This is a genomic window from Actinoplanes sp. NPDC026670 (assembly GCF_040638175.1).
In the GTDB taxonomy this organism is placed as follows: Bacteria; Actinomycetota; Actinomycetes; order Mycobacteriales; family Micromonosporaceae; genus Actinoplanes.
The window spans coordinates 1-55,348 of record NZ_JBEZXU010000076.1; the positions used below are offsets into that span (position 1 = coordinate 1).

The 55,348-nt window shown below is 69.9% G+C and carries 43 protein-coding genes; 26 read left to right on the top strand and 17 right to left on the bottom strand.

Features of this window, described 5'->3' with window-relative positions; translation table 11 throughout:
* Nucleotides 1–66: 66 nt before the first annotated feature.
* Complete coding sequence (locus AB0E94_RS44410) at nucleotides 67–420, bottom strand: hypothetical protein (RefSeq protein WP_360339831.1); 354 nt, start codon at nucleotides 418–420, stop codon at nucleotides 67–69.
* A 73-nt stretch (nucleotides 421–493) separates the two neighbouring features.
* Nucleotides 494–1,312: a hypothetical protein gene (locus AB0E94_RS44415; RefSeq protein WP_360339834.1), complete on the bottom strand. Its 819-nt coding sequence runs from the start codon at nucleotides 1,310–1,312 to the stop codon at nucleotides 494–496.
* Between the two features lie 280 nt (nucleotides 1,313–1,592).
* On the opposite strand from AB0E94_RS44415, the gene AB0E94_RS44420 reads away from it, so the two are divergent.
* The 6 genes from AB0E94_RS44420 to AB0E94_RS44445 are packed head-to-tail and all read left to right on the top strand — an operon-like array spanning nucleotide 1,593 to nucleotide 14,453.
* Nucleotides 1,593–2,885, top strand: coding sequence for a sugar ABC transporter substrate-binding protein (locus tag AB0E94_RS44420; RefSeq protein WP_360339836.1), 1,293 nt, complete (start codon nucleotides 1,593–1,595; stop codon nucleotides 2,883–2,885).
* Nucleotides 2,882–3,790 (top strand): sugar ABC transporter permease, encoded by a 909-nt coding sequence (locus tag AB0E94_RS44425; protein ID WP_360339839.1) that lies wholly within the window; start codon nucleotides 2,882–2,884, stop codon nucleotides 3,788–3,790. Before AB0E94_RS44420 ends, AB0E94_RS44425 begins: the two co-directional genes overlap by 4 nt.
* Entirely contained in the window at nucleotides 3,787–4,602 is an 816-nt protein-coding gene (locus AB0E94_RS44430) for a carbohydrate ABC transporter permease (RefSeq protein WP_360339842.1), read from the top strand. Before AB0E94_RS44425 ends, AB0E94_RS44430 begins: the two co-directional genes overlap by 4 nt.
* An 8-nt stretch (nucleotides 4,603–4,610) precedes the next feature.
* Nucleotides 4,611–6,494 carry a beta-L-arabinofuranosidase domain-containing protein gene (locus AB0E94_RS44435; protein WP_360339845.1) on the top strand — a complete coding sequence of 628 codons (1,884 nt, stop codon included), beginning with the start codon at nucleotides 4,611–4,613 and terminating at the stop codon, nucleotides 6,492–6,494.
* Between the two features lie 9 nt (nucleotides 6,495–6,503).
* A complete protein-coding gene (locus AB0E94_RS44440; RefSeq protein WP_360339848.1) occupies nucleotides 6,504–9,023 on the top strand; it encodes a beta-L-arabinofuranosidase domain-containing protein in 2,520 nt (839 codons plus the stop codon).
* A 15-nt stretch (nucleotides 9,024–9,038) separates the two neighbouring features.
* Nucleotides 9,039–14,453, top strand: a complete 5,415-nt coding sequence (locus AB0E94_RS44445; protein ID WP_360339851.1) for an Ig-like domain-containing protein — start codon at nucleotides 9,039–9,041, stop codon at nucleotides 14,451–14,453.
* Nucleotides 14,454–14,486: 33 nt separating this feature from the next.
* Here AB0E94_RS44445 and AB0E94_RS44450 read toward each other — a convergent pair whose 3' ends face one another.
* A complete protein-coding gene (locus tag AB0E94_RS44450) occupies nucleotides 14,487–14,714 on the bottom strand; it encodes a hypothetical protein (RefSeq protein WP_360339853.1) in 228 nt (75 codons plus the stop codon).
* A 1-nt stretch (nucleotide 14,715) separates the two neighbouring features.
* Here AB0E94_RS44450 and AB0E94_RS44455 point away from each other — a divergent pair, with 1 nt between their 5' ends.
* Genes AB0E94_RS44455 through AB0E94_RS44470 form a run of 4 tightly spaced genes read left to right on the top strand, consistent with a single transcriptional unit; the run spans nucleotide 14,716 to nucleotide 19,825 of the window.
* On the top strand, nucleotides 14,716–17,724 hold the full coding sequence (locus tag AB0E94_RS44455) for a family 43 glycosylhydrolase (protein WP_360339855.1): 3,009 nt from the start codon (nucleotides 14,716–14,718) through the stop codon (nucleotides 17,722–17,724).
* A gap of 58 nt (nucleotides 17,725–17,782) precedes the next feature.
* The gene (locus tag AB0E94_RS44460; protein WP_360339954.1) at nucleotides 17,783–18,391 is read left to right on the top strand and encodes a hypothetical protein; all 609 of its coding nucleotides are present in this window, start codon (nucleotides 17,783–17,785) and stop codon (nucleotides 18,389–18,391) included.
* 11 nt (nucleotides 18,392–18,402) lie between these two features.
* Entirely contained in the window at nucleotides 18,403–19,350 is a 948-nt protein-coding gene (locus AB0E94_RS44465) for a hypothetical protein (RefSeq protein WP_360339858.1), read from the top strand.
* 22 nt (nucleotides 19,351–19,372) lie between these two features.
* Nucleotides 19,373–19,825: a hypothetical protein gene (locus tag AB0E94_RS44470; protein WP_360339861.1), complete on the top strand. Its 453-nt coding sequence runs from the start codon at nucleotides 19,373–19,375 to the stop codon at nucleotides 19,823–19,825.
* Nucleotides 19,826–20,099: 274 nt separating this feature from the next.
* Here AB0E94_RS44470 and AB0E94_RS44475 read toward each other — a convergent pair whose 3' ends face one another.
* The 5 genes from AB0E94_RS44475 to AB0E94_RS44495 all read right to left on the bottom strand — a co-directional run bounded on the left by AB0E94_RS44475 (nucleotide 20,100) and on the right by AB0E94_RS44495 (nucleotide 24,776).
* Nucleotides 20,100–20,858, bottom strand: a complete 759-nt coding sequence (locus tag AB0E94_RS44475) for a 3-hydroxyacyl-CoA dehydrogenase (RefSeq protein ID WP_360339864.1) — start codon at nucleotides 20,856–20,858, stop codon at nucleotides 20,100–20,102.
* Between the two features lie 191 nt (nucleotides 20,859–21,049).
* Complete coding sequence (locus tag AB0E94_RS44480; protein ID WP_360339867.1) at nucleotides 21,050–21,652, bottom strand: TetR/AcrR family transcriptional regulator; 603 nt, start codon at nucleotides 21,650–21,652, stop codon at nucleotides 21,050–21,052.
* Nucleotides 21,653–21,682: 30 nt separating this feature from the next.
* Complete coding sequence (locus AB0E94_RS44485) at nucleotides 21,683–22,510, bottom strand: carbohydrate ABC transporter permease (protein ID WP_360339870.1); 828 nt, start codon at nucleotides 22,508–22,510, stop codon at nucleotides 21,683–21,685.
* Nucleotides 22,511–22,512: 2 nt separating this feature from the next.
* Entirely contained in the window at nucleotides 22,513–23,481 is a 969-nt protein-coding gene (locus tag AB0E94_RS44490) for a sugar ABC transporter permease (protein WP_360339873.1), read from the bottom strand.
* Between the two features lie 5 nt (nucleotides 23,482–23,486).
* On the bottom strand, nucleotides 23,487–24,776 hold the full coding sequence (locus AB0E94_RS44495) for an extracellular solute-binding protein (protein WP_360339876.1): 1,290 nt from the start codon (nucleotides 24,774–24,776) through the stop codon (nucleotides 23,487–23,489).
* Between the two features lie 223 nt (nucleotides 24,777–24,999).
* Here AB0E94_RS44495 and AB0E94_RS44500 point away from each other — a divergent pair, with 223 nt between their 5' ends.
* Nucleotides 25,000–26,520, top strand: coding sequence for a class I SAM-dependent methyltransferase (locus AB0E94_RS44500; RefSeq protein ID WP_360339879.1), 1,521 nt, complete (start codon nucleotides 25,000–25,002; stop codon nucleotides 26,518–26,520).
* Between the two features lie 38 nt (nucleotides 26,521–26,558).
* Here the strand turns inward: AB0E94_RS44500 and AB0E94_RS44505 are convergent, their stop codons facing one another.
* Nucleotides 26,559–26,942, bottom strand: coding sequence for an ankyrin repeat domain-containing protein (locus tag AB0E94_RS44505; RefSeq protein WP_360339882.1), 384 nt, complete (start codon nucleotides 26,940–26,942; stop codon nucleotides 26,559–26,561).
* Nucleotides 26,943–27,047: 105 nt separating this feature from the next.
* Between AB0E94_RS44505 and AB0E94_RS44510 the strand changes: the two genes are divergently transcribed.
* Complete coding sequence (locus AB0E94_RS44510) at nucleotides 27,048–27,371, top strand: YciI family protein (protein WP_360339885.1); 324 nt, start codon at nucleotides 27,048–27,050, stop codon at nucleotides 27,369–27,371.
* Complete coding sequence (locus AB0E94_RS44515; RefSeq protein ID WP_360339888.1) at nucleotides 27,368–28,597, top strand: DUF6596 domain-containing protein; 1,230 nt, start codon at nucleotides 27,368–27,370, stop codon at nucleotides 28,595–28,597. Before AB0E94_RS44510 ends, AB0E94_RS44515 begins: the two co-directional genes overlap by 4 nt.
* 162 nt (nucleotides 28,598–28,759) lie before the next feature.
* Here the strand turns inward: AB0E94_RS44515 and AB0E94_RS44520 are convergent, their stop codons facing one another.
* Nucleotides 28,760–31,012 (bottom strand): RNA polymerase sigma factor, encoded by a 2,253-nt coding sequence (locus AB0E94_RS44520; protein ID WP_360339891.1) that lies wholly within the window; start codon nucleotides 31,010–31,012, stop codon nucleotides 28,760–28,762.
* 193 nt (nucleotides 31,013–31,205) lie between these two features.
* On the opposite strand from AB0E94_RS44520, the gene AB0E94_RS44525 reads away from it, so the two are divergent.
* Together AB0E94_RS44525 and AB0E94_RS44530 are read left to right on the top strand one after the other, a co-directional pair.
* Entirely contained in the window at nucleotides 31,206–32,618 is a 1,413-nt protein-coding gene (locus AB0E94_RS44525; protein WP_360339894.1) for a hypothetical protein, read from the top strand.
* A gap of 472 nt (nucleotides 32,619–33,090) precedes the next feature.
* On the top strand, nucleotides 33,091–35,247 hold the full coding sequence (locus tag AB0E94_RS44530; RefSeq protein WP_360339897.1) for a DUF6055 domain-containing protein: 2,157 nt from the start codon (nucleotides 33,091–33,093) through the stop codon (nucleotides 35,245–35,247).
* A gap of 196 nt (nucleotides 35,248–35,443) precedes the next feature.
* Here AB0E94_RS44530 and AB0E94_RS44535 read toward each other — a convergent pair whose 3' ends face one another.
* A complete protein-coding gene (locus AB0E94_RS44535; RefSeq protein ID WP_360339900.1) occupies nucleotides 35,444–36,352 on the bottom strand; it encodes a hypothetical protein in 909 nt (302 codons plus the stop codon).
* A 156-nt stretch (nucleotides 36,353–36,508) separates the two neighbouring features.
* On the opposite strand from AB0E94_RS44535, the gene AB0E94_RS44540 reads away from it, so the two are divergent.
* A complete protein-coding gene (locus AB0E94_RS44540; RefSeq protein ID WP_360339903.1) occupies nucleotides 36,509–36,721 on the top strand; it encodes a hypothetical protein in 213 nt (70 codons plus the stop codon).
* On the opposite strand, the gene AB0E94_RS44545 is transcribed toward AB0E94_RS44540, so the two are convergent.
* A complete protein-coding gene (locus AB0E94_RS44545; protein WP_360339906.1) occupies nucleotides 36,683–37,729 on the bottom strand; it encodes an FAD-dependent oxidoreductase in 1,047 nt (348 codons plus the stop codon). The two genes, AB0E94_RS44540 and AB0E94_RS44545, sit on opposite strands and share 39 nt — an antisense overlap.
* 64 nt (nucleotides 37,730–37,793) lie before the next feature.
* On the opposite strand from AB0E94_RS44545, the gene AB0E94_RS44550 reads away from it, so the two are divergent.
* A complete protein-coding gene (locus AB0E94_RS44550; RefSeq protein ID WP_360339909.1) occupies nucleotides 37,794–38,357 on the top strand; it encodes a TetR family transcriptional regulator in 564 nt (187 codons plus the stop codon).
* A gap of 612 nt (nucleotides 38,358–38,969) precedes the next feature.
* On the opposite strand, the gene AB0E94_RS44555 is transcribed toward AB0E94_RS44550, so the two are convergent.
* The 3 genes from AB0E94_RS44555 to AB0E94_RS44565 form a co-directional block, all read right to left on the bottom strand.
* Nucleotides 38,970–40,145, bottom strand: a complete 1,176-nt coding sequence (locus AB0E94_RS44555) for a UDP-N-acetylglucosamine--N-acetylmuramyl-(pentapeptide) pyrophosphoryl-undecaprenol N-acetylglucosamine transferase (protein WP_360339912.1) — start codon at nucleotides 40,143–40,145, stop codon at nucleotides 38,970–38,972.
* A 119-nt stretch (nucleotides 40,146–40,264) separates the two neighbouring features.
* Nucleotides 40,265–41,083 (bottom strand): IclR family transcriptional regulator C-terminal domain-containing protein, encoded by an 819-nt coding sequence (locus tag AB0E94_RS44560; protein ID WP_360339915.1) that lies wholly within the window; start codon nucleotides 41,081–41,083, stop codon nucleotides 40,265–40,267.
* Nucleotides 41,084–41,096: 13 nt separating this feature from the next.
* Entirely contained in the window at nucleotides 41,097–42,521 is a 1,425-nt protein-coding gene (locus tag AB0E94_RS44565) for an amidohydrolase family protein (RefSeq protein ID WP_360339918.1), read from the bottom strand.
* Nucleotides 42,522–42,697: 176 nt separating this feature from the next.
* Between AB0E94_RS44565 and AB0E94_RS44570 the strand changes: the two genes are divergently transcribed.
* The 7 genes from AB0E94_RS44570 (at nucleotide 42,698) to AB0E94_RS44600 (ending at nucleotide 49,735) form a co-directional block, all read left to right on the top strand.
* The gene (locus AB0E94_RS44570) at nucleotides 42,698–43,834 is read left to right on the top strand and encodes a CoA transferase (RefSeq protein ID WP_360339921.1); all 1,137 of its coding nucleotides are present in this window, start codon (nucleotides 42,698–42,700) and stop codon (nucleotides 43,832–43,834) included.
* Entirely contained in the window at nucleotides 43,819–44,586 is a 768-nt protein-coding gene (locus tag AB0E94_RS44575; RefSeq protein ID WP_360339924.1) for a citryl-CoA lyase, read from the top strand. Before AB0E94_RS44570 ends, AB0E94_RS44575 begins: the two co-directional genes overlap by 16 nt.
* Before the next feature lie 12 nt (nucleotides 44,587–44,598).
* The gene (locus AB0E94_RS44580; protein WP_360339927.1) at nucleotides 44,599–45,462 is read left to right on the top strand and encodes an extradiol ring-cleavage dioxygenase; all 864 of its coding nucleotides are present in this window, start codon (nucleotides 44,599–44,601) and stop codon (nucleotides 45,460–45,462) included.
* Nucleotides 45,459–45,821: a hypothetical protein gene (locus AB0E94_RS44585; RefSeq protein WP_360339930.1), complete on the top strand. Its 363-nt coding sequence runs from the start codon at nucleotides 45,459–45,461 to the stop codon at nucleotides 45,819–45,821. The genes AB0E94_RS44580 and AB0E94_RS44585 overlap by 4 nt, the downstream gene beginning before the upstream one ends.
* On the top strand, nucleotides 45,818–46,720 hold the full coding sequence (locus AB0E94_RS44590) for a zinc-binding alcohol dehydrogenase family protein (RefSeq protein WP_360339933.1): 903 nt from the start codon (nucleotides 45,818–45,820) through the stop codon (nucleotides 46,718–46,720). Before AB0E94_RS44585 ends, AB0E94_RS44590 begins: the two co-directional genes overlap by 4 nt.
* Nucleotides 46,721–46,856: 136 nt before the next feature.
* Nucleotides 46,857–48,254, top strand: coding sequence for a family 43 glycosylhydrolase (locus AB0E94_RS44595; RefSeq protein ID WP_360339936.1), 1,398 nt, complete (start codon nucleotides 46,857–46,859; stop codon nucleotides 48,252–48,254).
* 92 nt (nucleotides 48,255–48,346) lie between these two features.
* Nucleotides 48,347–49,735: a DUF4082 domain-containing protein gene (locus AB0E94_RS44600; protein ID WP_360339939.1), complete on the top strand. Its 1,389-nt coding sequence runs from the start codon at nucleotides 48,347–48,349 to the stop codon at nucleotides 49,733–49,735.
* Between the two features lie 4 nt (nucleotides 49,736–49,739).
* Here the strand turns inward: AB0E94_RS44600 and AB0E94_RS44605 are convergent, their stop codons facing one another.
* Nucleotides 49,740–51,332 carry a methyl-accepting chemotaxis protein gene (locus AB0E94_RS44605; RefSeq protein WP_360339942.1) on the bottom strand — a complete coding sequence of 531 codons (1,593 nt, stop codon included), beginning with the start codon at nucleotides 51,330–51,332 and terminating at the stop codon, nucleotides 49,740–49,742.
* Nucleotides 51,333–51,464: 132 nt separating this feature from the next.
* Between AB0E94_RS44605 and AB0E94_RS44610 the strand changes: the two genes are divergently transcribed.
* On the top strand, nucleotides 51,465–53,318 hold the full coding sequence (locus tag AB0E94_RS44610; protein ID WP_360339945.1) for a BTAD domain-containing putative transcriptional regulator: 1,854 nt from the start codon (nucleotides 51,465–51,467) through the stop codon (nucleotides 53,316–53,318).
* Here AB0E94_RS44610 and AB0E94_RS44615 read toward each other — a convergent pair.
* Nucleotides 53,306–54,037 (bottom strand): antibiotic biosynthesis monooxygenase, encoded by a 732-nt coding sequence (locus tag AB0E94_RS44615; protein ID WP_360339948.1) that lies wholly within the window; start codon nucleotides 54,035–54,037, stop codon nucleotides 53,306–53,308. The genes AB0E94_RS44610 and AB0E94_RS44615 overlap by 13 nt on opposite strands.
* Nucleotides 54,038–54,144: 107 nt before the next feature.
* Here AB0E94_RS44615 and AB0E94_RS44620 point away from each other — a divergent pair, with 107 nt between their 5' ends.
* Nucleotides 54,145–55,173, top strand: a complete 1,029-nt coding sequence (locus tag AB0E94_RS44620) for a calcium-binding protein (protein WP_360339951.1) — start codon at nucleotides 54,145–54,147, stop codon at nucleotides 55,171–55,173.
* Nucleotides 55,174–55,348: the final 175 nt, after the last annotated feature.

The following is a 55,348-nucleotide window of genomic DNA, read 5'->3' on the forward strand; positions in this document are numbered from 1 at the left end:
CCACGCCCTCATCGCCCTCGCCAAACTCCACCTCGGCGGCTACAACATCGACCTACCAGGCCGCACCTAACCCACACATCCACCCGGAGAGCCGAAAAGTCGTGCAAGATCCGCGGGCAGCGGGCAGCGGGCAGCGGCGGTCGCGCGGTAGGTGTCCGGGTCCGACCATTCGTGCGGACGGCGTACCTCAGCGAAGTTTGCATCGACCTGGACCACCGGGGATTCGGTGAGCTGCCGGAGGGTTTCCTGGGCCTTCGGCTCGGTGCTGGCCACGAGATGCGCGGCGGCCGGGATGCGCGGAGCGAGCAGCCGGGCCGCGGCGAGGCCCTCGGCGCCGAGATGCCAGTCTTCGGCCGGGATGTCGGGCTCGATGTGTGGCATGGCGTGCCGGACGAGCAGCAGGCGTGTTCCGGGAAGCATGGATCAATGGTGACGCCCGGCCGGCGGGGAAGCCGGCCGGGACGGGTTCACCTACTTGTGGGGGACGGCGCGGTCAGTACCCGTAGCGGCTCTTCAGGTGCCGCCACCAGTCACGGAACATCCAGGCGTCGAACTCGGTGATGGACGCGCTGCTGCCCGCCCGCATGATGAAGTTCGTGACGCCGCTCGGGGTCCAGTCGTAGAAGTCGTCCAGACCCCACGTGTGGCCGAGCTCGTGCAGCAGGATGGTGATGTTGGCCGCGTTGATGTTGTTCATGAAGTACTCGCGGCCCATCCGCTGGCCCCAGTCGCCGCCCGCGCCGCCGCCGAAACCGTCGGTCAGCCACAGTGACTGGTCGTAGTGGCGTGCGTAGCCACCGGGGCAGCTGGGGTACTGCCCGTTCTGGTTGAAGAACCGCCCGCACGGGGTCGAGCACTGCGGGGCGTTCTCCCGGATGTCGTTGACGTAGATGTCGACCGACGTGTCCGTCCACTGGAGCTGCGAACGGTTGCGCACCGCCCAGCCGACGACCTTGACCGGCACGTCACCGTACGGCCAGGCGTTGTGCCCGACGAGCTCGTCCATCCACTTCTTGTGCTGCCGGGCCAGGGCGGCGTGGATCTGGTCGCGCTGGGCGGCCGTCACCGACGCCGACGAGTCCCAGCGGACGCAGTAGTTGATGTACCCACGGTTGGCCATGATCTGGTCCCAGCCGTAGTTGCGGAACCCGTACAGGTTGCCGTTGTTGTAGGTCTGCTCCTGGTGCTGCCAGACCTGGTTGAGCGGGGTGACCAGGTTGGCCGGTGGACTCCAGGTGGCCGGGGCGGCCAGGGCGGCCGAGGCCGGGGTCAGGAAGATCGCCAGGAGGATGGCGATCAATTTCCTTCGCATGGATCCCTCCTTCGAGACGAGGCACCGACGCGACTGCGACGTAGCATCGATGCGATTCGATGTTCGGGCCACGCTGCCTTACGAAACCGTTTTCGGCAAGATGTCCAACTCGTTACGCGCCGCGCCGCGAAGCCTTGACAGGTCGTTTGCTCGAGTATTACGTTCCTGAAAACCTTTTCGGTCCAGCATGGACGCCAGATATTCCAGGTGAGCCGCGCGATTCCATAGCGGCTGCTGAAACCTTCCGAAACTTTCTGAAAGCGATTCATGGAGGTACTCCGTGCGAAGAATCCTGGTGTGGACCGCGCTGGCGGCCCTGATGGCGGGCCCGTTGGTGGCCTGCTCGTCCGATGACGGAGAGGGCGAGGCGCAGGCGCCGACCGCGGCGGGGGTCGACGGTGTCGACGACGGCTCCGAGCTGACCCTGTGGACCCGGGCGCCGCTGGAGCTCCAGGCCAAGGCGCTGGTCGACGCGTACAACAAGTCCCACAAGAACCAGGTCAAGCTGACCATCGTCCCGAACGACGACTACGTGGCGAAGGTCGGCGCCGCGGCCGGCAGCGGCGACCTGCCCGACCTGTTCGCGGCCGACATCGTCTACGTGCCGAACTGGACCGAGGCCGGGCTCTTCTCCGACCTCACCGAGAGCATCGCCAAGCTCCCGTACGCCGACAAGATCAACCAGGGGCACCTGACCGCCGGCACGCACGAGGGCAAGAAGTACGTGCTCCCGTTCGTCCTCGACCTGTCGGTGATCTTCTGGAACAAGGCCCTCTACAAGGAAGCCGGCCTCGACCCGGAGAAGGGCCCGACCACCCTCGACGAGTTCAAGCAGCAGGCCCTGGCCGTGCAGAACCTGAAGAAGGCCGACACCTACGGCACCTACTTCGGCGGCAACTGCGGCGGCTGCAACGTCTTCACCTGGTTCCCGATGGTCTGGGCCAGCGGCGAGGAGGTGATGGACCCGGAAGGCAAGAAGTCACTGCTCAACGGCGCCGCGTCGCAGAAGGTCTACAGCACCTGGCGTGACCTCCAGACGGCCGGCGCGATCGCGCCCGGCTCGAAGGACGAGACCGGCGCCACCTGGGTCGCCGCGTTCCAGGAGGGCAAGATCGGCGTGATGCCGTACCCGGCGACGCTGCTGCCCACCGCGTCGAAGACGGTCGACGTCGGCGTCACCGGCATCCCGGGTGTCACCGGCGGCCAGTCGACGTTCGTCGGCGGCGACGGCATCGGCATCTCCAAGGACGCCAAGAAGACCCAGCAGGCGTGGAACTTCATGGCCTGGCTGATGTCCGAGAAGGCGCAGGTCGACGTGCTCGCCGCCGGCAACAGCACGGTCGCCCGGACCGACCTGGCCGACAACCAGTACTCGGCCAAGGACCCGCGGGTCGCCACCATCAACAAGGTCGCCGGCCTGCCGGCCAGCAAGACCCCGGTCGCGGTCAACTTCCAGCAGGCGTTCAACGCGCCGGGCAGCCCCTGGGTCACCCTTCTCCGCAACCAGGTGTACGGCGACGCGTCCACTCTGGAGAAGGACAACGAAGCGGTCACCCAGGTGCTCGGCCAGTGAGTGTGGCCACCCCGCTTGACGTCAGCGAGCGCGCCGGCCTGGTGGACAGGCCGGCGCCCGCCCGGCGCCGAGCACTCACCGGCTGGGCCTACGCCGCGCCCACCGCCCTGTTCGTGCTGATCTTCTTCGTGGCGCCGATCCTGCTGGTGGGCCGGATGTCGGTGTCCGACTGGGGGCTGTTCGCCGGCAACCGCGGCCTGAACGCGCCGGAGAACTTCACCGACGTCGCCGAGTACCGGCTGTTCTGGCCCGCGGTCTGGTTCACCGTCAAGTACACCCTGGTCACCACGGTGATCCTGCTCGGCCTGGCCCTGCTGCTCGCCCTGATCGTGCAGGAGTCCAGCCGCTGGACCGGGTTCCTGCGCACCTCGTTCCTGGTGCCCAGCGCGCTCGGCCTGGCGTCGGCGTCGCTGCTGTTCTACGCCCTCTACTCACCGCAGAGCAGCCCGTTCGGGTTCCTCGGGGTGTCCTTCCTGGGCACACCGACGGCCGCGCTGTGGTCGACGGTCGCGCTGATCGTGTGGCGGTTCGCTGGCTTCTACATGCTGCTGCTCCTGGTCGGGTTGCAGGGCATCTCGGCCGACGTCTACGAGGCGGCGCGGCTCGACGGCGCCGGCCGCTGGCAGACGTTCCGCTACGTCACCCTGCCGCTGCTGCGGTCGTCGATCGCGCTGTGCACGATCCTCTGCGTCACCGGGTCGATGCTCGCGTTCGACCAGTTCTACCTGCTCACCAAGGGCGGGCCGGACAACAGCACGCTGACCATCGTCCAGCTGATCTACAACTTCGCGTTCTTCGGCGGCAACGACCTGGGCCGCGCCGCCGCACTGTCCATCATGCTGCTGGCCGCCCTGCTCATCGCCAACGTCCTCCAGTTCCGGGGACTGCGCGGGAAGGAAGGGTGACGCGCGTGTTCCGTACCCCGCAGAAGGTTTTGACCGGCGGTCTTGCCCTGTTGTTCCTGTTCCCGCTGCTCTGGGCGAGTGTCGCCTCGGTGAGCCCGCAGGCCGGCTCGGCGCAGATCGGCGGGTGGGGGTTCGGCAACTACCGGACTCTCGCGAACTATCAGGCCGGCATCGGCCAGTACCTGCTGAACTCGACCGCGGTGTCGCTGATGACGGTGGCCTTCACGCTGCTGGTGTCGCTGCTCGGCGGCTACGCGTTCGCCCAGTTCCGGTTCCCCGGCCGCGACCTGCTCTTCCTGGTCACGCTGGCGATCCTGATGGTGCCCTACGCGACCCTGCTGATCCCGCTCTACGTGCTGCTCAACCAGCTCGGCCTGCAGGACTCGCTGCTCGGGCTGGCGCTGGTGCTCACCATGTTCCAGCTGCCGTTCGCCACGTTCATGATGCGGATCTCGTTCGAGTCGGTGCCCAAGGACCTGTCCGAGTCGGCGCAGGTCGACGGCTGCGGCACCCTGCGCACCCTGCTGTACGTGCTGGTCCCGGCGGTCAAACCGGGCCTGATCACGGTCGGCCTGTTCGCGTTCCTCGCCGCCTGGAACGACTTCATCACCCCACTCGTGCTGATCAGCGACTCGGCGAAGATGCCGCTCCCGCTGGCCGTGGCCAACATGCGCCAGCAGGTGATGGGGATCGTCGACTACGGCGCGACCGAGGCCGGCGTGGTGGTGCTCGCGCTGCCCTGCGTCGTCCTGTTCCTCGCACTGCAACGGCACTACGTCCGCGGTTTCATGTCCGGCGCACTCAAGGGCTGATGATTCACATGACGATCGACGAAACACTGGCCACCGCCGTGTCCGGAATGCCGGTGGCGCCCACCCGGGGCCGGCTGCGGCCCCTGGGCGTGGGCGAGGTGACCCTGCGGCCCGGTTTCTGGCAGCGGCGCCAGGACACCAACTCCGCGCACACGCTGGCGCACATCGAACGCTGGCTGGAGAAGGCCGGCTGGCTCGCGAACTTCGAACTGGCCGACGTGGGGGAGCGGCGGGGGCGGGAGTTCGCCGACACCGAGGTCTACAAGTACCTGGAGGCGCTGGCCTGGGAGTACGGCCGCACCCGCGACCCGGAGATCGACACCCGGTACCGGGCGATCGTGCGCCGGGTGGTCGCCGCGCAGGAGCCGGACGGCTACCTCAACACCCGGTACGGCCGGCCCGGCCAGGCGCCGCGCTACAGCGACCTGGAGTGGGGGCACGAGCTCTACTCGTTCGGCTACCTGATCCAGGCCGCGGTGGCCCGGGCCCGCACGTACGGGCCGGACGAGCTCCTCGAAGCCGCGTTGCGGGCGGCCGACCACGTGTGCGCCGAGTTCGGTCCGGAGGGCCGCAACGGGATCTGCGGGCACGCCGAGATCGAGCTGGCGCTGGTCGAGCTGTACCGGCTGACCGGGGTGCGGCGCTACCTCGACCAGGCCCGGCTGTTCGTGGAGCGGCACGGCCACCGGACGCTCGCCGACATCGAGTTCGGCCGGTCCTACTTCCAGGACGACATCCCGGTCCGGGACGCCGAGGTGTTCCGCGGGCACGCGGTCCGGGCCACCTACCTGGCCGCCGGGGCGGTCGACGTGGCGGTCGAGACCGGCGACGCCGGGCTGCTCGACGCGGTCACCAGGCAGTGGCGCAACACGGTCGCCCGGCGCACGTACATCACCGGCGGCATGGGGTCGCGGCACCAGGACGAGGCGTTCGGCGAGGACTTCGTGCTGCCGCCGGACCGGGCCTACAGCGAGACGTGCGCCGGGGTCGGGTCGGTGCTGCTGTCGTGGCGGCTGCTGCTGGCGCACGGCGACCCGCGGTACGCCGACCTGATCGAGCGGACCCTGTTCAACGTCATCGCCACCTCGCCCGGCGACGGCGGCGACCGGTTCTTCTACACCAACACCCTGCACCAGCGGACCCTCGGCGCCGAACCACCGGCCGACGTGCAGGTGCCACGGGCCGCCTCCAACCTGCGCGCCCCCTGGTTCGACGTGTCCTGCTGCCCGACCAACCTGGCCCGCACCTTCGCCAGCCTGGGCGCCTACCTCGCGACCGTCGACGACGACGGCCTGCAGATCCACCAGTACACCCCGGCTGTCATCCGGACCAGCGCCTACCACGTGGAGATCGACACCGCGTACCCGGACGACGGCCTGATCTCGATCCGGATCGTGGCCGGCCCGGACACCCCGTGGACGCTCAGCCTGCGCGTTCCGGCCTGGGCGTCCGGCGCGACCCTGGACGGCCTGCCGATCAGCCGCGGGCTCGTGCAGCTGCGCCGCGACTTCACCCCGGGCCAGGTCCTGCAACTGCGGCTTCCGGTCCAGCCGCGGCTGGTCGCCGGAGACGACCGGATCGATGCGGTACGCGGCACCGCAGCCGTCGAACGCGGACCGGTCGTCTACTGCCTGGAGTCGGTGGACGTGCCGCCGGATGTGGCGTTCGACGCGCTCCGCCTGGAGCCGGGCGCCGTCCCGGTCGACGCGGACGGCACCGTCCTGGTGACCTGCCGCCCGTCCGCCGCCGCCGATCACGACTGGCCGTACCGCCCGGCGACGCCCGCCGGTGACGCCGCGCCGGTGCAGGTGGCCCTGCATCCCTACCACAGGTGGGCGCGCCGCGGCCCGTCCACCATGCGCGTCTGGATCCCCCTGACCCCCGAGAGGTGAGTCCACCAGATGTCCGACAGCCCGATGAGCCGGCGGCTCTTGCTGCAAGCGGGCGCCGCCGCCACGGTAGCGACCATGATCCCGTCCCCGGCCGACGCCGCCCCCGCCAAGTGCGCCACCACCGTCAACGGCCTGCCGGTGCCCCGCTCCTGGCGGGCGGTGCCGTTCTCGCTGAACCAGGTCGACCTGGCCCCGAGTGTCTTCACCGAGAAACGCGACCGTCTCCTGGCGTACGCCCGCGCCTACCCGGCCGACCGGATCGTGGCCAACTTCCGGGCCGCCGCCGGGCTGGACACGCTCGGCGCACAGCCGCCGGGTGGCTGGGACGACGCCACCGGCAACCTGCGCGGCCACTACAGCGGCCACTTCCTGTCGATGCTGGCGCAGGCCTGGGCCGGCACCGGCGAGACGGTGTTCAAGGAGAAACTCGACCACATCGTCACGGCACTGCAGCAGTGTCAGGACGCGTGGGCCACCCAGGTCGGCCTGCCCGGCACCCCGCCACCACCGGCGACCTGGACCGGCGGCGGTCTGGAGCTGTCCGGCGACGGCCAGTACGTGGGCCTGCCGGACGCCACGATCGACGGCCTGACCGCGGCCACCATCGTGATCCGGTTGACGATCGACGAGCTGCGCACCTGGTCGCGGGCGTTCGACTTCGGGGCCGGCCCGGCCGTCAACATGTTCCTGACGGTCCACGACGGCGCCGGCCCCCGATTCGCGATCACCACCTCGGGCAGCGGCGGTGAGCAGCGCATCCCGGTGGCCACGCCGCTGCCGGTCGGCGAGCCGGTGACGCTGGCCGTCACCCTGGACGGCCGGGTGGGCACGCTCTACGTGAACGGCGTCGTGGCCGGGACCAACCCGGCGATGACGCTGACCCCGGCCGACCTGGGCGCCCCGAAGAACAACTGGATCGGCCGCTCCCAGTACGGCGACGCCGGCCTGAAGGCGGTGGTCGACGAGTTCCACCTGTTCGACCGGGCGCTCACCGCCGAGGAACTGGCCACCGCGACCGGCAACCTGGCCTGGTACCGGTTCGACGAGACGGCCGGGACCACGGTCGCCGACTCGTCGGGCCGGGGCTGGGACGCCGCCGTCGTCACCGGTGTGGGCGGGCCGCCCGGGCCGAGCCACGCCGGGTTCCTGGCCGCGTACCCGGAGACCCAGTTCATCCAGCTCGAACAGTACGTGACCTATCCGGCGATCTGGGCGCCCTACTACACCTGCCACAAGATCATGCGCGGGCTGCTCGACGCGCACACGCTCGGCGGGAACGCCACCGCGCTGGCCGTCGCCCGGGGCATGGGGCAGTGGGTGCACTCCCGGCTCAGCAGACTGCCCCGCGAGCAGCTCGACCGGATGTGGTCGCTCTACATCGCCGGCGAGTACGGCGGCATGAACGAGGTGATGGCCGACCTCGCCACCCTCACCGGCGACCGGACGTTCCTGACCACGGCCGGCTACTTCGACAACACGAGGCTGCTCGCAGACTGCGCGGCCGGCACCGACACCCTCGACGGCAAGCACGCCAACCAGCACATCCCGCAGTTCCTCGGCTACCTGCGGATGTTCGAGCAGGGCGCGGGCCGCGACTACCGGGCGGCGGCCGAGAACTTCTACGACATGGTCGTCGGGCACCGCACCTACGTGCACGGCGGAACCGGTCAGGGCGAGGTGTTCCGCAAGCGTGACGTCATCGCCGGCAGCATCGTGACCTCGACCAACGCCGAGACGTGCGCGGCGTACAACATGCTGAAGGTGGCCCGGAACCTGTTCGCCCTGACCCCGGACGCGCGGTTCTTCGACTACTACGAACGGACCCTGGTCAACCAGATCCTCGGATCCCGGCGGGACGCCGACAGCACCTCGGATCCGCTGGTCACCTACATGCTCCCGGTCGGTCCCGGCGTGCGGCGCGGTTACGGCAACATCGGCACCTGCTGCGGCGGCACCGGCCTGGAGAACCACACCAAATATCAGGACGCTGTCTGGTTCCGATCACCCGACAACAGCGTCCTGCACGTCAACCTCTACATCGCCTCCAAGCTGCGGTGGGCCGAGCGGGGCGTCACGGTCACCCTGGCCGGCGACTACCCGCGGTCGCCTTCGGCGACGCTGACGATCACCGGCCGGGCCCGGTTCGATCTCCGGCTGCGGGTTCCGGCGTGGGCCCGGCAGGACTTCACGGTCAAGATCAACGGCAAGCTTCAGCGGGTACGGGTGACCGAAAGCGGTTACGTCAGCCTCAACCGGGACTGGCGTACCGGCGACCGGGTCGAGGTGTCCTTCCCGTTCCGTCTGCACGTCGAGCAGACCGTCGACGACCCGTCGCTGCAGGCGCTGCTCTACGGCCCGCTCGCCCTGGTCGCCAAATCGTCCGCGACCGGCTACCTGCAGATCTCCGCGGATCCCACCACCGCGATCCCGGGCCCCCGCCCGCTCACCTTCACCCTCGGCGACGTGCTGTTCGAGCCGCTCCTGCTCGGCGACAACGCCAGCTATCACACCTATTTCCGTCGTATCTGAGAGGTGTCCTCGTCCATGCCGGCACCCCGCTCCATACTCGGCGCCACCACCGCCGCCCTCCTGCTGCTCACCACCCTCTCCTCGGTCGCCGCGCACGCCGCCCCGAACGCGAACACCCCCTACCCGGTGTTCAAGGGCGACGCGAACCCGGTTCCCGACGACCGCACCGGCTACCACACCCGTAACCAGCTCCAGGCCGTCTTCGACGCCGACGTGGCCGCCGGGGCCGGCAGCGCGCCCGGCCAGGACTTCTGGATCGACCGGATGCTGGCCCGCACCGGCAACCAGCCCGGCGGCTCCAACGGCGACGCCAACCAGTACCTGTTCAGCCGGGGGCGGGCGGTGTTCATGAAGACCCACCAGCCCGGCGTCCTCGGGTTCGGCGGGGAGATCGCCTACATCGAGTCGCTGGCCCAGAGCGGCTACACGATCACCGCGTCCGTCGGCGGGACCGAGGTGGCGCTCACCGAGGACCCCGCCCAGCGACGGCAGACCCCCAGCTACTGGCAGAGCGTGTTCACCAGCAGCAGCGCCGGGCTGAAGGTGGTGCAGACCAAGTTCATCACCGACGCGAACGTGGCGGTCACGAACCTGGAGCTGTCCGCCACCAACGGCACGGCCAAGGACGTCGTCCTCACTGCCCGGTCGCCGCTGGCCCGTACCGCAGCCGGGTCTGACCCTGAATTGACCGGCGCCGTGCGGGCCTTCAACAAACTCACCGACCTGTTCCCGCGATTCTCCGGTGACGGGTTCGCGCCGGTCGACGGAACGCTGCGGCGGACCGTCGCCGTGCCGGGCAGCGGCGCGGCCGTCACGAAGGTGCAGCTCGGCCTGGTGGCCAAGGAGGTGCCGGCGTCGGCGGCCGACTACGCCCATGTCCGCGGGCTCGCGCCGGGCGCCGCGTTCACCGAGCACGTCACCGCCTACAACAGGTGGTGGGCGCAGAACGTGCCCTACCTGGACACCCCCGAGGACAACATCGACAAGACGTTGTTCTACAGGTGGTGGCTGATGCGCTACAACTTCCTCGACGCCGATCTGCCCGGCAACGACTACCAGTTCCCGACCTCGATGGAGGGGGTGCTGGGCTACAACAACGCGATCGTCCTGACCGTCGGCATGTTCGTCGACGACCTCAAGTACTTCCGTGACCCGGCCTACTCCTACGGGCCGTGGCTGTCCGCCGGCGAGGTCGCCAAGAGCGGCAAGTACGTGGACAACCCGGGTGACCCGGCGAACTGGTCGAACAGCTACACCCAGTACATCTCCGAGGCGGCCTGGCGGTCCTACCAGCTGCACGGCGGCCCGGCGGCGGTCGCCCGCAACCTCGGCGAATACGCCGAGTACGACGTCAAGGGGCTGCTCGACGCCTACGACAACGACGGCAACGGGCTGATCGAGTACAACTGGGGCGCGATGACCGGCAACGACGCCGACGCGGTGTCGTTCGACTGGCGGGCCGGCAACCTGGACCGGACCGAGAGCGCCTACCTCTACTCCAACGCGAAAGCCGCGGCGGCCGCCTACCGCACCGCCGGCGACACCGCCAAAGAAGCCGAGATGGAGGCGTTCGCCGAGCGGATCAAAGCCGCCGTCCTGCAGTACCTGTGGGAACCGGCCCGGACCACGCCCGACGAGATGGGCCACTACGGCAACCTGCTCAAACACCGGCACGTCGCCTCCGGTGATCTGGTGCCGTGGAAGGAGATCAACAACTACTACCCGTACGCGGTGGGGTTGATGCCGAACACCGCCGAGTACCGGGAGGGGCTGCGGCTGTTCGCCGACGACGCCCAGTACCCGATCTTCCCGTTCACCACCGCGAACCAGGCCGACAAGGCCGCCGCGGCCGCGCAGGGCGACCCGGGCAGCAACAACTTCTCGGTCATCAACTCCACCGTGACGTTCCGGATGCTCTCCTCGGTGCTGCGCAACTACCCGACGTCGTATGTGAACGCCGAGTGGTACAAGAAGCTGCTCTACTGGAACGCCTGGGCCCACTACCAGGGCAACGGCGACAACAGGTACCCGGACCAGAACGAGTTCTGGGCCGACGGGTCGGCGGCGGGCCAGAGCATCGGCTACCGGTCCTGGATCCACCACACCATCCTCGGGGCCACCAACTTCACCGTCATCGAGGACGCGATGGGGCTGCGGCCGCGCTCCGACGCGAAGATCGAACTCGACCCGATCGACATCGGCTGGGACCACTTCACCGCCAACAACGTCCGCTACCGCGACCGGGACCTGACCGTGGTCTGGGACGCGCCGGGCGGTCAGCGGTATTTTGGAGATACGCCCGAGGGTTACTCGGTGTATCTGGACGGGCAGCTGGCCTTCACGGCCGCTGCTCTGGGGAAGATCGTCTTCGACCCGGCGACCGGTGCTGTCGAGTCTTCGGTCCCGGTCACCGTCGGCTCGGCTCTCCCCGTGAAGGCTCCGCAGGAGGTCACCTTCGCGGCCGACGCGCGGATCACCGACGTGCTGGCCAAGGCCGGTGTCGACCCGTCGGCGAACGTCGCCCAGGGCCGTCCGGCCACCGCCTCCTACTCGGCGTCCGGCCGTGGCCCGGCCGGTGCGGTCAACGGCACGACGATCAACGAGCCCTTCTGGGGCACGGCCGGATCCACCACCGCCTCCGACCAGCTCACCGTCGACCTCCAGGGCTCCCGCACGGTCGACGACGTGCGCGTCTACTTCTACAAGTCGACGACCACCGCCACCGTCCAGGGCTACGCGCCACCCGCGCAGTTCCTGGTCGAATACCACGACGGCACCTCGTGGCAGGTCGTGCCGGGACAGAGCCGGTTCCCGGCCTACCCGCGCGGCAACCTCAACCAGGTCCGGTTCCCGGCGGTCACCGCGACCCAGCTGCGGGTCACCGTCCAGCACGCGCCGGGATTCAAGACCGGCATCAAGGAGATCCAGGCGTACGACACGGGCGTGCCCGCGCCGGACCCGGTGAACGCCGCGCCGCTCGCTGACGCCTGGATCGACTCCACCTACAGCCAGGCCGGTTCGGTACGGCTGCTCGGGCTCGCCCAGGACGACGGCGCACCCGGTACTCCGCTGACCGCGCAGTGGTCGGTGGTGTCCGCGCCGGCCGGCGGCTCGGTGGCGTTCGACCCGGCCACCTCGCCGGACACCGTCGCCCGGTTCACCGCCTCCGGCCGTTACACGCTGCGCCTCACCGTCGGCGCGTCCACCAAGGACGTCGTCGTGGACGCGACCGCGCTGGCCGAGGGCGAGATCAACGTGGCGTCGACGGCCACCCCGTCGGCGAGCTACACGGCCGGCTGGAACAACGTCAACGCGGTCAACGACGGGAAACCCTCGCTGTTCACCGGGGGAGCACAGACCGATCTGTGGGGCACCTGGACCGGGAACGAGCCGTCCACCCGCTGGTTGCAGTACGACTTCCCGCAGGCGGTCCGGGTGGACCGGGCGTCGATCGACTTCTGGTCCGACAGCACCACCGGCGGCAGCGGTGTCGCCGTGCCCACCTCCTGGAAGATCCAGTATTGGGACGGGCTGAACTGGCAGGACGCCAACGGATTCGTCGCGGCTGTTCGTGGCCGGACCAACGAGGTGTCGTTCGACCCCGTCACCACGACGCGGCTGAGGGCCACGTTCAACGCCCTGCCGAACACGGCCGGTACCGCCTACTCGGCGGTCGGCGTCTCCGAATGGCGGGTGTACGCGGCGGCGGCCAGTTCGATTCAGGGCGTCGACGTGCGTACCACCACCGGGGTCCTGCCGCAGTTGCCGGCGACCGTCGAGGTCACCTACGCCGACGGGACGCGACTGCCGGTCGCCGTCGCCTGGGGCGCTGTCGAGGCGTCGCAGGTGGCGCAGGTCGGCGACTTCCGGGTCAGCGGATTCGTCGCCGGGACCACCCTGACCGCCTCCGCCCACGTGTGGGTGCGCGGCACCGACCCGGTGCAGATCAACACCGTCGACCCGGTCACCGTGAGCACACCGATCGGGGTCGCGCCGGTGCTGCCCCCGGGGGTGACCGTCGGATACAACGACGGCTCGCGGCAGACCGGCATCGGGGTCACCTGGGCCGCCGTCGACCCGGCGTCCTACGCGGCGGCCGGCACGTTCGAGGTGTCCGGGCAGGTCGCCGGCACCGACAAGCCGGCCACCGCAACCGTCACCGTCGGATCCGGCGGACCGGCCGACACGTCACCGCCGGTCACCACGCTGACCGCCGACCCGGCCGGAGCGTGGACCACGTCCGCGGTGAAGGTGACCGCCACGGCCACCGACAACCGGGACCAGTCACCGTCGATCGAGATCGCGGTCGGCTCGGGGGACTGGCGGGCCTACACCGGGCCGGTGACCGTCTCCGACGAGGGCGCGACCACGGTGAAAGCGCGGGCCACCGACGACGCGGGCAACGTCTCGGTGGTCACCCAGCGGATCGTCGGCATCGACCGGACGAAACCCTCGGCGGCGGCGACGTTCGACTCCGGGGCCCGGGCGGTCACCGTCACCGGTACCGACGCGCTCTCCGGGATCGGGGCGGTGCAGTATCGGCTGACCGTCGGCGGTGTCGTCACCCAGGACTGGACGACCGCGAACGGGGCCGTGCCGATCGGGTCGTCGGCGACCACTGTCGACTACCGTTCGGCCGACCTGGCCGGCAACACCTCCGACGTCGGGACCCTGCAGGTCGCGGCCGGGCAGTCACCGGTCAACGTGGCCCGCACCGGCACCGCGTCGGCGTCCTACACCCCGGCGTGGATCACCGTCGACAACCTCAACGACGGGGTGCAGCCGACCGGGGCGAGCGGCCCCAACACCGACGTGTGGAACACCTGGCCGCAGGTCGGGGACCAGTGGATCCAGCTCGACTGGGCCGCGCCGGTGGCGGTCGACCGGACCCGGATCTGGTTCACCGCCGACCTCGACGAGTCGGGGGCCGGGGTGGCGCCGCCCAGCGCCTGGCGACTTCAGTACTGGGACGGGACGGCGTTCCGGGACGTCTCCTCAGCGGGCGCCTACGGCACGTCGGCGACCTCGTGGAACACGGTCACGTTCGACAAGGTGACCACCACGCGGCTGCGGGCGCTGCTCACCTCCGCCGGGACGGTGGAGGGGTCGGGCGCGCCGGGTGTGCAGGAGTGGGAGGTCTACGACGTGCCGGCCACTCCACCGTCCGCCGATGTCGAGGTCCAGGCGCGTGCCCAGTGCACGGCCGGGAAGGCGTATGTGGCCGTCACCGCCCGTAACACCGGTGACGTGCCGCTGAACATCCAGCTCCTCACGCCCTACGGAACGCGGACGGTCACCGGGGTGGCTCCCGGCAAGTCGGCCTACCAGGCCTTCAACAGCCGTCTGGCGATCCTGCCGGCCGGCGCCGCCACGGTCCGTGTCGACGACGTCGAGCTTTCCGCACCCTATGCGGCTCTGAGCTGCACCTGACGCGTGGCCGGGCGCCCCTTCCCGGGCGCCCCGTCACCTCGCTGTTTCCGTCACCTCGCTGTTTCCGTCACCTTGCCGTTTCCCGTCACCTTCTGCTTCATCGCGACCTTCCGCGTCCTTGCGACCTTCCGCTTCCTCGTCACCCTCTGCTTGCTTGCCACCTTCCGGTTCCCATCCGCGATCTTGTTGATTTCGGGCACACCGTCTTTCGTGCAACTCCACAAGATCGCGGTTCGGGCTTGTCTCGAACAGGAAGATCACCGTGAGACCGCTCAACGCAGTGGTCGCCGGGCTGGTCGCGGCCGGGCTGCTCCTCGTAGCGCCCGCCGCACCGGCCCGGGCGGCCGACCCGTACACCTTCACCAACACCGTCAATCCGATCCTCGGCGACGGCTCCTACTACTCGGCTGACCCCGCGCCGCTCGTCGCTGACGGGCAGCTCTACATCTACACCGGCCACGACGAGGCCGGGCCCGCCGTGAACGACTTCGTCATGAACGAGTGGGGCGCGTTCCGTACCTCCGATGTCGCCGGGGGCGAGTGGACGCACCACCCGTCGCTGATGCGCCCGGAAGGGGTCTTCGCCTGGGCGACACCCGGCCGTGCCTACGCCGGCCAGGTCGTCCGTGGCCCGGACGGCCGCTACTACTGGTACGTCCCGGTCAGCGAACGCGACTCGACGGCCGCCAACCGCTTCGCGATCGGGGTGGCCGTCTCGGACACGCCGACCGGCCCGTGGACCGACCACATCGGCGGGCCACTGATCTCGCAGCGCACCCCGACCGCCAACACCATCGAGAACATCGACCCGACGATCCTGGTCGAGGGACAGCGGGTGTTCGTCTACTGGGGAACGTTCGGCCAGCTGCGGATGCTGGAGTTCCAGGCCGACATGAAGACGCCGGTCGGCACCCAGCAGACCGTCACCGGGCTGACCGGATTCTTCGAGGCGTCCTGGCTGTTCAAGCGGGGCAGCACCTACTACCTGGCGTACGCCGGCAACAACGCCGGGCCGGCCTCGGCGTGCACACCGGCCAACTATCACGCGTGCATCGCCTATGCGACCGCCACGTCGCCGACCGGGCCGTGGACCTATCGCGGCACCATCCTGCCGCCGGTGTCGTCGACGACCAGCCACCCGGGGATCGTCGAGTTCAACGGCCAGTGGCACCTCGTCTACCACACCGCAGATGCTGTCGGTGGCGGTCATTTCCGCAGGTCGGTGGCGATCGACAGGGTGGAGTGGGACGACACGGTCAGTCCGGCGCGGATCAAGCCGGTCGTCGTCACGCCGGCCCGGCAGGCCGACCGCACTCCGCGCGCCAACGTAGCCCATGCCGCCAAGGTGACCGTGTCCAACGATCCCGTGCCCACCCAGTACTGGGTGAAGGCGCTCAACGACGAGATCGTGCGGGCCAACCCGTTGCCGCCGGACATGTGGGGCACATGGACTGCCGTCAACCCGAATCAACAATGGATCCAGTACACATGGAATCAACCCTTGCGGATCAACTCGTCACAGATCGAGTTCTGGAACGACCAGCCGCAGGGCACTGGAGTCGGGGTAGCCGCACCGGCGAAGTGGAAGATCCAGTACTGGGCTGACGGCCAGTGGACCGACGTGCCGAATCCGAGCGCCTATCCGACCGGGACGCAAGGATTCCAGAACACGACGTTCGACCCGATCACCACCACCCAGGTGCGGGCGATCTTCGACGCGTCGACGAACGGGAGCACGTATTCGGCGGTCGCCGTCGAGGAGTGGAAGATCCTCGCCGCACAGCCCGCCTCCGTCGCGGCCCCGCAGATCACCGTCGAGGTCGGCGAGACCGCGCTACCGGGTGCGGTGCCCGTCGTCTTCGGCGACCAGACACTTCAGGTCCCGGTGTACTGGGATGCCGTCGACCCGGCCGACGTCGCCCAGCCGGGCACGTTCACGGTCGGCGGGAGCGTGCTCGGATATGCGGCGGGCCGGGTCACCGGCCAGGTCACGGTGATCTCACCGGGGGACACCGAAGGCGACGTCACCGCGCCGACGCTCACCCTCACGCCCAGCGGCAGCGCGGGGACCGGAGGATGGTTCCGGTCGGCGGTCACCGTGCGGGCCTCCGCCGTCGACGACCGCGGTGGGCGGATGACGATCCGGACCACGGTGGACGGAGTCGAGACCGTCGTGTCGCCGGTCCGTTCCGCTGACGCCACCGTCACCGGGGACGGGCGGCACACGGTCACCGCCGTCGCCACCGACCGGGCGGGCAACGACTCGGCGGTCGCCCGGCTCGGTGTGGACATCGACGCCGCCGCGCCGACGGTCTCGGGAACCGTCGCCGATCGTCGCGTGACCATCACCGGCGCCGACGCGACCTCGGGGCTGGCACGGCTCGAATACGCCATCGGCGCCGGAGCATGGACCGTGTACTCCGGACCGGTCAGCGCGCCCGACTCCGGGAAACACACCGTGTCCGTCCGGGCCGTCGACCAGGCCGGCAACACGTCGGCCGCCCAGCAACTGGTGATCCCGGCTGACCTGTCCGGGCCGCTGACCGGCAACGTCGGGCCGATCGCCGTGCCGACGGCGTCGTACACCGCCGGGTGGAACAGCGTCGGCGCGCTCAACGACGACAGCGATCCGGCCTCGCCGAGCCAGGCGCAGATCTGGGGCACCTGGTCCGGGACCCGGCCGGCCAGCCAGTGGATCCAGTACGACTGGACGCGGGCGATCCGGCTCACCGGGGCGTCGATCAAGTTCTGGCGCGACAGTGCGCAGGGCAGCGGTGACGGCGTCGCCGAGCCGGGCAGCTGGAAACTGCAGCACTGGGACGGCACGGCGTGGCAGGACGTCACCGGCGCTTCGGCGTACGGGACCAGCAGCACCACCTTCAACACGGTCACCTTCGATCCGGTCGTCACGTCCCGGCTGCGCGCGGTCATCTCGGCGAACGGGAACGGGACCACCTACTCGGCGGTGGCCGTCACCGAGTGGCGGGTGACCGCGGACGAACCGCCATCGGTGCCGGTGACCGTCACGGCACAGCCACGATGCCTGGCCGGGAAGGTCTACCTCGCCGTCACCGCACGTAACGGTCACACCGTTCCGGTCGACATCGAGCTCGATTCGCCGTACGGCAAAAAGGTCTTCATGTCGGTCGTGCCCGGCGGAAACGCCTACCAGTCGTTCGCCGCCCGGGTGTCTTCGGTGCCCGCCGGATCCGCCACCGCAACCACCGGCACCAGCGTCGTCACCGCCCCCTACGCCTCGCTGACGTGCTGAGGCCGTCACCTGCTCCGTTTCGCCGTTTCGCATTGTCGAGGAGGAATAGTTGAAAGCCATTTCCCGGCTGAGCGTGGCCGCCGCATGCTCGATCTTCGTCGCCGCTGTCCCAGCCGTCGCATCCGCCGACCCGGGTGACCCCGCCCAGGTCCAGGTCACCGTCGACATCACCGAGATCGAGGAGCCGGGCGTCCTCGCCCTCACCGTCGCCGGCAACTCCGTCGCATTGACGGAGAACGGCTCCGACCTGCTGGTACGCCAGTTCACCGGCACCCTGCCGACGGTCACCGTGACCGACACCCGCACCGCCGCCGAGATCCCGGCCGGCGCCGCGTGGGCTGTTCTCGGCAGTTCCAGTGACTTCACCGGAACCGCCGGGCAGGCTCCGATCAGCGCCGCCCACCTCGGTTGGAAACCGCGCCTCCTGAACGGCGGCAACACCGGCCTGGTCTCCGAAGGTGAGGAGGTGGTGACCGTTCTCGATCAGCCCACCCAGCCCGGTAACAACGTCGGCCTTGTCGACCAGGAGCTGCTCGTGTCCACCTACGACTCGGCCGAGGTGACCGGCGGCGCGTACACCGTCAACGCCGACCTCACCCTGCGTGCCCCCGCCGACGTGGCCGCCGGCTCCTACCGGTCCACCCTCACCCTGTCCCTGTTCGAGTAAGGACACCTGCCGTGCGCCGTGCCGCCGTCGTTCTCGCCGCCCTGGCCCTGCTGCTTCCGGCGGCGCCGGCGGCGGCCGCGCCCACCACCGTGACCTGGACGGTTCAGCCCGCGTCGGCGGCCGGGCCGGACGGCCGCCGCTGGATCGAGCAGACCCTCGACCCCGGCGGGCAGGTCACCGAGCACCTCGCCGTCCGCAACCTCGGCAAGACGTCAGCGGTGTTCACGCTCAGTGCCGCCGACGGTTACCTGACCGCCAAGGGCCGCTTCAACATGCTGCCCTCCGATCAGCGGTCGGTCGGTGGCGGCACGTGGGTGAGCGTCCCTGCGTCGGTCACAGTCGCCGCCGGCCAGACCGCGGTGGTTCCGTTTCTGATCACTGCTCCGGTAGGTGTCACCCCCGGTGACCATCCGGCCGGCATCGCCGCGTCCATCGCCGGCCGGCAGGGCACGGTCCAGATCGAAAGCCGGGTCGGCTTCCGGTTGCTGCTGCGCGCATCCGGCACCCTCCAGCCGTCGGTCACCGCCGACAAGATCACCATGCGGTACGCCCGGACGTGGAACCCGTTCCGGCCGGGCACCGTCGAGGTCGCCTGGACCACGGCGAACACCGGAAACGTACGTCTCGACATACCCGGCACTGCCGCGGTCTCCTCCCTGGCCGGAACCCGGACGGTCCCGGTCACGGCGGGTGAGCTGCTGCCCGGCGGCGCCCGCCCGGTGTCGGCCCGGATCGACGGAGTGTGGGGCCTGGGCCGCCTGCGCACCACGGTGACCCTGACCCCGCCCGGCGCCCCACCGGCGACCGCCACCCTCACCACCTGGGTGATGCCGTGGCCCCAGCTCCTGGTCGTCGCGGCCGCCGCGCTCCTGATGCTCGCCTGGCGCCTCCGCCGCCGTCACCTCAGGTCGATGCTGGCCCGGGCCCGCGAGGAGGGCCGACTGTCCGCTGCCGGTTGACCCCGTCGATCATCATGAATTCATGAAGATCCTGTGCCGAGACCCGTCCGGTCAGTGGGTGCACTGGCGGGTCGGCCGCCGCCGTGGGGTGTGGATCGGAGGCGGCCCCACCGGCGAATCGCTGTTCCATCTCCACGGCCTGGAGTCGGAGTGCCTCATCCTGCTGATTCTGTTCGTCCCGTTCTTCTGGCTGGCCAAGATCATCGTGTTCCTGCTGGCCACAGCGGTGATGTGGCCGTTCCGTTTCCTCACCGGCCGCTGGACGGTCGTCGCCTACGAACTCAACGACCCCACTGAACGCCCCGCCATCCGCCGCAAGGTCCGAGGCCGCAAGGCAGCCGACGCCCTGGCCCGCGAATGGGCAACCATCATCAAGCGCGACGGCACCCTGGACCCCGCCGTGGCCGAATCGGTTCTGGTCCCGGCCGGCCAAACAGACCGTCAGCCGTCGCCCAGCGACCTTTCGGTGCTCTGATTACCGTGCTGAGCGACGGCTGGGGGGGGTCGGGAGACTGCCAGCCGTCGCTCACCGCCTTTTTGGGGCTCTGATTACCGTGTTGGGCGACGGCTGGGGGGTCGGGAGTTCGTCGGCCGTCGCTCACCGCTCTTTCGGTGCTCTGATTACCGTGCTGGGCGACGGCTCGGGGGTTCGGGAGACTGCCGGCCGTCGCTCACCGTTCTTTCGGCGGCCTGAATACCGTGCTGGGCGACGGCTGGCGGTCTTCAGCGGTGCGGAAGGGCGGCGGCGGTCAGCGCGGGGCCATCCGGATGGCGCCGTCCAGGCGGATGGTCTCGCCGTTCAGCATCGGGTTGTGGATGATCGACAGGGCCAGGTCGGCGAACTCGGACGGCTTGCCCAGGCGGGCCGGGTGCGGGACCTGGGCGCCCAGTGAAGCCTTCGCGTCCTCGGGGAGCCCGGCCAGCATCGGCGTCTCGAACAGGCCCGGGGCGATCGTCACCACCCGGATCAGGGACTGGGCGAACTCGCGGGCGATCGGCAGCGTCATCGCGGCCACGCCGCCCTTCGACGCGGAGTAGGCGGCCTGGCCGATCTGTCCGTCGAACGCCGCCACCGAGGCCGTGTTGACGATGACGCCGCGTTCGCCGTCGACCGGTTCGGCGCGGGCGATGCGGATGGCGGCCAGGCGGATCACGTTGAACGTGCCGATCAGGTTGACCTCGATGGTGCGGCGGTACTCCTCGAGCGGGAACGGGCCGTTCTTGCCGACCACCCGGGCGGCGGTGCCGATGCCGGCGCAGTTGACCACGACCCGCAGCTGCCCGAGCGAGTCGGCGGCGTCGAGGGCGGAGGTCACCGACTCCTCGCTGGTCACGTCGGCCGGGGCGAAGATGCCGCCGACGCTTTCGGCGACCGTCTTGCCGTCCGACGACGGCAGGTCGACGATCACCACCTGCGCACCCTCGGCGGCGAGCGCCTGCACGGTGGCCAGGCCGAGGCCGGACGCGCCACCGGTGACGAGCGCGACGTCGTTGCGGGTCAGTCTCACGGTGAGTCCCTTTCGGAGTGCGGCAGGCCATGCCGAGTCTCGCGCGAGGCTGCAGAAACAGTCAAGACTGTCTGTTTCCGCATCCCCCCGCGATCTTGTTGACTTCCGGCACGCCTGTCTCGCGGAAGTCCACAAGATCGAGGAATGGCGGGAGGAGGGGGCGGCGCGAGGGGAGGTGGAGAGGGAGGAGGTCAGGAGAGGAGGGCGTGGCGGGCTATCTCGTTCCAGTGCTCCAGCATCGGCTCGGTCCGTGGGTCCCGGATGTCGAAGGCGTAGCTCAGTGCCGTACCCCGCATGCTCGTGAAAAGCACCGGCCGGACCGGAAGGTAGAGGGGGCGCGCGACCAGATCGGGGCCGAAGAGCTGGTCCATCCGCTCGCGGATGGCCCGGCCGAGCCGCCGCTCGGCCGGCGCGATCGCCTCGGCCAGCGCCGGCTCGGTCCGGGCGGCGACCCACAACTCGGTCGCCGCCCAGAAGCTCGGCTCCTGGAAACTGGCCCACAGACAGTCGACGACCACGGCGATCCGCTCGCCGGGCCCGGACACCTCGGCGATCCGCGAGGTGAGCGGGCCCGGCACCGGCGCCTCCAGTTGCGCGGCGAAGATGTGGTGCGCCGCCGCGACCAGCAGCTCCTCCTTGGAGGGGAACTGGTGCAGCATCCGCCCGCGCGACATGCCCGCCTCGGCCTGGATCGACATGGTGCTGGTCCGGGCGTAGCCGTCACGCAGCAGGCAGGTGACCGCGGCGTCGAGGATCCGCGAGCGGGACTCAAGGCCCCGGGCCGAGGTGGTCATGGATCAACAATACCGGTCAGGATTGACTGTTCAGCCCTTCACCGCCCCGGTCAGGCCGCCGACGATCCGGCGCTCGAACAGGCTGAAGAACACCAGTGCCGGGATCATCGACAGCGACGTGAACGCGAGCACCTTCGCGGTGTCCACCGAGTACTGCGACGCGAACGCCTGCACCCCCAGCGGCAGCGTGAACGCGTCCTGGTCGTTGAGGATGAACAGCGGCAGCAGGTACGAGTTCCAGCTGCTGATGAACGCCAGGATGCCGGTGGTGATGAGTCCCGGGACCGACAGTGGCAGGACCATCCGCCAGAAGAACCCGAGCCGGCTGCACTGGTCGATCGCGGCCGCCTCCTCGATCTCGCGCGGGATCGCCTGCAGGAACGGCACCAGGATGATGATCGTGGTGGGCAGCCCGAACGCGATCTGCGGGAGGATGACGCCGGGCAGCGTGTTCACCAGGCCGAGGTTCTTGATCAGGATGTACAGCGGGGTGATTGCGACCGTCACCGGGAACATCAGGCCGGCCGCGAACAGCGCGTACATCGCTCCCCGGCCCCGGAACCGGTAGCGGGCCAGCACGTAACTGGCCATCACCCCGAGCACGACGACACCGGCGGTGGTGACCGCGGCGGCGATCGTCGAGTTGCCGACCTGCCGCCAGAAGGTCGCACTGGCCAGCACGTCGGTGTAGTTGCCCGGCACCCACGGGTCGGGCAGCCCGGCCGGGTCGGTGGTGATCTGCGAGTTGGTCCGGAACCCGCCGACGATGATGTAGAGGACCGGCCCGAGCATCAGTCCGATCAGCGCGAGGGCGGCGACATAGACCACCGGATTGCCCTGCCGGGTCTGGGTGGCCATCGTTACCGTCCTTCGGAGAGGGTGTCCCGGCGCAGCACGAACCGCTGGTACACGAGCGCGATGATCATCGAGATGAAGAAGAGCACGACCGCTACCGCGTTGCCGTACCCGTAGTTGCCGGCGTTGCGGCCCTCGGTGACCATGTACGTCGCCATGGTCGAGGTGCCGGCGGTCGACGCGACGTACTGGCCCCAGATGATGTAGACCAGATCGAACAGCTGTAGTGCGCCGATGATCGACAGGAAGGCCCAGATCCGGATGGTCGGCCCGAGCAGCGGCAGGGTGATCCGCCGCTGGGTCTGCCAGTAGGAGGCGCCGTCCATCGCGGCGGCCTCGGACAGTTCCTCCGGGATGTTCTGCATGCCGGCCAGGAACAGGATCACCGCGAACCCGACGTACTTCCAGGTCAGGATCAGCATCAGGGTCCAGATGGCCAGTTCCGGATCGGCCAGCCAGTCGTTGGCCAGCCCGTCCAGGCCGATCGACCGCAGGACCCCGTTGACCGCGCCCTCGGTCTGCAGCAGCAGCGCCCAGGCCGTCCCGACGATCACTTCGGAGATCACGTACGGCACGAAGATCAGCACCCGGATCAGCGACTGGCCACGCATCCGCCGGTTGAGCAGCAGCGCCAGGCCGAGCGCGATCGGGCCCTGGAGGACCAGCGACAGCACCACGATCTGGGCGTTGTGCCAGAGCGCCTCGTGGAACAGCTTGTCCTGGAGGATGGTGACGTAGTTGTCGAGCCCGACGAAGTTCGTCGGCGGCCCGAACCCCTTCCACCGGTAGAAGCCGTAGTAGGCGGCCATCACCACCGGGGTGATCACGAAGCCGAGGAACATCAGGACGGCCGGGCCGGACAGCGCCGCGATCTCGAGGCGCTGCGCCCAGCCGATGCCACGCCGGCGGGGCCGGGCCGGGGGCGGCGCCGCGACGCCACCCCCGTCCCGGACTCGGGTGCTCAGGGAGACCAACCCACTCAGCCCTTCTTGGCCGCGTCGTTGACGGCCTGGATGATCCCGGCGACGTCACCCTTGCCGGCCAGCAGGTTCACCACACCGACGTTCAGGGCGTTGCCGACGTTCTGGCCGTAGATGGTGTCGAGCCACTGGGACACGTACGGCGCCTTGTTGTAGGCGTCCAGAACCGCCTTCAGGTAGTCCTCGGTGACCGCGCTCTGCGCGTCCTTGCTGACCGGCAGCGCGTTGAACGCCTTGTAGTAGCCCTCCTGCACGTCCTTGGTGAGGATGTAGTTGAGGAAGTCGGCGCACTCCTTGGGCGCCTGCGCCGAGCAGGAGTAGCCGTCCGCGCCACCCATGATCGCGGCCGGGTCGCCCTGGCCGCCCGGCACCGCCGGGAACGGGAAGTAGCCCAGGTCGGGCAGCGGCTTGGTGTCCTTGGTCAGGGAGGCGATGACACCCGGGTCCCAGGCGCCCATCAGCTCCATGCTCGCCTTGTAGTTGGCGACCAGGCCGGCCGAGCTGCCCGCGCCCTGCTGCGCCGAGGTGGTCAGGAAGCCCTCGTTGAACGGCTTTGTGTCGGCGAACGCCTTGAGGTCCTCACCGGCCTTGGTCCAGCACGCATCGGTGAAGGTCTTGTCCTTGGCGGCGGCGTCGAGCGCGGCCGGGCTGCACGCGCGCAGGGCGAAGAAGTAGTACCAGTGGGCGGCCGGCCAGGCGTCCTTGGCGCCGAGCGCGATCGGCGTGCCGTTGGCCTTGAGCTTGGTGACCGCCGCGTTCAGCTCCTCGAGGGTGGTCGGCGGGGCGGTGACGCCGGCCTTCGCGAACACGTCCTTCGAATACCAGAGACCCCCGGGCAGGATCGAGACGGGTACGGAGTACGCCTTCCCGTCGACCTGCCCGGTCTTGAGGGCCGCCTCGCCGACCGCCTGCTTGGTCGCGTCGGTGATGTCCGCGGTGATGTCCTTGAGCTGGCCGGCCTCGACCATCGCGGCCATCTTGCCGCCGCCGCGCTGGAGGAAGATGTCCGGCGCGGAGCCCGAGTTCAGCGCGGTCTGGAGCTTGCCGTCGAGGTCCTCGTTCTGCACCTGCTGGATCTTGATCTTGACGGTCGGGTGCGCGGTCTGGAAGTCCGCGACCGTCTTCTCCCAGAACGCCTTGCCCGGGCCGGTCGTGGCGTTGTGCCAGAGCTGCATCTCGACGTTGCCGCCACCGCTGCCGTCGGGCGGGCTGTCGTCGGTGCAGGCGCCCATGCCCAGGGCGCTCAGTGCCACCGCGACGGCCATCGCAAGGGTTTTTCTGGGTGCCACGAAGCCCACCTCATCACTATCGAAAGTTTCGGAGTGTTTCCGGAAGATGTCGCTCAAAATATGGAGCGGCAAACGTGGATGTCAAGACGTGGTGGGTAGCAGAAGTGGCACGCCAGCCATGACGGACAGCTACCGAGAATTATTGGAAGTTACGATCCGTCTTCCGCTTCGCCCGCCGGGAGCCGTGCGGGCCGGTATGCTCCGAGGTCGTCAAAGCCATGGGGTGATCCACATCGACTTCGTGCTGTTTCCCGGCCGCCACCACCTGCTGACCCGGTTCCAGGCCGAATATCTGCACCGGCTCGCCGCCGACAGCGGAGCCACCATCGTGTGGGCGGTGACCTCGGCCAACCACGACAACACCCGGCGCAATCCCGTCCCGTACCACCGGCGAGAGGCCGCCATCGAACGGTTCAGCCTGGTCAGCGGCCTGCGCTCGCTCGTCGTGCCGGTCTTCGACACCGCGCCCACCGACGCGTTCGCCGACGTGACGCTCAAGAGCATCGCGGTGGCCACCGGGATCGAGCTCACCCCGGACGACACCGTGGTCGCCTGCTCCACGCCCGAGGTCGCGAAACTCTACGAGCGGCTGGGCTTCCCGATCGCGCTGGTCGAGGCGGATCCGGAGTTGCGTACCGCGCCGGAACGCCCCTGGGACGTGCTGTTGCGGCTGGCCGCCGGTGACGAAGAGTGGCGCAAACTCGCCCACCCGGCGACCGTCGACGTGTTCGATCGTTACCGGCTGGCCGACACGGTCCGGACCGTCGTCAACGACCCGCTCGTCGGCGACGAGGGCGGGCTGACCGCGACCCGCGACTACCGGACGTACGTGGAGGCCTTCGCCGACGCCGCCGACCGCAAGTGGACCGCGGTTCGCCGGCACGTGCGGCCCGGCCGGATCGTCGACATCGGCTGCGGCGCCGGGGCCGTCCTGGAACTCGCCGACCGTGAGCCGGGCCTGCACGAGAGCGACCTGATCGGCGTCGAGGTGGCCCGCCACCTGTACTCCGAGTGCGTGCACAAGAAGGCCCAGGGCGTCTTCCGCAACGCCAATGTGTACTTCTACCAGCGCAACGTCCTCGGCGGCGCGATCTTCGCGGACCGGTCGGTGGACACCACGCTCACCTTCGCGCTGACCCACGAGATCTGGTCGTACGGCCGGCAGCGCGAATCCCTGCGCCAGTTCGCCGGCCGCATCTTCGACCACACCGCGCCCGGCGGCGTCTGGATCAACAGCGACGTGTGCGGGCCCGACGACCGCCGCCGGACGGTGCTGCTGCGCCTGGCCACCGGCGACGGCGACAACCCCGCCGGCCCGCGGCGTGACCTGGACACTCTCGATTCCGGGCAGATCAAGCGGTACGTGGAAGGCCTCTCCACCCGGGCCCGGCTGGACCAGTTCGCGGCCGACTTCGCGTTCCCGTTCACGTTCGAGGCCGTTGGCGACGACACGGTCCGCCTGGAACTGGGCGCGGCGATGGACTTCCTGACCCGCAAGGACTACGTCGACAACTGGCTGTCCGAGACGAAGGAGCAGTTCTGCGGGCTGTCCTTCGCCGAGTGGTCCGGCCTGCTGGCCGAGGTGGGTTTCGAGCTGGATCCGGCTTCGGCCCCGATCCGCAACGACTGGATCGTCGACAACCGGATCGCCCCGGTCGCCGCCCTGACCGAACTCGACGGCACCCCGGTCGACTGGCCCACCACCCACCTGCTCGTGGTGGCCCGCCGCCCACACAACAGCTAAAGCCGCCCGCACCACAGCTGACGCCGCCCGCACCACAGCTAACGCAGCAGGGCGGCCATCTCCGGCAGGCGGAAGTAGTCGGCCATGGCCAGCGCGGACGGGCCGCTGGCGGCCGGGTCGGCGCCGGCCCGCAGCAGCGCCTGCACGGTGATCGGGTTCTGCCGGAACACCGCCGCCGACAGGGCGGTCTGGCCCCGGTCGTTCACCCGGTTCGGGTCGGCGCCGTGCTCCAGCAGCGCGGCGACCGTCTCCGGGTGGTCGTGGTAGGCGGCCAGGATCAGCAGGGTGTCACCCTTGTCGTTGGTCAGGTTCGGTGGCAGCCCGGCGTTGACGTTGGCGATCAGCTCGGGGCCGTCACCGAAGCGGGCCAGGTCGAACATGCGATGGGCGTACGCGATCGTCTGGTCATCCAACTGGGTCACGGACGCAGGGGTACCCGGGATTCCGGCCGGGAAATCCCGGGGTTGGTGTCGGATCGAGGTCGCGGCGTTCGTAGCAGGGGAAAGCGGGAACCACGGGAGGTCGGCATGCAGTATCTGGTCTCGGTCATCGATGACAAGAGCAACTCTGGTACGGAGAGCGAGATGGCCGCCATCGACGCGTTCAACGAGCAGGCGCAGGCGGACGGGCACTGGGTCTTCGCCGGTGGGCTGGCCCATCCCGCGACCGCCACCGTCATCGACGGCCGCGGCCCGGAGCCGGTCCTCACCGACGGGCCGTTCGTCGAGACGAAGGAGTTCCTCGCCGGGTTCTGGGTGTTCGAAGCGCCCGATCTGGACGTGGCCCTGAAACTCGCGGCCGCCGGATCGAAGGCCTGCAACCGGCGCGTCGAGGTGCGGCCCTTCCTGTGACCAGCGACGTCCACGAGGCGGTCGCCCGCGCCCACCACGCCGAGTGGGCGCGGATCGTCGCCGGCCTGACCAGGCGGTTCGGTGATCTCGACGTGGCCGAGGAGGCGGCCGCCGAGGCGTTCGCGACGGCCGTCGAACGGTGGCCGGCCGATGGCGTGCCGCCCAGCCCGGGCGCCTGGCTGACCACCACCGCGAACCGTAAGGCCATCGATCGGATCCGGCGGGAGCTCAAACGCGACGACAAACAGCGGGAGGCCCGGATGATGTACGACGGCGACCCGCCCGAGCCGCTCGGCGCGATCGACGACGAACGCCTCCGGCTGATCTTCACCTGCTGTCATCCGGCGCTCGCCATGGAGTCGCGGGTCGCGCTGACGCTTCGGATGGTCGGCGGGCTGAGCATGCCGGAGATCGCGCGGGCGTTCCTCGTCCAGGAGGCGGCCATGGGACAGCGGATCACCCGGGCCAAAGCCAAGATCAAAGCGGCGCGCATCCCCTACCGGGTGCCGTCGGCGGACGACCTCCCGGGGCGGGTCTCGGGTGTCCTCGCGGTGCTCTACCTGGTCTTCAACGAGGGATATCTCGCTTCCGGGCCAGACACCGATCCGGTACGGCAGGAGCTGACCACCGAGGCCGTCCGGCTGGCCCGGCTGATCCGTGGTCTGCTTCCGGACGACGGTGAGGTGGCCGGTCTGCTCGCGCTGATGCTGCTCACCGAGGCCCGGCGGACGGCCCGGGTGGCGGCCGGGGAACTCGTCTCGCTGGCTGAGCAGGACCGTGGGGCGTGGGACGCCGGGCTGATCGCCGAAGGGCACCGGCTCGTCCGGGAGCGGCTGGCGTCCGGGGTGGCGCCGGGGCGCTATCAGATTCTGGCCGCGATCAACGCGGTGCACACCTCGGCCCGTGACGTCCGGGACACCGACTGGGGGCAGATCGTCGCCCTCTACGACCACCTGGTCCGGCTGGACCCGTCGCCGATCGTGGCACTGAACCGGGCCGTCGCGGTGGCCGAACTGGACGGGCCCGAGGTGGCGCTGGCCGCCGTCGACCGGCTCGGGGAACGGCTGGACAGGTATCACGCGTTCCACGCCACCCGGGCCGAGCTGCTGCGCCGGATCGGGCTCAGCGCACCGGCCCGCGACGCCTACGACCGCGCCATCGCGCTGGCCGGCAACACCGCGGAGACCGCCTACCTGACCCGCCGCCGCGACCAGCTACAGCCCTGACCGGCCACCGCGGCCGGCTCCCACCGTTACGTCAGCGCCCGCGACACGGCGGTGAGAGGCAGCTTGGGCCGCATCAGCCCGGCGGTCGCGTTTCGGTCGGTAGCAGGCAGCCACCTCGCGGGGCCGCCACGGTGCCTTCGGTAGGTCGTACCAAATGGGGATTTAGCTTGTCATGACGGCTATCGTGATCGTTTTCGTGGTCGGTGAGGCCTTGCCGCGGCTGCGGTAATCCGGGGTCTTGTCGACGAACGGCCAGGCCAGCGTGCCGTCGGCCAGGGGCACGAGATCACCGCCGACCTGGACGTCCAGTTTGCGGGCCTTGCCGGACGGGACGCCCGCCGCGGTCAGGACCTGGCCGTAGGTGCCGGTGTAGCGACCGTCGCAGACGCCGGCGCTGCAACCGCTGACCGCCACCTGATCCCAGACGACGAACGCGTTCGTCCCGAACCGGCCGATCCGGACGTTGACGTGATCGGACGCCGCGGTGCTGGTCAGATAGCGGATCGCGCGCGTCGACGGGTCGGTCGTCAGGGGTGTGGCGGCGGAGTTCTTGTCGCTGAGGGAGGTGACCGCGACGTTGTGGTTCTTCCAGCGGGCGGTCACCAGATACCCGTAGTCGTCGGCCGGGTCGGGGGAGGTCCTGGACCAGCCGCGCGACTGCCAGGCGAGCAGATACCTCCCGTCGGCGAACCGCACCAGGTTGCTGTAACTGCCCCCGTCGCCGCCGAACGGCTCGCCACAGTAACCCGCCACGCATTCCTCATGGTCGAGACGGGCCGCGCCGGGGCGGGGAAAGCCGATGCCGGTGTTGAGGAACAGGCCGTCCTTCCAGTCGTTGGCGCAGACCGACGCGAACGGAAGCTTCTTCTCGGCGGCCAGCGCGATGCCGGTGTTGTGGCTGCAACCCCAGGTCCAGCCGCCGGAGACCGGGCTGCCGCCGGCGTCGCGGTAGGAGAGCCGGTCACCGAAGTGCCCGGACTCGTCACGGACCGCGAAGTACGCCCCGTAGACCGTGCCGTTCCAGGCCAGATCACCGACCAGCATCGGCGTCGACGTGGCGGCGTCGGTCAGCACCGACGACCACGCCTGCTTCCCGCCGCGGTAACGGATCAGATAGGCACCGCTGTCACCGAACGTGTTGCCGTTCGGGTCGGCGCGCCGGGTCAGCAGAGCGAAACCGTCGTCGTGGGCGATCAGGCCGCTCGCCTCCCGGCCCGGCACCACGACGTCGTCACCACTTCGCTTCAGATCCTTGCCGAGTGGGGTGACGTGCACGTTTGCGCCATCGGCGGCCAGCCAGGCGAGCCACGCGGTCCCGTTCGGCGCGACCGCGAACGGTGTCCGGCGGCTGTGCTGCTTGCCGCTGTAACCACCGATCCGGTACGCGAACGGAACCGGCAGAGTGATCGTCGTCGTGGTGATCGCCTTCTTCGCCACGGACGGTGACGGCGACGGGGTGGCGCTCGGCGCGGCCACGGCCGACGGGGGAGCGGCCGCCACGACCGGGGGCGGTGGCTCCGGATCACGATCGATGAACAACAGCAGCGCGGCCACCGCCGTGACGACCACCGAACCGGCCGCCACCAGCTTCCCGACCGGGACGGCGCTCGCCGGCGAGGTGCTGGTCAGCGTGGCGATCCGCGACTTCAGGTCGATCGGGACGGCGATCAGGGCGGCGCCCGCGAGCAGCCGCTCGGTCGGCACGAGCGACCGGCCGGCTCCGCCGCACACGTCGCATTCGCGCAGGTGGCGGGCGATCCGCTTGCGCCACAGGCTGCCCGGCACGTCATCCCAGCCGGCCAGCGCCGCGGTCAGGTCCGGGCAGCGGTCGGGGGCGGCCAGAGCGACCACGATGGTACGGGCCAGGTCGAGCTGTTCCCGCATGCGCTGGATCCGGACCCCGGCGTGCGCCACCGACAGCCCCATCGACTCGGCGACCTCGGCCCTGGTCAGCGCGCCGGCCGCCTCCAGCCACCACAGCGCCAGGGTCTCGCGGTGATCGTCGTCGAGCCAGAGCGTCGCCTCGGCCGTCTGCCGCCGCTGGGTGGACAGGTCGAGCCGCAGCGCCGTCACGCCCGCGAAGTCGGGGTCCGGCTCCTGCGACTCCTCGTCGAAAGGTGTCGTCCGGCTCGCCACCGTGTGCCGGGAACGGTGACGTTCGGTGACCTGGTGCCGGGCGATCGCCATGAGCCACGGCCGGAACCGGTCCGGTTCACGCAGCGCCGGCAGGTCCCGCACGGCGCGCAGCATCGTCTCCTGCACCACGTCGTCGACATCCGCGTGCCGGCCGAGCATCCGGCCGACGAAGTTGTAGACCAGCGGCAGGTGATCGGTGACGAGCGCGTTCAGCGCCTTGCGGTCCCCGGAGCGGGCGGCCACTACGACGTCGGTGGGGATCTGTTCTGTGGTGGTCATGGCGTCAGGGAGGGTACCGCCCGGATACCCCTCCCGGCGGTTTGAGATTCGTCTCCCCGGATTCCTGTTACGAGCCGGGGTGCTGTTCCGCCCGTGCGTTCCAGCCGGAAAACTTTCTCCGGTTTCCTGTTATGCCGGCGCGGGCCGGCCCGCCATACCCGGTGCAAGGACGTTCGGACCTCAGGAGAACACGATGAAACCACTGGCGGGATGGCGGGCAACCAGGACGGTGATCGCGGCGGCGGTGGCCGTCGTCGCCCTGGCCGCGTGCTCGGCGACTTCCACCGAGGAGGCCGTTGACCCGGCGCCCGGGCAGCAGGTCGAGGTGGCGGGGCAGTCGCTGCCGTCGGCCGCGGCGGCCTCCGGTGGCGCGGTCCCGTCCGGCGGGGCTGTCGCGCCGTCGGCTTCCGCGCCCGCCTCCGCCGCTCCGAAAGCCACCGCCGCAGTGGCCGGTGGGTGCGCGCGCAAGGTGTCGGCCGCCCCGGCGGTGAAGGTGACCCAGGTGTCGTTGCCGTCGAAGGTCGCCGGTTACGGCAACGAGGGTGACACCGAGAACCTGCCGATGGCGCTCGCCGCCCGGCCCGACGGCGGGTCGTGGCTGGCCTGGCTCGGCACGAACGGCAAGGTCTACCTGGGCCGGCTGGGCTGCGACGACAAGCTGGTCGGCACCCCCACCAGCTTCACCGGCATCGACCTGCAGGACGTGCAGGCCGACGCCAAGGGCGGGGTCCTGCTCCTGACCCGCAAGGGCAACTGTGGTGGCGGCGCCCTCTGCGGCGGAGCCTCCAGCCCGTGCAACACGATGCACATGGTCCGATTCGACAACAACGGCAAGCTGGTGTGGGAACGGCAGGTCACCAACCTGACCGGCGGGAAGACCGGCTACGACGACGGGGCCCGGTTCATCTGGTGGTACCAGCACCACGGGCGGCTCGCGACCAACGGCTCGGACTGGGCCGCCTACTTCGGTGTCGCGATCACGGTGAAGAACGGCAACTGCGTCGACATCCACGAGGGCGACCGGATGCAGGTCGTCAACGCGAGCGGGAACCTGGTCTCCGGGCACAAGGACGCGTTCGAGGTCGGTTGCAGTCACGCGTGGACGTCACGGATCGTGTGGGATCCGCGGACCAAGCGCTTCGTCACGGTCTGCGCCACCGACAACTCGTGCCGGATCGCGCAGCCGAACCCGTACCGCACGGTCGCGGCCGGGACCTGTGACGGCACGCTGTTCGGTGGTGATCTGGTGCTGGCCAAGACCAAGGGGTACTGGACGGCCTGGAGCCAGGGCGGCAAGGTGCGGCTGGAGAAGTTCACCACCGGGAAGTCGACGTCGACGATCAGCACCGGCGCCGGGTCGCAGCACCCGCACCTGGTGTCCTACGGCTCCGGGCGGATGCTGCTGTCCTGGCAGTCGGGGTCGGGCATCGCGGCGCAGGTGTACGACGCGGGCACCGGCAAGGCGGTCGGCAGCCGGTTGAGCATCGCGGTCAAGGACCACTCGTACCAGGCGTTCAAGGCGTACGCCGACGGCAGTGTGGCCTACCCGGCGGCGGGGGCGTCGACGTCGTCGATCAAGATCGCCCGCGTTCTGCCGCAGGCCTGACCGCGGCCCTTCCGGCGCGGACTACCGTCCTGGGCGACGGCCAGCCGGTCCGGCCGTCGTTCACGGTGGTCTTGCGGTGCGGATTGCCACCGTGAGCGACGGCTGGCCGGTCCGGCCGTCGCTCACGGTGGTCTCGCGGTGCGGATTGCCGTCCTGAACGACGGCCAGCCGGTCCGGCCGTGGTTCACGGTGGTTTTGGGGTGCGGATGACCGTTGTGGGCGACGGCTGGGCTGTTCATATTTAAAGTTGTCGAAACCTTGCCGAAAACGTTTTCGTAGTTCAAGGTGACCTGTCATAGACCGCGGGCTATCGGATGAAAGATCACTGATAGCCCGTACATCCCCAAGGTCTGGTCTTCGACAGCAGGAGGGCATTCCCCCAATGCGGCTTCTCCGTGCTTTTCCCCGTCCCCATCCCCGTCCCCATCCCCGTCCTCATCCCCGGACGCGGTTCATCGTCGCGCTGTCGGCGGTGCTGCTCGTCCTCGGTTCCGTGATCCCGCAGCTCATGCCACAGGCGTCGGCGGCGGCCAAGACCCTGTACATCCCGTCACGCTGGGTGCAGACCGGTGAGGTTCCCTGGTCGTCGAGCCGTAGCCGGGAGTCGGCGAACTTCGTCCTGCTGTGGGGCGAGAAGTCGGGCACCAACCCGGTGTCGGCGCCGTCGCCGTACAACTTCGACCCGAACAGCATCATCACCCAGCTCGAGAATCTGTACACGTTCTACGTCAGCACGATGAAGTTCACCCCGGAGACGGGCAAGCTCGCCCAGTACAAGATCATCGTGATCGTCACGAACACCTGGAACCGCACCGAACTCAACGCCTGGGCGACCGGCGGCTCGGTCGACGGGCAGGTCGGCATCATCAACATCGACCCCCGCGCGGCACAGCCCGGATCGTGGGGACTCGCCCACGAGCTGGGGCACGTGTTCCAGGCCTACACCACGATGAACCGGCCGGGCGCCGGGTTCATCGACGCGACCGCCGGCACGTTCTGGGAGACCAGTGCAGAGTTCATGGCCATGCAGGCCCTGCCGACGACGGCGGCCGGTGACCTGACCAGGTGGTTGCGTTCGGAGAACCTGTACTACAGCTCCAGCCGGCACCACTACGGCAACTGGATGCTGGCGCAGTACATCAAGGACCGCGACGGGCTCGCCATGTTCAACCGGATCTGGAACGAGTCGGCCGGCAACGAGCATCCACTCGAAACCTATCGGCGGATCTCCGGCATCACGCAGGCCGAGCTCAATCGACGTGTCGGCGAGTACGCCACCCGGACCGTCACGTACGACTTCGGCAACCGGTCAACATTGATGCCGTTCATCAACAGCGTGTACGGCGCCGGGTTCCTCAATGCTTACAACGGCGGCAATGTTGATCCAGTCAACTCAAGTCAAGGCCACTATCGAATCAACACGAGGGTGGCGCCGTCCGACTACGGGTTCAACAAGATCAAGCTGGTGCCGTCCAGTGATGGTGCGCTGGTCAAGCTGCGGTTGAAGGGACATGCTGAGACCGGGGCCACCGGGTGGACGTTCGGGCTGGTCGCGGTGCGCAACGGCACTCCGCGGTACTCGTCGCTGTTCACCGGCACGGATGGGCAGATCGACTTCCAGCTCCAGTCCGGTGAGAGTGAGGTGTGGCTGGTCGTCACCGGTACGCCGAGCGCGGTCCCGCACTACGGGTTCCTTGACGGCTACACCAAGGCGCGGCGGTTCCCCTACGAGTTCCGGGTCTCCGGCGCCACGCCGTCCGGGTTCGAGCCGGGCTACGTCAAGCCGGCCGCCACCAACGGCGGACGCTGGCACTCCAACGGCGGCGGCTGGGTGGCCGGCAACGCGAGCGTCGCGTCGACCGCCTACGTCGGGCCGAAGGCCGCCGTCATGGGCGGAACCGTCACCGGCAACGCCCGGATCGAAGGCCTGGGCTGGGTCAACGGCGGCACCGTCGGCGGCAACGCGGTCGTCAAGGACAACGCGCTCATCCAGAGCGGCGCGAACCTGTCCGGCAACGTCGTGGTCGGTGGTGACGCGGAGATCGCGATCTCCTGCTCGTCCGGCACCTACCTGATGTTCAGCACGACCCGGGGCTGCGACGGCGGCGGCGGGGAGGCCGACATCAATCCGGCGCACGGCACGTTCAGCACCGACGAACTCGCCATCGGCGGTGGCACCACGACACCGCCCGCCGACAGCAACCTCGCCCGCAGCGCGACCGCGTCGGCCTCCTACACGTCGTCGTGGGAGAGCATCGCCGCGATCAACGACGGACTCGAACCGCCGTCGTCAAACGACACCACCAATCCACGGTGGGGCACCTGGCCCGAGAGCGGCGAGCAATGGGCGGCGCTGACCTGGTCGAACACGACGCGGGTGGGACGCGTCCAGGTTTACCTCTTCGACGACAACGGAGGGGTACGCCTACCCGCCTCGTGGCGGCTCCAGTACCGGTCGGGGGCCTCCACCTGGGTCGACGTCGCCGGGGCCGGCGGGTATCCGGCGACGGCGAACACCTACAACACGGTGACGTTCACACCTGTCGACACGAGCGCGCTGCGGGTCGTACTCCAATCGAACGGAACCAGTTCCGTCGGTCTCCTGGAGGTGAAGGCCTTCGCCTCGTGAAGGGGCCAGCGGGTTCCGGGCCGCGGCCCGGAACCCGCTGAGGGTCCAGACCGCAGCCCTTCGGAAGGTCCGCGGTGCGGAACGGACGCGGCGCGTAAGGCCGAGGTGTGGAAGGACGCGGCGCGCAAGGCCGCGGTGTGGAACGGACGCGGCGCGCAAGGCCGAGGTGTGGAAGGCCGTGGTTCGGTGCGGCAGGTCAGGAAAGCGCGTCGGCCAGAGCCAGATAGGTCGGCGCCAGCTGCCGCAACGTCGCCGCAGCGGCCTTGTCGTCCCCGCTGACCAGGTCGAACTGAAGGCTTCCGACCAGCCGCGCCTGCCCGGTCGCGATCGCCGCCGCCCGGCCGAGACCGATCCCGGCCAGCGCGGCAGCCGCGTCGGCCAGGCGGCGCGCGCCGACCCGCACGGCGAAGTGGATCAGATGATCACGCGCGGCCGGTTCGAGCCCGGCGTCGACCCGCCCGGCCAGCCGGAGCAGACCGTCCGCGCCACCCCGGGTCCCGGCCGGAACCGGCAGGTCACGGCCGCGCAACCAGGCCACGGCGCCGGGCAGAGCCGCGCGCAGCGCCTCTTCCGGACTCACCACACAAACCCGATCAAAACCACTGCGCATCGTGTACGGACGACCGCGGTACCCGATCGTGTCGGCCCGCCAGGCGGCCAGAAAATCCGGGACGGGCAGAGTCGCGTAGGGAAAGCCGTGCGGATCATGGAACCGGACCAGGTCGCCGTCCACTTCGAGCACGACCACGAAGTGATCCGACCGGATCGGCCCGGTCATCCCCGGGATGTGACGCAGCAGCCCGAACTCGACCGGCCCGACGAACACCGGCCCACCCGCGCCCCGAAGAGCGGCGAGCGCCGCCTCCTCGTCGTCCGCCCCGTCCCGCCGGCAGGTCCAGCCCAGCAGCCGGACCGCCTCGTCGAGCCCTTGATCGGGATCCCACCCGTACGGATCGAAGAGCGGAAGCCGCCCGCCGAGCAGCTCGAACCCGAACGGCGACCCGGTGAGCACCTCGACGATCGACGGCGGCGGAGCGTGTTCCCCGAGAACCATGACCAGCGAGTTGGCGTAACAGTAGGGACCGGATCCGGTGTATGGAGGCATGCCACCCACCCAACCCCCTGACACGGTGGGAGAGTCAACGCCGCCGGCGGCGTTTGAACAGGGCGGCCGGGGTGGGCGGTGCGGACCGGAATCCGACATGCGGCCGGGCGGTGTCGTCGGACAGGTGCGGGCGTTTGTGACGGTATGGAACGAGACTTGGCGCGTAAGCCGGTGGCCGCCGCCGGTTTCGTGATCACGGGGTGTGTGGTGGCCGCCCTCGTCGCGGGACTGTGGGTGGCGCTCAGCGCGGTGGGCCGGGACGCCCTGATGATCGGGATAGTGGCGGCGCTGTCCGGCGGGATCCTGGTCGGGGTGTGGCGGCGGCGCCGGTCAGGCCGGTGGCCCGGCGAGCATGCTCGCCCGCAGTAGTCCGTCGCGGATCGGCAGCGCGTGCCGGACCCGGGTCAGCCGGCCCGCGGCCGCGGCCATCCGGGACAACCGCCGGGTCGCCGGGCGCCGGCGACTGTCGTAGGCGGCCAGCCCGCCGGCGACGGTGGACGCGGCACGCAGGCACTCCGCCAGGGTGACCGCGTCGATCAGCGCCTCACACGCGCCGCGGCCCAGGTCGGGCGTCATCGCGTGGGCGGCGTCGCCGATCAGGACGGCGTTTCCGCTGACATGGGTCGGCAGGGCCGGGGCGACGTACACGTCGTGGCGCAGGATGCCACCCTCGGTGACCGCGTCGAGGACCTGGCTGACCGGCGCCGCCCAGCCGTCGAACATCCGCCGCAACGTGGCCGCCTCGGCGCCGGGATGGAAGTCGCCCTCCGGCGCCCCGGCGGCCGCGAACCAGTTGGTCCGGCCGCCCTCCTGCGGGGTCACGCCGAACTTGACGCCCCGGCCCCACACCTCGACGAACGTGCTCGTCGCCATCCCGTCGATCGTGCCGCGCCATGCCGTGCCGCCTGAGTAGCGGGCCTGATATCCGGAACCGAACAACTGCTCACGGGTGCGGCTGAACACGCCGTCGGCCACCACGACCAGGTCGGCGTCGAGGCCGTCGATCCGGTCGACCGGGTCGGAGAAACGGAGGTCGGCCGTGGCGGTGGCGGTCCGGTGCAGGATCCTGAGCAGGGCGGGCCGGGAGATCAGGTGGATCGGATCGGCCGTTGGGGTACGGATGGTGACGATCCGTGACCCGTCGGGGCGGCGCACCTCACCCGACTGTTGTGGGGCGCCGGTTTCGCGTACCAAATGGCCGGTTTTGATCTCATCAAGCGCCCGCAAAGCCGCAGGCCACATGCCCAGCGCTGTGCCGGTGGCCGGCAGGGCCGCGTCGCGTTCGTGAACGGTGACCCGCCATCCGTCGTTACCGAGAGCGATGGCGGTGGCCAGTCCGCCGATGCCGCCGCCGATGATCGCCGCGTGTCGTCGCATGCTCTCACCGTACAACAGATGTTGTAATTCGACTACGGATGTTGTGAACGGGTAGGGTGATCGGGTGCCCTCCCGTCAGGAAGAACTGCTCGACGCGGCCATCGGCGTTCTCGGCAGCCAGGGGGTGCGGGCGCTGACTCACCGCGCGGTCGACGCCGCCGCGGGGATGCCGCTCGGGTCGGCCGCCAACTATTTCAAGACGAAGGATGCGCTGATCAGCGCGGTCGTCGAACGTTTCGCCGAACGCGACCGGGTCGCCTGGCAGGCGATCGCCGGATTCGTCCAGCCGTCCGATCCGGGCGAGCTGGCGGCCGCGCTTACCGCCTACGTGCTGCGGGCGCTCGGTCCGGAGCGTCCGGTCACCGTCGCGCGTTACGGCCTGTTCGTCGAGGCGGCACTTCGGCCCGCCCTTCAGGGGCATCTCGCGGACTCCGCGGCTGAGCTGCGCCGATGGGCGACGCAATGGTTGCGGGCGATAGGTTCAACCAATCCGACCGCCGACTGTACGGCCATAATGGACTACTTGGACGGCCTGATCCTGCACGAGTTGGCGTTCCCAGGCCCGCCGGAGGAGTTGCCCGCAGCCATCGACCGAACCGTCCGAACCCTCTGCACCGCCGGCGGTTAGCCGCCCCGCGAACCCATTCGGCAAGAATCGCAGCGCCGTCTATTCAGATTTGTCCGCTTTCCGCCGCACAGGCCTTTCTCTGGTTTGTGTGCCGCGCTTTGGGGCGTGTGCCGGTACCTGGATCATGTGACGCCCCCTGGATTACTTGACGTCCCCCTGGATTGTGTATCGGTCCCTGGATTGTGTTCCTTTCTGCGGATCTAATGCGGTTCTCCGGATTGGGTCATTCTCCGAACTTGAGTGGCTCTCCAGATTGGGGGCGGTTCCGGATCGCGTGGCGTTCTCCGAGCTTGCATCGCTGGCTGTGGTGCGCCGCTCGGTGGTCCTCGCGCTGCTTCCGGATCTTGCACGAATGTGCGCCCTCCGGCCGATCTTGCAGCATTTACCGTGCCCTGGAATGAAACAAGATGCAAGATCGGCTCCGCAAAATAGATCTTGCACGAAATTGCGTCCCCGCGCCTGAAAAACCGTGCAAGATCGCGGAAAGCATGGAGAAGCGTGCAAGATCGCGGAAAGCATGGAGAAGCGTGCAAGATCGCGGGGCGTGGAAAATCGCGCAAGATCGCGGAGCGGGAGAAGCGTGTTGTTGTTGGTGGGGGTCGGGGTGGGTGGTCAGGCGGTGCCGGAGGCTGCGGCGGTCAGGATCTCGGTTACGACCTGGTCGGCGGCGGCCGGCTTGCCGTGGGTGGCGGCGTTGCGGGCCAGCGTCTCGCGTCGCTGCGGGTCGGCCAGCAGCAGGCCGAGGGTGTCGCGCAGGTGTGACGGGGTGGCCTCGGCCCCGTCCAGCATGACCGCCGCGCCCTGCTGGGACAGGTGCCGGGCGGTGATCCGCTGCTCGTCGCCGGCCGCATGCGGGTAGGGGACCAGGACGCACGCCTTGCCGAGGGCGGTCAGCTCGGCGACGGTGCCGGCGCCGGACCGGGCAACCACGACCGCGGCCGCCGCCAGCAGGTCGGGCAGTTCGTCGTGGATGAAGTCGAGAACGTGGTAGCGGTGCGCCAGGTGCGGGGGCAGACCGGCGGCGACCTGCTGCATCTCGGCGAGGCTCAGACTGCCGCACTGGTGCACGATCTGGCAGTGCTGGAGCAGGTCGGGCAGCGCGCCGGAGAGCATCCGGTTGATCTGCTGGGCGCCGGCCGCGCCACCGGTGACCAGCACGAGCGGCACGGCCGGGTCGAGCCCGAACGCCGCCAGGCCCTTCGCTGCGTCGCCGGTCAGGACGGCGGGCCGGATCGGGTTGCCGGTGACGACGGCGCGGCTGCGGGCCTTGGCCGGCAGGTGCTCCAGGGACGCCTCGTGGCTGAGCAGGATGCGGGTGGCGACCCGGGCCAGGATGCGGTTGGCCAGGCCCAGGCTGAGGGTCTGCTCGTGCATCAGGTACGGCACCCGGAACAGCGCGGCGGCCAGCCCGATCGGCACCGACACGAAACCGCCGGTGCTCAGCACGACCGCCGGGCGGGTGCGGGCGACGGTGAACGCGGCCTGCAGGATGCCCAGCGGGATCCGGAACGCGTCGACGAAGTTGCGGCCCAGGTCGCGGGGGCTGACCGAGCGCCGGAGTTTGCCGGTGGTGACCGCCTTGAACGGGATCTGGTTGCGGACCGCGATCTTCGCCTCGAGGCCCTCGGCCACGCCGACCCACAGCAGCTCGGGGGCGGCGCCGGTCTCGGCGAGCCGGGCTTGGAGGGCGTTGACCGTGGTCAGAGCGGGGTAGGTGTGGCCGCCGGTGCCGCCACCGGTGACGATCATGCGCAGTCCGCGCAGACGTTGGGTGCCGTAGACGGACATGTGAAACCACTCCGAGCGTGCCGAGCCGATGGGACGCCGCAGTCTACGCCGTCACCGACGGCGGCCGACAAAAGTCACCGACGGCGGCCGACAAAGGTCACCGGCGGCGGCCGGCAAAGTCAGCGGCGGCCGCCGGCAAAGGTCACCGACGGGATGGCGGCGGTCAGCGCCCAGTCGTGCCCGATGTCGGCCGCCGTGCGCAGCAGTTTCGGCAGGTGGTCGTCGAGCAGCGTGTCCACCGACGTCTCGGCTGCGTGCACCGTCACATTCACGGCGGCGATCACGTTGCCGTCGCCGTCGCGCACCCCGGTGGCCACCGAGCGGATGCCCGGCGCGAGGTCCTGGTCGGCGAGCGCCCACCCTTTCGCCCGGACCTCCCGGAGCGCCGCCTCCAGCTCGGCCGGGTCGGGCTGCCAGCGGGCGGCGATCCCGGACCGGGAGGCCTCGGCGAGGACGCCGGCCACGGCCGCCGGCGGCAGGGCCGCCAGCAGGACCTTGCCCATCGAGGTGGCGGCGGCGGGGAAACGGGTGCCGATGTTGACCGCCAGAGTCACGATCTTCGGTACGGCCACCCGCGCCACATAGACGATGTCGGACCCGTCGAGCTGGGCCATCGACGTCGACTCGTTGGTCTGCGCGACCAGTTTCTCCATGTGTGGCCGGGCCACGTCCCACATGCTCAGTGAGTTGACGTACGCCATCCCGAGGTCGAGCACGCGCGGGGTCAGGGCGTAGCCACGGCCGGCGCCTCGCACGTACCCCAGGGTCTCGAGGGTTATCAGGATTCTCCGGACCGTCGGGCGGGCCAGTCCGGTCACCCCGGCGATCTCGCTGAGCGTCATCGACGGGGTGCCGGGCCGGAAGGTGCGCAGGACGTCGAGGCCGCGGGCGAGCGCCTCGATGAAGTCGGGACCCGTGCCCCTTCCGGTGTCAGTCATTCGGGCAATGCTTTCATTCCGGTGAACCGGCGGTGTAGTCGGTGTACTGGTACGGGTTGTCGAACAGCTCAGCCTGCGGCAGGTCCGGGTTCTGGCCGCGCAGCCAGGCCTCCTCGCCGAGGGTCTCGCGCAGGTGGGAGACGGTGCTGTCGACCTTCGCCCGGGCGGCCCCGAGGTCCATGCCGACCAGTTTGCCGTCGCGTTTGACGACCTTGCCGCCGACCACGACGGTGTGCACGTCTCCGCGCTGGGCCTGGAACGCGACGTGGCCGTAGGGGTGCAGGATCGGGAACATCGCGGGCGACGCGTCGTTCTTGAGCAGCACGATGTCGGCCTGCCGGCCGGGGGTGAGCGCGCCGAGTTTCGAGTCGAGGCTGAGCGCCCGGGCGCCGCCGCGGGTGGCCCAGTCGACGACCTGTTCGGCCCGCAGGTGGTGGTGGGTGACGGTCTCCTGCTTGCCGTGGGCTTCCAGGTGTTCGCGGGAGCGGTCGGCGCTGAGCGTGGTGCGCATGGCGCTGAACAGGTCGCCGCTCCACCAGACGCTGGTGTCCATCGACAGTGACACCGGGATGCCGTAGCGGCGCAGCGCCCAGGTGGGCGGGTAGCCCTGGCCGGCGCTCTGCTCACTTTCGGTGGAGACGCTGACCGAGCCTCCGGTGGCGGCGATCCGGTGGTACGAGTCGGCGCCGAGGGTGGCCGCGTGGACGTACACGGTGCCCGGGGTCATGAAGCCGTTCTCGTACATCAGGCGGATGCCGTCGTCGTTGGTGGCGCCCCACACGCCGGCGTGGGTGGTGACGGTGACGCCCAGCTCGCGGGCCACTTCGAAGGCGGCCTTCTCCGGGAACGACGGGTCGCCGGTGACGTCGAAGGCCATCTGGAAGCCTTCGAGCCGGCCGTTGTCGATGCGGCGGCGGTGGAAGTCGCGGAAGTCGCCTGCGGCCGACCACTCCCAGGGGCCCTGCTGGATGTTGCCGTAGGCGAGGATGAACCGTCCGGGCACGGATTCGAGGGCGTCGACCGCGGCGTCGGCGTGCTGCGGGGTCTGCAGGCCGTGTGACCAGTCGACGGTGGTGGTGACTCCGGCGTCCAGGGCTTCGATGGCGCCGAGCAGGTTGCCGGCGTGGATGTCCTCGGGCCGGAAGTGTTTCCCGGATTCCAGGTAGTACCAGACGAAGTACTGGGTGAGGGTCCAGTCGGCGCCGTAGCCGCGCATGGCGGTCTGCCACATGTGGCGGTGCGTGTCGATCATGCCGGGCATCACGATGCCGCCGGACGCGTCGATCTCCTCGGCGTCGTCCGGGGCGGGCAGGTGGTGGCCGATCGCGGCGATCTTGCCGTCGACGGCGAGCACGTCGGCGCCGGCCAGCACCGAGTGGGTGTCGTCCATGGTCAGGACCAGTCCGTTACGGAAGATCACCGGTCTTGCGACGCTCATCTGCGCTCCTTTCGGACTGCTGTCCGCATGGCGGTCAGCGTGGTCAGGCCAGCGTGTTCCGGGTCACTTGCGATGTCAAGGATTTGTTTCGGCGCGATCACCAGGCGGTTGACAGGCCTGGTGTGGGCGGGGAGGCTGTTCCAGCGGACAGGTGTCCGTAGAACGGGCGGTAACTGATGGCTCAGCAACCCAAGGGCCCACTGGACGGCCTGCTCGTCGCTGACTTCTCCCGGATCCTGGCCGGGCCGTACGCGACGATGCTCCTGGCCGACCTCGGCGCCGAGGTGATCAAGGTGGAGGGGCCCGGTGGCGACGACACCCGCACCTGGATGCCACCGGTCCGGGACGGCGTCTCCACCTACTACCTGGGCATCAACCGCAACAAACGGTCGATCGCGCTGGACCTCAAGGATCCGGACGACCGGGCCGCCGCCCAGGAGCTGGCCCGTCGCGCGGACGTGCTGATCGAGAACATGCGGCCCGGCGGCCTGACCCGGTTCGGCCTCGACTACGACACCGTCTCGGCCGCCAACGAGCGGATCGTCTACGCCAGCATCAGCGGGTTCGGCCCCGGCGCGGGCGCGTCCATGCCCGGCTACGACCTGATGGTCCAGGCGATCTCCGGGCTGATGAGCCTCACCGGCGACCCGGACGGCTCGCCGTACCGCGCCGGGATCTCCGTCTTCGACGTGATGGCCGGCCTGCACGCGAGCATCGGCATCCTGGCCGCGCTGCACCGGCGCGCCGACACCGGGCAGGGCCAGCACGTCGAGGTCAATCTGCTCAGCTCGGCGCTGTCCGGCCTGGTCAACCACTCCAGCGGGTACGTCGCCGGCGGCACCGTCCCGTACCGGATGGGCAACGCGCACCCGAGCCTCTTTCCCTACGAGCCGCTGCCGGTCGCCGACGGCGAGCTGATCGTCATCGCCGGCAACGACGGGCAGTTCCGCAAGCTGTGCCAGGTCCTCGGACTCGACGGCCTGCCGGAGGATCCACGATTCGGTCGCAACCAGGACCGTACGGCCAATCGCGAGCAATTGCGCCCGATCCTGGTGGAACGCCTCCGCACGAGGACCCGCGACGAATGGTTCCGCGACCTGATGGCGGCCGGCGTGCCCTGCGCGCCGATCAACACCATCGACGGCGGCGTCGCCATGGCCGCGGAACTCGGCCTGAATCCGGTGGTCACCGTCGGCGGCGTGCCAGGCGTCCGCAACCCCATCACGTTTTCCAAGACCCCCGCGCGGTACGAGCTACCGCCGCCCGGACTGGACGAACACGGCGAGGAGATCCGCAGATGGCTGACGAACTGAGCTTCCCGACCGGGCTCGGCACCTCGGACGCCGACACGATCTCGCTGCTCGGGCAGGACCTGGCCGCCGACCTGATGGGGAAGGTCGGATTCGGGGAGCTCGCGTTCTGGCTGGTCGCCGGGCGCCGGCCGAGCGCGGGAGAGGTGCGGCTGTTCGAAGCGGTGCTGGTCGCCCTGGCCGATCACGGGTTCACCCCGACCGCCATCGCGGCGCGCCTCACCTACCTCTCCGCGCCCGACTCCCTGCAGGGCGCGCTCGCGGCCGGGCTGCTCGGCGGCGGCTCACGATTTCTCGGAGTGACCGAGGACTGCGGGAGATTCCTGGCCGCTGTTCTGGCGTCGGCCGGCGGTGACGACTTCGACGCGATCGCCCTCGACGCCGTCACCAAGGCCAAGGCGGAGAAACGATTCGTGCCGGGGCTCGGGCATCCCGTTCACAAAATCGAGGACCCGCGCACCCCGGTCCTGATCCGGATCGCCACCGAAGAGGGGATCTACGGGCCGCACCTTCGCCTTTTCGAGGCGATCGGCCGCGTACACCCGCAGGTCTTGAATCGAAAGCTGCCGCTCAACGGCGCCGGAGTCTGTGGCGCCGCCCTCGCCGATCTGGGATTGCCGGTGGAGATGCTGCGCGGATTCGCGCTGCTGGCCCGCGCGGCGGGACTACTCGGGCAGATCGCCGAGGAAAGGCGGCGCCCGATCGCCAACCAGATCTATCTGACCGTCGACCGTAATGCCGTCTACGAGGCATAGGGAGGATCATTCATGGCCAGCATCGTCGCGGTCATCGCCTCGACACACCATCCCTTCTACTACCGGGCCAGCACGTCGACCGGAGAGGACCGGCCGCCGTTCGCCGACGAGTGGACGGCCAAGATCCTCGCCTTCCGGGAGACGCTGACCCGCGCCAACCCGGACGTCCTGGTCATGGTCGGCTCTGATCACTTTCATCAGCTGTGGCTGGACAACATGCCGCAGTTCCTGGTCGGCAAAGCGCCCGTCTACGACGCGAACTGGTACAACGAGGAACGCGAGTTCGGGCTCCCGCGGATGACGCTCAAGGGGCAGGAGGACCTGTCGTCGCACATCCTGCGGGCCGGGCTGGACGAGGGATTCGACCTGGCGTTCAGCAACGAACTGCGGATCGACCACAGCATCACCTGCCCGATCATCACGCTGCGGCCGGAGGCGGACCTGCCGATCGTGCCGATCTACACCAACATCTTCGCGCCGCCGCTGCCCCGCCCGAACCGGTTCGTGAACCTCGGCGTCGCCATCCGCAAGATCATTGAGGAGTGGCCGTCGCACCTGCGGGTCGCCGTGATCGGAACCGGTCATCTGTCGCTCGAGCTCGGTGGACCCCGGCAGTTCGGCCCGCACGGGCCGGACCCGGCCTTCGACGAACGGGCCGTCGAGTGGATCGCCAACGGCGACCTCGACGGGTGCCTGCGGGAGGTGACCCTGGACAGCCTGCACGCGCCCGGGAACGCCACCCACGGATTCATGGACTTCATGCTGATGATGGGTGTCGCCGGGGCCGGCGCAAAGGCCGACTATGTCGACACGTTCGACCTGTTCCACACGATGGAGGCGTATTTCACCTGGTACCCGAACGGGGCTCCGGCATGAGCAAGTATCTGCTGAACAAATTCCTGTTCACCGTCGACCGCGACCCGGAACTGGTCGAACGCTATCGCGAGGATCCCCGCGAACTCGTCACCTGGTGGGAGTCGACGATCGCCAACTCGCTGCTCAACTGCCATTCCGGCGAGGCGAGCACGTGGCTCGAGTTCACCCCGGCCGAACGGGACGCGCTGATCGCCCGCGACCACGTGCGACTGTTCGAGATGGGCGCCCATCCGTTCCTCACGCTGACGCTCTTCATCGCCGTGTTCGAACGGGACAACACCGAACCCCTCGAATACCAGAAGGCGTACGGGGCGGCGCTCTCCGGATTCTCGCTGCCGTACCCGGACATCGCGACATGATCTCCGCGGCGGTTCTGCGGGAATGCGGGCGGCCGCCGGCCCTGGAGGAGCGGCCCGCCCCGGTCCCGGCCGACGGCTCGGTGCTGGTCGACGTCGTGGCGGCGCCGATCACGCCGCTCGATCTGCTGTGCGCGTCCGGGACCAGCTATTTCGGGGCGCCCGCCACACCGTATGTGCCGGGTGTGCAGGGCGTCGGGCATCTAGCCGACGGCACGGCCGTGTGGTTCGCCACCTCGGCCGGCATGCGCCCCGGCGACGGAAGCATGGCGTCGGTCGTGGCGGTGCCGTCGAACGATGTGGTCACGCTGCCACCGGGCGCGCCGCTCGTGCTCGTCGCCGCGCTCGGGCTGTCGGCGGTCGCCGCCCTCGGGGCGCTGCACGCGGCCGGCAGCCCGGAGGGCAAACACGTGCTGGTCCTCGGCGCGGGCGGCGCGGTCGGCCAGGCCGCGATCCAGCTGGCGCTGCTCGCCGGGGCACGCCGGGTGATCGCGGTGGCCCGTTCCGGATCCGCCCGGCGGCACGCCGAGAGCCTCGGCGCGGCAGCCGTGCCCATCGACGAACTCGAAGGCCCGGCCGACCTGGTCATCGACCCGGTCTTCGGCGCGCCCGCCGCGGCCGCGCTACGCGTCCTGCGTCCCGGCGGAACCCTGGTCAACCTGGGCTCCTCGGCCGGTCCGACCGCACCGATCGACTCGGCGACGCTGCGCAGCGGATCCCTGCAGATCCTCGGCTACACCAACAACGCCCTGTCCTGGCGCCGCCGGGCCACCATGATCAGCGAGATCGCCGCGCACGCCGCCGCCGGCCGCCTGACCGTGACCCACACGCCGGTACCGTTCGGTTCGGTCGCGTCCGCCTGGACCGACCCCACCCCCACCCGCCAGGTCCTGACGTTCTGACCGCGAGCCCGCTTTGTTATCGATCACAGCACGGCATCCGAACGCCTGTGATCGAACATGTTCGAATCGTTGACTGTGATTCTGTGATCGTTAACGTCCTCTGTGTCGGCTCCGCACCCGCCTCGGAGGAACGTCTATGTCCGCCCGCTCCCTGCTCGCCGCGTCCCTACTACTGACGGGATTCGTCGTGGTGCTGTCGAGTTCCCCGGCACAGGCCGCCACGCTCGCCACCGGCGCCCGGTCGCTGGAGTCGGTCAACTACGCCGGCCGGTACGTGCGCCACCTCGACAGTCTCGGCCGGATCGACCCGATCACCGCGAGCAGCACGGCGCAGGCCAAGCTCGACGCCACCTTCACCGTGGTGAACGGGCTGGCCTCGCCGTCGTGCTACTCGTTCCAGGCGAAGAACGGCCAGTTCCTGCGGCACCGTGACTACCGGCTGCGGCTGGACACCAACACCGGCGACGCGACGTTCCGTGGGGACGCCACGTTCTGCGCCGTCGACGGCTCGGTCACCGGCTCGGTCGCGCTTGTCTCGTACAACTATCCGGACCGGCGGATCCGGCACCGTGACTTCGCCCTGTACCTGGACGCCTACCAGGACACCGCGACGTTCCGCGCGGACAGCTCGTTCCGGCTGGCCACCCCGTGGGCGCCGAAGACCGCGAAGAACCCGGTGCTGCCCGGCCTGTTCGCCGACCCGCAGATCGTCAACTTCAACGGCCGCTACTACCTCTACCCGACCACCGACGGGTACGCCGGCTGGGGTGGCGCCTACTACAAGGCGTTCTCCTCGGCCGACCTGGTGAACTGGACCGACCACGGGGTGATCCTCGACCACGGCCCGGACGTGTCGTGGGCCGACAACTCGGCCTGGGCGCCCGGCGTGGCCACCCGCAACGGAAAGTACTACCTGTACTTCTCCGGTGGCCTGGCCAGCGGCAACACCGCCAAGCAACTAGGCGTGGCGGTCGCCGACTCACCGACCGGCCCGTTCAAGGACGCGCTGGGCCGGCCGCTAGTGACGAGCAGCCAGTTCTCCGGCGGGCAGGCCATCGACCCGGCGGTGTTCACCGACGACGACGGGCAGTCCTACCTCTACTGGGGGCAGGGCGTGTGCCGGGCGGTGCGTCTCAACACCGACATGACGTCCTTCGACGCCACGCAGGTACGCACGATCACGCCGTCCGGCTACAACGAGGCCCCGTTCGTGATCAAACGCAACGGCGTCTACTACCTGATGTGGTCGGAGAACGACACGCGCAGCGAGGACTACCGGGTCGCGTACGCCACCGGCACGTCACCGCTGGGCCCGTGGACCAACCGCGGCGTGATCCTGCAGAAGCGCCTCGACCTGGGCATCAAGGGCACCGGCCACCACTCGGTGGTGCAGGCCCCGGGCACCGACACGTGGTACATCGCCTACCACCGCTTCGCCGTGCCGGCCGGCGACGGCACCAACCGCGAGACCGCCATCGACCGCCTCGAGTTCAACACCGACGGCACGATCCGCCCGGTGACCCCGACCCTCTGACGCCTGTGGGCCCTGTCCCGGCGGGGCCCACAGCACGCGCGGTGATCGATATCCTCCGGATCGGTGATCGATCTCAGTCAGGGGGAACTGAAGTGAAACATCGGGGGAAAGCCGTCCTGCTCGCGGCCGCGGCCATCGTGGCGCTCCTCGCCGCACCGGCGAGCGCCGACGACTCGGTGTCGTTGTGGTCGGACGCCGACACACCGGGAACGATCGATGTGAACGACGCGTCGGCTGTCGAGCTGGGGACGCTCTTCCGGTCCGGCGTCGGCGGCACGGTGACCGGCGTGCGGTTCTACAAGTCGGCGGCCAACACCGGCCCGCACACCGGCTCGCTGTGGACCGAGGAGGGTGACCGGCTGGCGCAGGTGACGTTCACCGGCGAGACGGCGTCCGGCTGGCAGACCGCCACCTTCGCCGACCCGGTGACGATCGACGCGGACCGGTACTACGTCGTCTCCTACCACACCACGACCGGCCACTACTCGGCCGACAACAACGGCTTCGCGCAGGCCCGCGACAGCGGCCCGCTGCACGCTCCGGCCGACACCCCGGACCATTTCAACGGCCGGTTCCGGTACGGGTCAGGCGGCTTCCCGACCTCGACCTGGGCGTCGACGAACTACTGGGTGGACGTCACGTTCACCCCCGCGCCGACGACCCCGGAGGAGCCGCCGGGGGAGCCGCCGGCCCAGACCGGGTTCCCGGACGCGGACAACACCGGTGTCCCGGCCGGTGTCACGCTCACCCCGTTCACCGAGCCGTGCAGCTTCCACACCGACAACCAGGTGATCGACCGCAAGATCGTCGACTGTGCCGACGGCATCCAGGTCTACGCCAGCAACGTCACCTTCCGGAACAGCATCGTCAACCGGGCCGTCGAGACCCTGCCCGGCGCGTCGATCACGATCGTCCACTCCGAGGTACGGGCCGGGGCGACCAGCTGGGCGGCGGTCAGCGGCACCAATGTCACCGTGCTCCGCTCGGAGATCACCGGCGGCCAGCACAGCGTCCGGTGCGACGGTAACTGCCTGGTCCAGGACTCGTACCTGCACGACCAGTTCAACGACCCGGACAGCAGCTTCGGCTACCACAACAACGGGTTCCTCTCCAACGGCGGCAGCGGCATGGTGCTGCGGCACAACACGCTGTGGTGCACCCCGCCGGACAACGAGATCGGTGGCGGCTGCTCGACGAACCTGTCGCTGTTCGGTGACTTCGCCTCGATCACGGACGTCACCGTGGAGAACAACTTCTTCCACGCCACGCCGGCGGCCTACTGCGGCAGCTTCGGCTACAACCCGGGCAAGACCTTCGGCGACAACCCGACCGGCGTGGTGGTCCGCGACAACGTCTTCGAACGCGGCCCGTCCGGCCAGTGCGGCGGCGTCGGCCCGGTGACGAGCTTCCTGACCACCGGAACCGGCAACCTCTGGACCGGCAACACCTGGTCCGACGGCGGCACGGTGGATCCGGCCTGACCGGTCAGTAGCGGAAGGACCCGACCAGGGTGTTCAGTTCGCTGGACATCCTGGCCAGGTCGTCGGTGGCCTGGCGGGTCTCGCCCACGCCCCGGCTGGTGCTCTGGGCGGCGGTGGCGACCAGGGTGATGTTCTGGGCGATCTGGCTGGTGCCGGCCGCGGCCTCGGCGACGCTGCGGTTCATCTCGGCCGTCGTCGCGGTCTGTTCCTCCACCGCCGACGCGATCGTCGTCTGGAAGTCGCTGATCCGGGCGATCACCAGGGAGACCTCCTCGATCGCGGTGACCGCGCCGGTGGTGTCGGCCTGGATCGTCTCGATGCGGCGGGAGATGTCCTCGGTGGCCCGGGCCGTCTCCTGGGCCAGGTCCTTGACCTCGGAGGCGACCACGGCGAAACCCTTGCCGGCGTCGCCCGCGCGGGCCGCCTCGATGGTGGCGTTCAGGGCCAGCAGGTTCGTCTGCTCGGCGATCATCGTGATCACCTTGATGACGTTGCCGATCTCGGCCGACGAGTCGCCGAGTTTGCTCATCGTCGCCGACGTGGCGGTGGTGATGTCGACGGCCTCGGAGGCGACCCGGGCGGCTTCGGCGGCGTTCTGGGAGATCTCCCGGATCGACGCGCCCATCTGCTCGCTGCCGGCCGAGACGGTCTCGACGCTGCGGGACACCTCCTCGGCGGCGGCCGACACGGTCTGCGCCTGCGAGGACGCCTGTTCAGCCGAGCCGGCGATCTGCAGCGCGGTGCTGGACATCTGCTCCGCCGCGCTGGCCAGGGCGCTCGCCGAGCCGTCGATGGTCTGCACGGTCCGGCGCAGGTTCTCCACCGCCCGGTCCAGGGCCCGGGCCATCTGGCCGGGCTCGTCGCGCGACGTCACCCCGCTGGTCCGGGTCAGGTCGCCGTCGGCCAGCGCCTCGCACACCACCTTGACCCGGGTCAGCGACCCGACGATGCGCCGGGCCACCGCGATGCCCAGGGCCAGCGCCAGCAGTGCGCCCACCGTGATCATGATGATCGAGGCGCGCCGGCCGTTCTCGTAGCCGGCGTGGGCGGCGTCGCCGTTGCGCACCGCGTCGGCGGTCTCGGCGGCGTCCATCTCGATGATGTGGCCGTCGACCTCCTTCATGATCGGCGCGACCTTGGCGTCGCGGACGGCGGCCCAGCCGGCGAAGTCGTTGCGGGCGCCGGCCGGGAGGAGTTCGTTGTGTGCGACCGTGACGTACGAGTCCCACAAGTCCTGCACGGCGTTGATGACGTCGTCCGGGGTGGCCGGATCGCTCGCTCGGTAGGCGGCCATCGACGCGTCGAACTCCTCCATCCGCGTGTCGAACTCCTTCGTGTACGACTCGATCTCCGCCTGGTTCTGGGCGATCGCCTGGTTCGCGGTGGACAGCCGGGCCCGGTAGAAGGCGGCCTTGAGTTCGCCGACGGCCTTGATGCTGGTCACGTTGCTGGTCACGATCAGTTCGGCGGCCTGGCTGCTGCCGCGCAGTTCCATCAGACCGAACAGGCCCACCACGACCGCCACCACCACCGCGGCCACGACCGCGGCGAGGATCTTGACGTTGACGCTGAGATCATCGAAGAACGATGTCGCCACGACCGGGGCCCCTCACACATGCGGAGAACAGAGCTCGAACCTTCACTATCGCGCCCGGGCATGCGACGTGCGGGCCGTTCGGGTAATCCGTCAGTGGGTGAGCGGTGGACGAGGGCGGAGTACGGTGGCCCGGTGATCCGATTCGGGGTGCTCGGGCCGGTGATCGCCGAGGACGGGACCGGCTCTCCCGTACCGCTGCGGGGTCCGATGCACCGGGCGGTGCTGGCCCGGCTGATCGTGGCGCGGCGGCGGGCCGTACCCATTGATGATCTTGTTTCTGATCTGTGGATTTCGCCGCCGGAGGGCGCGGTGGCGGCGGTGCGCACCTTCATCGCCGCGTTGCGGCGGGCGATCGAGCCCGGACGCCCGGCGAGAGCTCCGGCGACGCTGCTGGTCACCCAGGGGAGGGGGTACGCCCTGCGAGCCGCCCCCGACCAGGTCGACGCCTGGCGGTTCGAGCAGGCGGCGACCGCCGGCGGCGAAGCCGCGCTGACCGAGGCCCTGACCTGGTGGCGGGGCCCCGCCTACGCCGACTTCCCGGACGCCGCGTGGCCGCGTGCCGACCGGTCCCGGCTGGCCGAGCTGCGATTGCAGGCGGTGGAGCGGCTGGCGTCGGCGCGGCTGGAGTCGGGCCGGGCGGGCGAGGCGATCCCGGACCTCGACGAGCACGTGACCGCGCATCCGTGGCGGGAGGACGGCTGGCGGCTGCTCGCCCTGGCCCTGTACCGCGCGCACCGGCAGGGTGACGCCCTCGCCGTGCTCCGCCGGGCCCGCGAGCTGCTGATCGGACAGTTGGGTGTGGAGCCCGGCCCGGCGCTGCGCACGCTGGAGGGCGACATCCTGCGGCAGGAGCCGCACCTGGACGGCGCCGCCGCCTCGGCCGGCGCGGTGTGGGAGCGGGCCGCCGCGGCCTACGGCCAGGTGCGTCCGGCGGGCCGGCTGGAGTCGGCGGTCGGGCTGCTGCGCAACCTCGCGGTGACCGGCGCCGGCGGCCTCGAAGTGGCCCGGGAGCAGCGGGCGGCGGCGGTGTCGGCGGCCGAGGAGCTCGGTGATCCGGCGCTGACCGCGCGGGTGATCGGCGCCTACGACGTGCCGGCGATCTGGACCCGGGCCGACGATCCGGAGCAATCCGCCGGGATCGTCGCCGCCGCGGAGCGCGCGCTGGCCGCGCTGCCCGCGGACGGGCCCCGGCCGGTGCGGGCCCGGCTGCTGGCCACCATCGCCGTCGAGTCGCGTGGGACCCGTGACCGGCGGCCGCGCGACTGTGCCCGGCAGGCCGAGGCGATCGCCCGGGAACTGGACGATCCGGGGCTGCTGGCGTTCGCGTTGAACGGGGTGTTCATGCAGAGCTGCCGGGCGACCGGTGGCTCCCGGCTGCGGGACGGGGTCGGCGCCGAGCTGGTCACGCTGTCCCGGCGGCACGGGCTGGTCACGATGGAGGTGCTCGGGCACCTGATCCGGTTGCAGTCGGCGTGTGCGATCGTCGCGTTCGGGGCCGCCGACGAGCATGCCCACGCCGCCGACGACCTGGCCGGGCGGCATGGGCTGCCGCTGGTCGGCGTGTTCACCCAGTGGTATCGGGCGTTGCGTGCCGACGTGGCCGAGGCGTCGCCGGTGGCTGAGAACCTTTACCGCGCCGCGGCGGTACGGCTGGAACGATCCGGGATGCCCGGGATGTCCGAGGATGGGCTGTTGCCGTTGGCGCTGCTCGGACTGCATCTGCGCCGTGGCGCACCGGATCCCGGCTGGGACCCGTACCCGCCGGGCGCCGATCTGGCCGCCGTGCCGGACCCGCCCGCCGGCCTGCTCGCCGAGGCGAAGTGGTGCCTGTACGGGCGGGCAGCGATCGCGGCCGGTGACCGTGCCGCGATGCAGCGGGCCCGGAGCGCGCTGGCCCCGGCCGCTGGTGAATGGGCCGGAGCGGGCAGCGGGCTGCTCACCCTCGGCCCGGTCGCCGATCACCTGGCCCTGCTTCAGCCGTTGTAGGGCGGTGCCACTCCCCAGCCCCAGTGCGGGACCGGAGCCTCGCGCGGCGGGGTCGCGCCCGGCTGTGAGTTGGCCAGCGCCAGCCGGGTGCCCCACTCGATGTAGCCCATGAACGCGGCCCGGAACTCCGGGTCGGCGGGCAGGCTCACCTCGTCGGCCGCATCCACCAGCAGGTCCACCCAACGGCGCCGCTGCCGTTCGGTGATCCCCCGGCCGAGGTGATGGCCGAGCATCGCCGGGTAGCCGCCACGCTCGCCGGTGTAGCGGGCCGGGCCGCCGAAGACCTCGGCCAGCCACATCGCGACATGTTTCGGATGGCCCGGATCCATGTGCGCGAACAGCGGCCCGACCACGTCGTCGGCGATGACCAGCTGGTAGAAGCGCTCGGTGAGCCGTTCCAGAGCCTCGGTGCCGCCGGCCCACTCGTACATGCTGGGGATCGAGCCGCCCGCGCCGGCCACCGCGGTCCGCCGGTAGTGGCGCCTCTCGTCGACCGCCTCGATCCAGGGTTCGATCTCGGCCAGGAACCCCTGTGGAGGGTCCTCGGAAGATGTCCAGGCGACACGCAGGATGTAGACGCCTGGCTCGTCGACGCAACGGCTCAGCTCGTAGTCCGCGCACTGTGGTGCGAGGGCCAGAAACCGGGCGGCCCGGCCGTACGCCTCCTCGAAAGCCGTGGTGTCACCGGGAATGCGATACCGGATGTACTCGACCGTCATCAGTCCACCATAGACGCTGCAACGCTGTAACTATGTAATCGGAGGGTGTCCCCGCCGTTCGTGATCTACGATCCGTCGACGTTCGATGAACGGGGAGGAACAAAAACATGTCCACCAATGTGTGGCTGCGCAGGATCGGTGCGACCCTGCTCAGCACCACGGCCACGGTCGGGGCGTTCTCGCTGCCGGCCGAGGCCGCCAGCACCGGAGTCGCGTACGTCCGGTGGCTGGAGTCGTCCCATCCGGTCGACCTGGTGTTCACGGCCGGATCCGGCAAACGGAACTCGGTCGTGATCACCCGCTCGGGGTCGACCGTCACCATCGACGACCGGGTCACGCTCCGCGCCGGAGTGGGCTGCAAGCAGGTCACCGGCGACAAGACCCGGGTCCGCTGCACGATCGACCGGGAGATCCGGCGCATCGATGCCAGCCTCGGCTCGGGCAACGACCGGATCACCAACCGGACCAGCCTGTCGCTGCGCGCCAGCGGCGGCTCCGGCAACGACTACCTGATCGGCGGTTCCGGTTCCGACTCACTGTGGGGCTGGTCCGGGGCGGACCGGATCTGGGGCAACGGCGGCAACGACTTCCTGCTCGGGAAGAGCGGCAACGACGTCATCTCCGGCGGCGCCGGGCCCGACAACATCGACGGCGGAACCGGTAACGACCGGGAGTACGGCGGAAGCGGCAACGACGGCCACCAGCAGGGCCGGGAGTCGTCCGGCGCCGACGCGGACCTGATCGACGGCGGCACCGGCCGGGACTTCGTCAGCTACGGCCCGCGTACCAGGCCGGTCAGCGTCGACTCCGACAGCGGCCGGAAGGACGACGGCCGCAAGGGCGAGGGCGACACCGTGCGCGGCATCGAGATGATCATCGGCGGCCACGGCGACGACCGTCTGAGCGGCACCAAGGGCCCGGACCGGCTGTACGGCCTCGGCGGTGACGACATCCTGAACGGCCACTGGCACAACGACGTCCTGATCGGCGGCCCCGGAGCCGACGAGCTTCTCGGTGAGGGTGGCTACGACACCCTGAACGGCGAGCAGGACGGGATGGTCGACTACCTCGACGGCGGCGACCACGACGACGTCTGCGTCCAGAACGCCGACGTCGAAGTCTTGCACGACTGCTAGACCCTGCTGGACCCGGTCGAGCCGCCCCGGACTGGGGCGGCTCGCCATACGGTCAGCGTTGCAGGGTCAACACCCCCGGACGGTACGGCAGCAGGCCGTAGTCTCCGCCGGAGCTGGGGGATCGTCCCTGGTAGAGCAGTTTCAGGTTGCAGGGGTCGATGGTCATGGTCTGGTC

Bases quoted from the DNA above. Each gene is read 5' to 3' on its own strand.
- AB0E94_RS44410 (WP_360339831.1), bottom strand. From the start codon at position 420: ATGCTTCCCGGAACACGCCTGCTGCTCGTCCGGCACGCCATGCCACAC.
- AB0E94_RS44415 (WP_360339834.1), bottom strand. From the start codon at position 1,312: ATGCGAAGGAAATTGATCGCCATCCTCCTGGCGATCTTCCTGACCCCG.
- AB0E94_RS44435 (WP_360339845.1), top strand. From the start codon at position 4,611: ATGACGATCGACGAAACACTGGCCACCGCCGTGTCCGGAATGCCGGTG.
- AB0E94_RS44440 (WP_360339848.1), top strand. From the start codon at position 6,504: ATGTCCGACAGCCCGATGAGCCGGCGGCTCTTGCTGCAAGCGGGCGCC.
- AB0E94_RS44445 (WP_360339851.1), top strand. From the start codon at position 9,039: ATGCCGGCACCCCGCTCCATACTCGGCGCCACCACCGCCGCCCTCCTG.
- AB0E94_RS44470 (WP_360339861.1), top strand. From the start codon at position 19,373: ATGAAGATCCTGTGCCGAGACCCGTCCGGTCAGTGGGTGCACTGGCGG.
- AB0E94_RS44480 (WP_360339867.1), bottom strand. From the start codon at position 21,652: ATGACCACCTCGGCCCGGGGCCTTGAGTCCCGCTCGCGGATCCTCGAC.
- AB0E94_RS44485 (WP_360339870.1), bottom strand. From the start codon at position 22,510: ATGGCCACCCAGACCCGGCAGGGCAATCCGGTGGTCTATGTCGCCGCC.
- AB0E94_RS44510 (WP_360339885.1), top strand. From the start codon at position 27,048: ATGCAGTATCTGGTCTCGGTCATCGATGACAAGAGCAACTCTGGTACG.
- AB0E94_RS44520 (WP_360339891.1), bottom strand. From the start codon at position 31,012: ATGACCACCACAGAACAGATCCCCACCGACGTCGTAGTGGCCGCCCGC.
- AB0E94_RS44525 (WP_360339894.1), top strand. From the start codon at position 31,206: ATGAAACCACTGGCGGGATGGCGGGCAACCAGGACGGTGATCGCGGCG.
- AB0E94_RS44535 (WP_360339900.1), bottom strand. From the start codon at position 36,352: ATGCCTCCATACACCGGATCCGGTCCCTACTGTTACGCCAACTCGCTG.
- AB0E94_RS44545 (WP_360339906.1), bottom strand. From the start codon at position 37,729: ATGCGACGACACGCGGCGATCATCGGCGGCGGCATCGGCGGACTGGCC.
- AB0E94_RS44555 (WP_360339912.1), bottom strand. From the start codon at position 40,145: ATGTCCGTCTACGGCACCCAACGTCTGCGCGGACTGCGCATGATCGTC.
- AB0E94_RS44560 (WP_360339915.1), bottom strand. From the start codon at position 41,083: ATGACTGACACCGGAAGGGGCACGGGTCCCGACTTCATCGAGGCGCTC.
- AB0E94_RS44565 (WP_360339918.1), bottom strand. From the start codon at position 42,521: ATGAGCGTCGCAAGACCGGTGATCTTCCGTAACGGACTGGTCCTGACC.
- AB0E94_RS44570 (WP_360339921.1), top strand. From the start codon at position 42,698: ATGGCTCAGCAACCCAAGGGCCCACTGGACGGCCTGCTCGTCGCTGAC.
- AB0E94_RS44575 (WP_360339924.1), top strand. From the start codon at position 43,819: ATGGCTGACGAACTGAGCTTCCCGACCGGGCTCGGCACCTCGGACGCC.
- AB0E94_RS44580 (WP_360339927.1), top strand. From the start codon at position 44,599: ATGGCCAGCATCGTCGCGGTCATCGCCTCGACACACCATCCCTTCTAC.
- AB0E94_RS44585 (WP_360339930.1), top strand. From the start codon at position 45,459: ATGAGCAAGTATCTGCTGAACAAATTCCTGTTCACCGTCGACCGCGAC.
- AB0E94_RS44590 (WP_360339933.1), top strand. From the start codon at position 45,818: ATGATCTCCGCGGCGGTTCTGCGGGAATGCGGGCGGCCGCCGGCCCTG.
- AB0E94_RS44595 (WP_360339936.1), top strand. From the start codon at position 46,857: ATGTCCGCCCGCTCCCTGCTCGCCGCGTCCCTACTACTGACGGGATTC.
- AB0E94_RS44615 (WP_360339948.1), bottom strand. From the start codon at position 54,037: ATGACGGTCGAGTACATCCGGTATCGCATTCCCGGTGACACCACGGCT.
- AB0E94_RS44620 (WP_360339951.1), top strand. From the start codon at position 54,145: ATGTCCACCAATGTGTGGCTGCGCAGGATCGGTGCGACCCTGCTCAGC.